This window comes from Ellagibacter isourolithinifaciens (assembly GCF_008831035.1).
GTDB lineage: Bacteria > Actinomycetota > Coriobacteriia > Coriobacteriales > Eggerthellaceae > Ellagibacter > Ellagibacter isourolithinifaciens.
The window spans coordinates 1-53,291 of sequence record NZ_WAJR01000014.1; the positions used below are offsets into that span (position 1 = coordinate 1).

Here is a 53,291-nt window from a genome sequence, read left to right on the forward strand (position 1 = left end):
TTATCCATATGCGGTTATTGCCTTTCCACGAATCCTAACTTCAGCAATTAAGATTCTAGGCGATAACCGCTTCCTGCTTTCTACGGACAGGGAAGCGGCCCCTTACACCAACATTCGGCACGCGATCAGGCGAGTTCCTTCGCATCTTTGAATCTTCGATTCAGAGCGCAAGCCCGCGCGCCGAGCGTCGCGGCCATCCTATATAATGGTTCGGTTCATGGGTATGCAAGGGTTGCGGAAAGCGAAAGGTCTCAATCATATGCGCCAAGGATTCGACAACGACAAGTACATCGCACTTCAGGCGGAGCACATCAGGAGCCGCATCAACCAGTTCGGGGGCAAGCTTTACCTCGAGTTCGGAGGCAAGCTCTTCGACGACTACCACGCAAGCCGCGTGCTCCCCGGGTTCGAACCCGACAGCAAGTTCCGCATGCTGAAGACTATGGTCGACGAGGTCGAAATCATCATCGCGATCAACGCGAACCACATCGAGAAATCAAAGACGCGCGGAGATCTGGGCATCACCTACGACGAGGAGGTCCTGCGCCTACTCGACGTGTTCCGCTCGCGCGGGTTCGCCACCTCAGGGGTCGTAATCACCCACTTCGAGAACCAGCCTTCCGCCGTGGCGTTCCGCTCGCGCCTCGACGGCCTGGGCATCAAGAGCTATCTGCACTACCCCATTGCCGGGTACCCCTACGACACCGCGCGCATCGTCTCCGACGAGGGCTACGGCAAAAACGAGTTCGTGGAAACGACGCACCCGCTCGTCGTGGTGACCGCACCCGGCCCCGGATCGGGCAAGATGGCCACCTGCCTCTCGCAGCTCTACCACGAGCACAAGCACGGCAACCTGGCGGGATACGCGAAATACGAGACGTTCCCCATCTGGAATCTGCCGCTGAAACATCCCGTCAACATCGCCTACGAGGCCGCGACAGTCGATCTGGACGACGCGAACTGCATCGACCCCTTCCACCTGGAGGCCTACGGGAAGACCACGGTGAACTACAACCGCGACGTGGAGATCTTCCCCGTACTTAAGACCATGATGGAACGGATCGCGGGAGAGAGCCCCTACCAGTCGCCCACCGATATGGGCGTGAACATGGCGGGGCTCGCAATCGTGGATGACGACGCCGTGCGCGAGGCCGCGAAGATGGAAATCGTGCGCCGCTACTTCCAAGCCGCCGTCGATGCGCGCCGCACCGGCATTCACGAGGAGCGCGTCGAGCGCCTCGAGCTTTTGATGAACCAGGCGGGCATCGACTCGAGCTTCTCGCCCGCGCGCTCGGTCGCTCTTCTTAAAGAGGAGACGACAGGCGGCCCGGCGGGCGCTATGGTGCTCGCCGACGGGCGCGTGGTCACCGGCAAGACCTCCCCGCTTTTGGGCGCCGCATCCTCCCTTCTGATGAACGCGCTCAAGGCGGTCTCGGGCGTCGACGACGACATCTACGTCATCAGCGACGACGTGATCAAGCCCATCTGCACGCTCAAGACCTCGACGCTGCACTCGAAGAACCCGCGCCTGCACTCAGACGAGACGCTTCTCGCGCTCTCGGTGAGCTCCGCGACCGACCCGCTCGCCCAGCAGCTCCTCGACCACGTCGACGACCTGCGCGGATGCGACGCTTTCTTCAGCGTGATCCTCTCTGCCACCGACGAGAGGCTCTATCGCACCTTGGGCATCAACGTATGCTGCGAGCCGAAATACGAGCAGCGCCGCTACTATCACAAATAGAGCGCTTGCACGATATAGAAACACCACGGCCCCATCGAGCTCCGCATGAGTCATCGCTCACGCACAAGGGCTAGATGGGGCCTTCGACGCTTCTTAGTAAGCAAGCAAAAGCGCCTTCTCTAGTCGGACAAGACCAGAGAAGTACCCTTCGGGAAAAACTCCTTCGATTCGGTCAAGGAACGCATCGATCCATGATAGAGGATGCTTAGCAATGAACGAGCGCAGCTGATTCTCGCAGTTCTCGCCCTTAACCGCGCATCGGCACAGCTCCGAAAGGTAGAGCAGCTCGATGCCCATGTGGTCCTCGTACTGGCGATTCTCGTTGCTCAGCTCCAGTCCGAGGTCGTGTAGGCAATTGCGCATTTCGAAGGTTGCCTCGCCAAAGCCAACGTTGGTGCTTCCTCGATACATCGTCTCCCACGGTGGAGCCGCAGGCGAGGGCGGTCCGACGAACAGGCGCGTGTACTCGACAGACGCAACCTCGACAGCCCTCTCGCCGCACTCCCTTCCGATACGCTCGGCGATGCCCTCGCAGAGGCTGACAGCCTCGCCGATGCTATCTTCCCCGAAGTCGGGAAGGCTTTTCCAAAACAGAGGGTCGAGCCCCACGGACTGGGTTTGCGTCATAGGCTTGAGCAGGGAGTTTCCGATGAAAGCAAGCATGTCGCCATACTGCAGGTAATCAATTTGAGTAACGATGGGCATCGTTTGCTCCTAACTATTCTCGAGCCGCCCACAGAAACCCTATCTGCAGGCGGAACGAGGATCAAAAGCATAAGAAGTAGGTGACGAGGATGTCGCACCAGGCGGTTAGGAAGCTTGGGCTTCGCTGGCCGCCGCCGTTGAAACCGCGACCTTCCCTCCCTCGATCAGCTTCGATACCAAAGCAAGATAAACCAGGCTTGCAAGGGATATGACGCCAAGCACCACGAGAATCTCGACAGGTGTCGGAACATAAGACCCGGCAGTCGACCAGATGTCGATGCCGCTCGAATGTGCGGCGACGCTCGAGCCTGACGAGATGCCGGGAGCACCCGCCATATTGGGGTGGATAAACGAGGTAAACAGAAGCCAAATACGCTTGCACAACACTCCAAGCACCACGAGCACGCTTGCTCCCATCACGAGTCCCGTACGCTGGCGATTCTTGGCAAACACCAGGATGCAGAAGGGAACGATCAAGCCGGCTGCGACCTCGAACCAAAAGAACGGGGCCGTCGCCCCCGAAAACATCTCGCCGAGGAGCTGCGCGCCGCCCGCAGTCTGGGGATAGGCAACCGTGAGGATCTCGCAGCCGATGAAGAACGCATCGACGGCGATGCAGGTTGCGAGCAGGCCGGCAAGACTCGCCATGAGATCGCGCCCCAGCTTGATAAGCTTCGCCTTCTCTAGCGCGACGAGGGAGATGAGAAGCAGGGCGAGACCCGAGTCCATGGCCGAAGCCACGAAGATAGGCGCCATGATAGCCGAGTACCAGCCCTCGCGGGAGATCTGCAAACCGAAGATCCATGCCGTCACGCTATGCACGAGGATGGCGATGGGGAGAGCGAAGCGGCTGATGACGGCAACCTTTTTCGGATCGGCCTTCTGCGAGCACATGAAGTACAGGTACAGGATGTTGATGATGAGATAGCAAACGATAACGCACACATCCCACAAGAGCGGAGACATGAAGTTCGGGCCGGTGAAGATGCGCCAAATGCGGTACACCCCGCCAAGATCGATAAGGACGAACAAGCCAGCCACGCAGATGCACACCGTAGACAAGACGACCGCCGGCAGAGCGACCTTCTTGAACTTCTCGATATGAAACACCGAAGCGGAGCTAGCGACGATAAGCCCGCCCGCAGACAGACCGACGAACAGCATGAACATGGTGATGTAGAGACCCCATGAAGTGCCGTTGTTCATACCGGTGACGCCAAGGCCGCCCATCAGCTGAAACACATAGGCGCATAACCCGGCGATCGCCAGGATGCAAAGGGCCCCCGTGGCAATCTTGTTCTTCTTAAGCAATTCCATAGCACACCTCCTTTATTTGAAGTAACGGACTTGCGGGCGCGTGCCCTGCTCTTCCAGGAGCACAAAAGTACTCTTTTCCCCGAGAAACTTCGAAATGGCGCTTTCGGGGTCGTCCAAATCACCGAACACGCGCGCTTCGGTCGGACAACACATCACGCACATAGGCTCTTCCCCGCGGTCGGTGCGCTCTTTGCACATCGTGCATTTCTCAGCAACGCCCTTCGGGCGAACAGGGACGTCCTTGTCTCCGTAGTTGAAATCGGGATCGCGCACAGGCTCGCTCCAATTGAATACGCGCGCGTTGTACGGGCACGCCGCCATGCACATGCGGCAGCCGATGCACTTGTCGTAGTCGATTTCCACACGGCCCTTGTCGTCTTTGTAAGTTGCGCCCGTCGGACACACTCTCAAGCAAGCAGGGTTTTCACAATGCTGACAGGCGAGCGGAATGTAGGTACGCGTGAGGTTCGGATACGTTCCTTCCGCCCCGTCGAACACCTCGCATCCCTCGGTAAGTACACGATTCCAATGCATTCCCATCGGCACGCTGTTCTGCATCTTGCAGGCATTCACGCAGGTATTGCACCCGATGCAGCGAAATAGGTTAATTGCCATGCCCAATTTAGCCATGATAATACCTACGCTTTCTTGACTTCAACGAGCGTGTCGTTGTAAGGGATCACCGGGCCATACGCCATCACCCGCCCGCGAGGAATGATGGTGGGATTCGTCACGTTTTGATAGTTCCCTGATTTCATGAACTTCGTCCACTCACCTTCCATAATGCGAATACTTCCCGGTCGGATAGACTCATTAGACCTCACAGGGCAGCTGAACTCGCCGCGATCGTTGTAGACGACGATGTCATCTTTGTCGGACAAGCCTCGGGATTTCATATCGACCGGATTCATCTCCACGCATGTTTTGTACAGTTCTTGAATCCAAGTGCTATCGCAGAATTGATCGTGGATATGGAAACGAGTTCTCGATTGCGCGTATTGCAGAGGGTACTTTGCTCGCACATCGCTATCAGGCGCCGTTTCCTCCGGGTACTCGAAAACGGGAAGGGCCTGGTTGAATTTGAGATACTTGTCGTAGTAAACTTCGAGCCTTCCGGTCGGGGAAGGGAATTTGAGCGATTTCATCGGGCAGTACGGCGTATCCGCGTTCTTCACCGTCATAACTCCCTGGTTTGCCTGCAGAGATTCGATAGTCACCTGATCGACGAGAGGACTCTTGATGTTCGCAAGCTGATAAGAAACCAATTCTTCCGTCGTCTTATGCATGACATCGCCCAGTCCCAAAGAGTCCATGAGCATGCGCTCAAGCTCGTACTCCGACTTGCTCTCGAACAGCGGCTCTATCACCTTCTCACGCAACATGATATGATCGCGAACAGCCTGGACACCCCCTATTTCCGTCTCACTTTCGAAGCGAGATGAAATAGGTAGGATAAGATCTGCATACTGCGAGCCCGAAATCGCGTGAATGTCGATATAGCACACGAAGTCCAAGGTCATAAGCCATTCGTAGACTTTGTTCAAGTCCGCGAAATGCTGCATAATCTGGTCTCCCAGCGTAATATAGCAACGGATGTCGTTTTCAACATACGGAAGCTCGTACACCGGGGTTTTGAAGGAAGAGGTTTTCATTTCAGGCTTAAGCGGCCAACTGGGTAACGTCGCGCTCGCATAGCCCCCATTGCCGGGGTATCCCAAACCAGTTCCCGATTTTCCAATATTTCCCGTAAGAGCAGCAAGGATTCCCGCCGCATGACCTGCAATATCGGAATTGTTGTACTTGTCGCAACCGCCTTGTCCGATAGCGAGCACAGATGGGGTGTCTAAAGCATACATCTTGGCGATGCGCTCGATTTCGCTCGCGGGGATCTTCGTTACGTCGGCAGCCCATTCAACGCTTTGCGTCTTTTGGCCTTCCTTAAACAACGTGAACGCGGTGGCATACGTCACGCCTTCGTAATCGAACTCGCCCTCGAGAGGCGTTTGGTCGTTGGTCTCCATATAAGACTTAGGCGCAGAAGTCGTCGGGTCCCACACCATGAAATCACCCTCAGGGCTTTCAAGCATAGTCCCATCAACAGTCGAAACGAGGAACGGGAACGTGGTGTGATCGCGCATAAACGCCTTGTCGTACCATTCGTTGTCGATGATGCTGCTTGCCATTCCCAGGTAAAAAGCCCCATCGGTACCAGGCTCGATGGGAATCCACTCATCGCTTTTCGAGGCCATCGAGCTATAGTGCGGGTCGATCACGATCGTATGCATCCCCGCCTCCATTGCATTGAAATAGTGACGTGAATGCGTGAGACTCGTCTCGATGAAGTTCAAGCTGATAGCGATAAAGGTCTTGCAGTTTTTCCAATCGCGAATGTCGTTAACCGCAGAAGCCGCCTTGAACCCGAACATGGGCGCCAACCCGTTCGAGATACCGATATCAATACCATGGTAAGAGGTATACCCACATTGCATGATATTACGCATGTTGGATATTTCCGACTCGGTTGCCGCAGCAAGATAGACGCTGCTCTTGCCATACTTATCCCAGCAGGATTTCACATTCTCAGAAAAGATATCGAGAGCCTCATCCCAGCTAATGGCAACGAATTCCCCGGAACCACGCTCGCCGACGCGCTTCATAGGAGACTGGATGCGATCGGCGCTGTAAACATGCTGGATTTCAGATAATCCTTTCAAACACACCGACTGGAAACCCTTAGCTGCAGCCATATTGGGCTCGATTTTGCAAAGTCGACCATCACGCACTGTGCATTTCAGCATGCAGTTACCACGGCAGTGCTTTTGATGGTAGGTATACGCAACGCGCTCCTCTGCTCCCTCGTCGGCATTCGCTTCGACAGGAGCCAGCCAATTGCTGGAAGATGTCATTCCCGCAGCGCCCGCTAAACCCAAGGCTCCAGCAGCACCAGCGGTTTTGAGAAAGCTTCTTCGAGTTAGCCCGACGCGCGAGCTTGTCACTTCCCCCATTTCCTCTCCTCTTTGACCAGAACGATTCGCCGACAGCGCCCGCGAGCCCCAAACTTTGTTCCCCCAGTGCGGCGACAGCAAGATCGTCCGTCTGACATTACATGGAATTGGCCAAATCCTATGACAATCAAGGTAACAGATTGTCATAGGTCAATCAAGATAATCCTATGATTTTTTGTCCTATGATTATTGTGCTTGAACGATAGATTGAACGATACTCAGACTGAGAGGCGCAATTACGGAAGCAGCTTATTTATGGCCAAGAGTGCCCTTCATCGTGTCGGGAAGCACATCGCCGAACCCTTCGCTAAAGGAGCTCGGGACGACCACGGTTCCGCCCGTCTCCCGCACGCTCTCATAGAGCAGGTGCATCGCGCGCAAACGAAGAGCCGAGTCGTTTGCATCATACGTTTTGCTTATGTCATCGAGCATATCGCTGATGTCTTGCTCCGCCTCCATCAAGATGATGCGCGCCTTCTTGCGCTGCTCAGCCTGCGCTTCAAGCGACATAACGTCCTGCAGTTCTTCGGGAAGGAGAATATCGCGAACTTCCACAGAGAGGATCGTAATGCCCCAAAGCGCCACCTTCTCTTCGAGGGTACTCTTCAGCTCGCGGTCAAGCTGCTCGCGACGAATGGCCACCTCAGCCGCGCCCGCCCGTCCGATTGCATCGCGTAGCGCCGTTTGCGCAGCAAGCTCAACCGCGCGGGAGAAGTCGCCCACCTCTGTACAAGCCGCCTTCGCATCCCACACCATCCAGAACAGAACAGCGTTCACATTGATGGGGACAAGATCGGAAGTGAGAGTCTCCTCCGCGCCAAATGTCGTCGACCTGATTCTCGTGTCCACCCGCATAGCGTTCTGCTCGATGATGGGAATAGTCCAATACAAGCCAGGGCCCGAAACGCGATTGAATTTTCCTAATCGGAGAACCACCACGCGCTCCCATTGCTGAGCGATGTGGGCCGACATCGTCGCAAGCATCGCCACCGCAAAAGAACAGACAATGATAACAAGTCCCACTTCCCCAAAAAGCAGCGACGAGAGCCCCATCACGACGCAGAGGCTCACCAAGAACACCGCTATCGAGAACACGAGAACCCCTGAGCCAGATGCACGCTCTCCGGCCACCTCGGCGCTTGCGTCCGGAACGACCTCCAGCATCCGCTTCTTGCGAAATGCACGAACACTTCCTTCTCCTGCATGAGCGTTCTTTGCTCCACTTGTCTTCACGCGTCGCTCCCTTGACTTCCCTACAGCTTTGCAGCTTTCTTATCCGAACCAGGTATATCGACTTCGACGATGCGCGCGGCACCGCGCTGATTCTTATTGCCAGCGCCAAGCTCGGTCATCTTCATCCGCTGAATACGGCGAGTGATGCCCGCCTGCACGTCATCGAGAGACAGACCCATGTTTCGGCAGGCGACAATACAGTCATCCATGACTTCATTCAGCTCTTGTGCGTATTCGCTATCTGCCTCCGCATTGAGATCTCGGACGAATGCGCCACGTCCACGAGTCGACTCGATGTAGTTGTCGGATGCCAAGCTAAGATAGGCCTTGTTCACAGTGTTGTAATTGATTGAAATATCGGACGCAAGCGCACGAACAGTTGGAAGTTGGTCGCCTGGTTTAAAGTATCCCGTGCTAATAAGGTACACGAGGCGTTGACGCAGTTGCACCCACAGGGGAACATCACTCGTCTTGTCTGGCTCAAAAGGGAAGCCCATCGTCTTCTACCTATCCTCTCGTTTCCACTCGAAACGTCTGCTTCGCTATCATCCGTTCCACTCAAATTCCGAAATGAACGCCAGCCTGAACAAGGCAATAGCGCATCATAAATCCACCTGCAAGCACGCAAGCAGCCGATGTCACCCCCAACGAGGGGCGAATAGGCTGCCGTGAGTACAATTGATAGTCGAGATCAAGCGGAACAACAAGCCCCAGCAAGACGAAGCCCGCCCAGAAAAGGCCCAAATTCGACCCGAGCACCAGCTCCCTACCCGACAAGACGACCGTCTCGCTTGCGGAAGAAAAGGTCGTCGCCAAAAACACAACGGCGGACAAACCCTCTAGGGCAATAACAAGCCCATCAAAAAACGCAACTCGCCGCAACACGGAGCCGAACACGCTCCCAAGCCCCGCAAGCAACGACGACCCCATCACAAGTCCCATCCCGCACGAAAGCGATGACAAGATGAAAAGCGCAGGAAGCCATATGTTATGCCATAGGGGAACGGAACGAAGGCTCTGAAGCAACAAACCCGTGTAGACAATAGCAACAAGCGAGAACAATGCGGTCAAAACGCAGAGCAACCGCAGGACAAAAACGCTACCTCCTTGAATCATTTGCGTCCACATCAACGCCTGCAAAGTTGCGCCTAGTATGCTGAAGATAAGCGCATATGCTCCGATGGTGATGTGAACCACCTTTGGACTTGTGAATAGCAATAAAACCCTATCTGCCCTTCCAAGGTCGACGAAAAGGAAAAGGACGCCAGCAACAAGGGCAACAAGGGCAAACGCGAAGCCAAATCCAAATAGTTTTCTGTACTCCCAAGACACGAAAATGCTACGTACGGGACTCTTTGAGAACCGATCCCGGGGGACAAGGATGCCCATGACTGACAAGACGAGACAAGCACCAGCGCCGGTGCCACCGAGGAATAGATAGCAAACAACAAGTTCGCTGAACATGCTTCCTCCCCTATCGTCAATAGAATTGTCTTAATTCAATTTCCATCATTCTACTATTTCGCTCAGCATTGCTCCTCCCGATTACGTTAATCGGTAAGCATCTTTCCGACATCGAAGAAGAATGGGCCACCCGGGAAACCCAATCCTCCCCGAAAGACTCATCCGTTTGCGTCAGATGCTTCTCATATCACAAACTGCTGCAGATTATCGCAGGATTGTAAGCGCTCGATTGAGCTTGCGAATCAACCATCGCCCGCAAAATCACGTGTTTTGCAGGCGATTTCTCTTTTTCCCTTTCCCTTGCCAGCCGCACGGCCTATACTCTCCAGCTGCACAAGGAGTGCGGGTGACCCGGCACGCGGCCAGGCATCCAGCCTCGAAGCATACAAATGAAAGGGACGGCTATGCCTGTTTCCAAGCAGACCGTCGCCACGTTCCAGCGCGCGAAAGCCGAGGGCAGAAAGTTGGCAATGCTGACCGCCTACGACTACTCGACCGCGAAGCTTCAAGACGAAGCGGGCGTTGACGGCATCCTCATCGGCGATTCCTTAGGGAACGTCATCTTAGGGTACGAAGATACTCTCTCAGTTACCATGGAAGATATGATTCACCACAGCCGCGCGGTCGCGCGCGGAGCCTCGCATGCACTCATCGTATGCGACATGCCCTTCCTCTCCTACGAGGTGAGCGTTGAAGACGCGGTGCGCAACGCCGGCCGCCTTTTGAAGGAAGGCCGCGCGAACGCCGTGAAGCTCGAGGGCGGGCGCGAAGTCTGCCCGCAGGTGCGCGCCATCGTGGCCGCAGGCATCCCTGTGATGGGGCATCTGGGCCTGACTCCGCAGTCGGTGAACGCCTTCGGCGGCTTCAAGGTGCAGGGCAAGACCGAGGAATCCGCCCGAGCGCTCCTCGACAACGCCTGTGCGCTTGAAGAAGCCGGCGCCTTCGCCATCGTGCTCGAGTGCGTGCCCGCCGCCTTGGCCGAGCTCGTCACCAGCCGCGTCTCGATTCCCACCATCGGCATCGGAGCCGGCGCGGCATGTGATGGGCAGATTCTCGTCTACCAGGACATGCTCGGCATGACGAGCGGCTTCTCCCCCAAGTTTGCGCGGCGCTTCGCCGAGGTGGGCGACGTGATGCGCAAGGGCTTCTCCGACTACATCGAGGCAGTCGGTGCCGGCACCTTCCCCGCCGACAGCGAGACCTTCCACTCAGGTGACGACGTCATCAAGAAACTGTACTAATTGAGCAAGAAAGACAACTCTCCTATGAATATTGCAACAACCGTCGAGCAGGCGAAGCAGACCGTGCGCCAATGGAAGGCCGAGGGGCTGACCGTAGGCCTCGTCCCCACGATGGGGTATCTCCACGAGGGTCACGAGAGCCTTATCAAGCGCGCCGTCGCCGAATGCGACCGCGTGATGGTGAGCGTGTTTTTGAACCCCATTCAGTTCGCGCCGAACGAGGATCTGGCCACCTACCCGCGCGACTTCGCCGCCGACACCGTGCTCATCGAGAACGCCGGCGCCGACCTGGTCTTCCATCCCGAGCCCTCCGAGCTCTATGCCCCCGATGCGTGCACGTTTGTGAACGTAGAGGAAATCACCTCTGAACTCTGCGGCAAGACGCGCCCCACGCATTTCCGCGGAGTGTGCACCGTGGTCTCCAAGCTCATGAACATCTCGCAGGCCGACCGCGCGTACTTCGGCCAAAAGGACGCGCAGCAGCTCGCTGTCGTTCGAAGAATGGTTCGCGACCTGAACATGAACGTCGAGGTCGTCGGGTGCCCCATCGTCCGCGAGGAAGACGGCCTTGCGAAAAGCTCGCGCAACACCTACCTCTCTCCCGCCGAGCGTGAAGCGGCGCTCGTGCTCTCCCGCGCGGTGCGCGAGGGGCATCATCTTATGGAAGAAGGCGAGCGCGACGCGAAGACGATTCTGGGCGCCATGCGCGCGATCATCGAAGCAGAGCCGCTCGCACGTATCGACTACGTCGAGATGGTGTCGTGGGACGGCATCAAACCCGTCGATGTTGCCGATTCCTCGGTCCTCGTGGCGATGGCGGTCTACATCGGCAAGACGCGCCTGATCGATAACTTCATCTTCGAGATGTAGCGCGCGAAAAGGAGAAGACCCATGCTCTTGCATATGTTGAAGGGAAAGATCCACCGCGCGACGGTCACGCAGGCCGAGCTCAACTACGTCGGCTCGATCACCGTTGACGAGGCTCTCATGGAGGCGGCCGGCATCCGCGAGTACGAGAAGGTGTCGATCGTCGACGTGAACAACGGCGCGCGCTTCGAGACCTACGTCATCGCAGGTGAGCGCGACAGCGGCACCATTTGCCTGAACGGCGCTGCCGCACGCTGCGTCTCGGTCGGCGACAAGATCATCATCATGTGCTACGCGATGATGACCGAGCAGGAGGCGGACGCAAACCCGCCGCGCGTCGTGCTCGTGGGCGCGAACAACAAACCCGAGCAGGTTGCCCGCTACGAGCGCCACGGGATGCTCGAGCAGTAAAACTATTCGAGGGCGGTGCCTATTCCGAAGCAGGCACCGCCCTTTCTGCAAGAGATGGCTCTCGGCACTCGGAGCTTCGTTTCCGCCCTCTCGACCAGCGACGCCGCCCCTAGAAGAACACCGAGGACGCGTATTCGTAGAAATTCTCGCCCTTGTAGCGCAAAAGCGTCGTCGGCTCGACGCCGCGGCGCACGTACATGTGCTTGATGGGCGACGGGAGCTTTGCCATGTCGCCGTCGATGAACAGCGTCGCCTCCCGCCCCGCCGCATTCTGCGACAAATCCATTTCCACCACATCGTTCTCCGAGGTGAGCATCGCACGGGCGCGAAGCGAGTGCGGGGCTATCGGCACGGCGATCAGCCCGTTGAAGCCAGGTGCCACAAGCGGCCCGCCGACGGAGAGCGCATAGGCGGTCGAGCCCGTCGCCGTAGCAACCACAAGCCCGTCGCCGCGCATGTCCGCAATAGGAACATCGGAGATGGAAAGCGAGAAATCGATGATGCGCCCGTTCGCACCGCGCGTCACCGCCGCCTCGTTCAGCGCGAAGAAGGTATGGCCTGGGGCGTCCTCAGCCGAGAGGCCCACACCCGCATCTTCCTCTTCGTCGAACCAGGCAGAAACCCTCTCGTGAGGCGATATGCCAAACGGCCCGCCCGCATCGCTTGATGCCCACGGGTCGACCTCCCCTTCGCAGACGATGTCGACGCGCAGATTGCTGCGCCGCTCGCTCACCGTCTCTCCCGCAAGCGCCGCCGCTACGATAGCGACCACACCGTCGTCGCTCTCGTTCGCGAGAAAGCCCAGTCTTCCAAAGTTGATTCCCAAAATCGGGACACCCGAGGTGCCGATGGCTCGCGCTGTGCGCAGGATCGTTCCGTCCCCGCCGAGGACGACCGCCAGATCGACGCCGCGGGCAAGCTGCTGCGAAACGAGAGGATTGGGATCGAGCCCCTCAAGGTCGGACGAATCGAATATCGCGTAACCGATTCCCTGTGTTCCCAGGTAAGTGGCTAAAAGCAGCGATGCATCTATCGCTTGCGAATTGGAGTTATTGCGTACGATGAGCAGGTTCATGAGAGCGCTTTCGTTGTGTTTGCTAAGATGAGATGATTATATCCGAAGAGAATTGGTCGTTTGCATGTCAGACAAGCTCGCACGAGCTCAACATAGGCGCGCCCCTGAGCAAAACGGCGCCCATCGTGCAAACGAGACGCCATCCGTACAGCCTCGCACCTGGGAAGCGGGCGAGACTGGCCGCATCCCCGTCATAGGCAAGCACGCTGGCACCGATAAGGCGGCCGAGCTCGACGCCCGTCGCGAGCGACAGGCCCTCATGCGCAGTGCGGCCCCAGGCGAAACCTCGTCGATTCCCATCGTGAGCAAACACGCAGGCGCCGACAAGACGCTTGCTGCATCGTCGGACGCCCGCACGAACGCGTTTGGTCGAACGTCCGCCCAAACGGGCAACACCGTACGCACCCCCGCGCCTGCGCCCGATGTCACCATCGTCGGCGAAGAGCCCGAAAGCAAGGCCTCTTCCGTCGGCGCGTCGGCGGCGCTCATGAGCGTCTGCGTACTCTTCTCCCGCATCACCGGGTTCTTGAGAACATGGGCGATGGCCTTCGCGCTCGGCTCGTCGTTCCTCTCGAGCTCCTATCAGGTTGCGAACAATCTGCCGAACATGCTCTATGAGCTCGTCATGGGCGGCATGCTCGTCACGGCATTTCTCCCGGTCTATATCTCGGTCAAGAAGAAATCGGGCACCAGGGCGGGCAACGCCTACGCGTCGAACCTGCTCACGCTCGTAACTATCTTCCTCGGCGTGCTGTCTATCCTCTGCATGATCTTCCCCGCCCAGGTCATCTATACACAGACGTTCTACTCCGACCAATCGTCGAGCGCGCTTGCGACGTTTTTCTTCCAGTACTTCGCCATTCAGCTCGTCTTCTACGGCGCCTCGTCGATCGTGTCGGGCCTTCTGAACGCAAACCGCGACTATCTGTGGTCCTCGATCGCTCCGGTGGCGAACAACGTCATCGTCATCGCAACCTTCCTCATGTATGCCGCGATCGCGCCCATAAACTCCGACGCCGCGCTCTTCGTCATCGCCATCGGCAACCCGCTCGGCGTCTTCGTGCAGATGGCCATTCAGCTCCCCGCGCTCAAGCGAAACGGCATCCGCCTGCGCCCCCGCATCAACCTTCACGACCCCGCACTTCGCGACACCCTTGCCATCGGCGGGCCGACGTTCCTCGTAATGATCATCTCGTTCGCGACCGTATCGGTCATGAACGCGGCCTCCTATTGCTTTGCCGTCGACGGCCCCTCGATCCTCGCATACTCCCGCTTGTGGTACACGCTGCCCTACTCCTTCCTCGCCATCCCCATCACGACCGCCATGTTCACCGAGCTTTCGGAAATGAAGGCGGAAGGCGACATGAAGGGCGTCGTATCGGCCATCACTAACGGCACGGCGCAGATTATGTTCCTGCTCGTACCCTTCGCGCTCTACCTCGCTGTGTTCTCCGTCCCGCTCGTCACGCTCTACCACGTCGGCGCCTTCACGATGGAGAACATCCAGTCCATCTCGAGCTACCTCGTGGTGCTCGCCTTTGCACTGCCGTTCTACGGCGTCAGTTCCTATCTGCAGAAAGTTTTCTCGAGCCTGCGCAAAATGGGTGTTTACGCGGCGCTGAACTTCCTTGCGGGCATCGTGCAGGTCGCGCTTACGGCCTTTTGGGCATGGACGACCTACAACGGGGACCCGAATCCTGCAACCATCGAGTCCATAGCACTCGCCTCGATCGCGTTTTACGTGGTGGGAGACGTTGCGATGTTCATCTATCTGAGGGTGCACCTCGGGCATGTGGGCGCACGGAAGATCTTCGGCGCCTCATTTGCCGGCCTTCTGCTCGGAGGCATTGGCTCGCTCTGCGGCTTTGGAACCTTGACCGCACTCGAAACCTTCGCAGGCCCGCTTTCCGGGTCCCTCCTCCAAGCATTCGGCTACATCGTCGCCGGTGGGCTTGTAAGCCTCATCGTGACCTTTGGCCTTGCCCATAAGCTGCACATCCCCGAAGCGTCGTTCATCACCAACATCGCCGGGAAGGTTTTCCGCAAGCTGCGCCGCCGTTAGCGCATGCACACTATGAAAAGGAACGTCATGACAAACTTGAAACCTCGGATCGCGCACAAAGAAGAAGTCAGGAAGCTGCTCAAGCCCATCGTCGTTGGAGGCGACATCCTCGCTTACAGCTACGTGCGCGAGCTCAACCGGGCATTCGGCATCGAACAGACCATCGTGCTTGCCGCCGCCGACATCAAGATGCTCTCGACGAGCCGCTTCACCGATTACCGCCTCATCCCCGACGTGCACGACGCGGAAGTACTCTATGCGACCCTCGAAGACATCGCCGCCGAATTCGCTCGCGAGAACCCCGACATCGTCCCGATGGTGTTCGGCTGTGACGATTGCCATGCGCGCATGCTCTCCGAGGCAAAACCCCGCCTCGAGGCTGCAGGCATCGTTGTCCCCTACATCGATTTCGACTTGCTCGACGACATCACGCAGAAGCGCCGCTTCTACGAACTGTGTGAGGAACTCGACATCCCGTACCCCAAGACTTGGTACTTCGACTGCAGCGATGCAGGTCCCGACGAGCTTCCGCTAGACGAGCTCCCGTTCCCGCTTATCGCGAAGCCGTCGAACTCGGCACAGTTCCAGGACGCCGAGCCGACGGTGCATGGATGGCGCAAGATTTACGAAATCGAAGACGCTGCCGAGATGACCGAGGTTTGGAAGTCTCTGCGCGAATCGAGCTACAACAACCTCATGGTCCTCCAAGACTTCATCCCCGGTGGCGATGATGCGATTCGCACGCTGACGACCTTCTCGAATGCGGAAGGCGAGGTTCGCTGCGTGTCGGGCGGCGTCGTATGCCTGCAAGACCACGACCCGACGGCTATCGGCAACCCGCTGTGCATTCTTGGCGAAAGAGAGGACGCCATTGTTGAGTGCGCAAAGCGATTCGTGAAGCGAGTCGGGTACTGCGGCATGGCCAACTTCGATATCAAGCTCGATGAGCGCGACGGATCATTCCGCTTCTTCGAGGTAAACACGCGCTGCGGCCGCAACACCTATTACATGAGCCTTGGCGGGCAGAACTTCGTCGAGCTCATGGTTCGGCAGTTCGTTCTCGGCGAGGACATTCCCTACCACGAGGCCTACGAACCGTTCGTCTACTGCTGCGTACCCGCATACGTCCTGAAGCGCTCGATGGAAAACGAGTCGCGTCTCGCCGAAGCGCTCGGGCGCCTGCGTGTGAACAAGGAGTCATATCCGCTGCACTATACGCCCGATACCTTCTCTCACAACCTCTGGGCGAAGATCATGTTCATGAACCAAATACGCAAGTTCAAGAAGTTCTATTGGGATACAAAAGGCAAGCAGCTGAAGTAGCTATTCACTCTCAGTCGAGACTGGCCGCTTGAAATCGGGCTCGGTCGTGAGAACGACGGGGCCGTCCTCGGTGATGGCCACAGTCTTCTCGAAATGAGCCGATGGTTTACCGTCCTTGGTACAGACAAGCCATCCATCAGGCATGGTAACGAACTTATGCGTTCCCGCGTTGATCATCGGCTCAATAGCGAGCACCATGCCAACACGCAACGTGAGACCCCAATGGCGAAACCCATGGTTGGGAATATGCGGGCTCTCATGCATATCGCGACCAATGCCATGGCCTCCATAATCGCGTACAACGCCGAAGCCCGCCCTCTCGGCAATGCTTTGGATGGCATGACCAATATCACCTAGATGATTGCCCGCGCGAGCAGCATCGAGACCAGCCCACATGCATTTCTCAGTCACGCGCAACAGCTTCTTCTTTTCATCACTGACCTTGCCGATTGGGAAGGTCCACGCGTTATCGCCAACCCATCCGTCAACCGTGGCGCCCGTGTCGATCGAAAGGATATCCCCATCGCGAAGAATCGCTTTCGCGGAAGGAATGCCGTGGATAATCTGATCATTGATCGAGGCGCAAATCGAACCAGGGAATCCGCCGTATCCCTTGAATGCCGGGATACCCCCTTCAGAGCGGATGGTCTCCTCCGCAAGCTCGTCAAGCTCAAGCGTCGAAACACCTGGCTTCGCATGCTCGCCCAGGATTCGAAGCACCTTCGCAGAAAGGCGCCCCGCCTCGCGCATCGCATCGATTTCGTCAGGAGACTTCAAGATCACAGTATTAGCTCTCATCGACAACTTCCCTTTCGTTCGGCTACAAGCAGTATAGCCTGCAAAAGCAAAAAAGAGCGCGGCATGAATGCCACGCTCTTCTATCGATAGATTGAGTAGCCTAATAAGCTATTCAGCAGCTTCGGTGTACGCGCGGGTCACGGAAGAATCGACCGCAACGCCCGGGCCCATCGTAGAGGAGACGGAGATGGACTTCACATACTTGCCCTTGGCAGCAGCCGGCTTCATGCGAAGAACCTCGTCATAAACGGTGCCGTAGTTCTCAGCGAGCTGCTCAGCAGTGAAGCTGGCCTTGCCGAGAACAACATGAGCGATACCGTAACGGTCGGCGCGATACTCAACACGGCCGCCCTTGAGCTCCTTGATAGCCTTGGCAACATCGGTAGTCACCGTGCCGAGCTTGGGGTTCGGCATGAGACCGCGGGGGCCGAGGATCTTACCGAGACGGCCAACCTTGCCCATCTGGTCCGGAGTAGCCACAGCGGCGTCGAAGTTGAACTCGCCAGCCTGGATCTGCTGGGTGAGCTCCTCGGTGCCCACGATGTCGGCGCCAGCTTCCTTGGCAGCCTCAGCCATGGCGCCTTCGGCGAACACGGCAACGCGGACAGTCTTGCCAGAGCCGTTGGGCAGGGACACCGTGCCGCGGAGCTGCTGGTCAGCCTGGCGGGTGTCGATGCCGAGACGGAAGTGAACTTCCACGGTCTCGTCGAACTTCTTGGTGGCGACCTCCTTGATGACCTTCATAGCCTCAAGCGGGGCCACGGCCTCAGAAGGAACCTTCGCGATTGCCTCGCGATAAGCCTTGGATTTCTTAGCCATTCTTTAAATCCTTTCGTGGTATTGGCGAGTTGTTAGCTCTTCCACTTAAACAAACAGGTAGGTGCGATTAGGCATTGCCCTGGAGCATTGCGGCGACCTTGCGAGAAGGAACGTACTTGATCTTCATCTCGCGGCCCTCGATACGAACGCCCATGGAACGAGCGGTGCCGGCAATGATTTCCTTCGCGGCATCGATATCGTTGGCGTTCAGGTCGGGGAGCTTGATCTCGGCAATTTCCGTGAGCTGAGCGTCGGTCAGCGTGCCGACAGTCTTCAGCTGGGGAATGCCGGAGCCGCTCTTAATGCCGAGCTTCTCCTTGATGAGCACGGCCGCGGGCGGAGTCTTGCACACGAAGGTAAAGGACTTGTCCTCGTAAACCGTAATCTCAACAGGGATGATGGTGCCGGACTGGTCCTGCGTCTGAGCGTTGAACGCCTGGCAGAACTGCATGATGTTGACACCCTGCGCACCAAGAGCAGGGCCTACCGGCGGAGCCGGGTTGGCAGCGCCAGCCGGAATTTGCAGCTTGACGAAGCCGGTTTGCTTCTTTTCAGCCATCTGTACTACCTTTCAGATGAATCACTTACTGGTTACTCTCTATCGCAAAGCATATACACGGTGAGAAGCCCCGGTCCACGCGGGCACCGACGCATACGCTAGTGCACTCAACTTAAATGCGAGCGACCTGATCGAAGGAAAGTTCGACCGGTGTTTCGCGACCGAAGATGGATACCATGACCTTCACCTTGCCGGATTCAGGCGCAACCTCGGAGATAACGCCATCGAACTCGGCCAGAGGACCGGAAACCACCTTGATAGTCTGACCCACTTCCAACGTGGTGGAAGTCTTCTTCGGAGCCTCATGGCTCGTGCGCTTCATGATCTTGTTGTACTCATCGCGCGTGAGCGGAGCGGGCTTACCATCACTACCGACAAAACCCGTAACACCAGGGGTGTTGCGAACCGCAGCCCAGCTACGGTCATCGAGCTCCATACGGACGAGAACATAGCCGGGGAAAACCTTCTTCTCGCTTTCCACGCGGCGACCGCCCTCTTTGATCTCAGTCACCATCTCCGTGGGGATCTCAATTGCGAACACGTTGTTCTCAAGCCCCATGGTCTCGACACGAATCTCAAGATTGGTCTTGACCTTATTTTCATAGCCAGAATACGTGTGCAGCACATACCACTTCTTCGACATGACTTAAGCTCCCAGCCCCGAGACAAAGACGAGCAACGGCGTGGCAATCAAGTTGTCGAGAACAGCAACGTAGACACCGAAGAAAATCAAAGCGCAGACAACAACGACGCTCCAACGCGCAACATCCTGCTTCGTCGGCCACGTAACGCGCTTCATCTCAGCCTTCACATCGCGGAAGAACTGGAAACGCTTCTTTTTGGGCTTCGCGTCCTTTTTGTCCTTGGAGACAGCTTTAGCCGCCGATTTCTCAGCGGTTTCCTTTGAATCTGTATCCTTTTTAAACAAAGAACGCTTCGGCTTCTCCTCGGCAACCTCTTTCACATTCTCAGAGGCTGGCGATTCGTTTCCGAGCTCCTCGCGCGCCTGCTTGCGCTGGGCACGAGCAGCGGAAGCCTTCGCTCGTTGAGTCTTAGATTTCTTTGCCATGTGCTTCCTTTATTCGGGAATATATCATTCCTTCTAAACGCCAAACAAGCAGCCTTTCAAGGCTGCTCGCATACGACAAGCTGGCAGGCCAGGAGGGACTCGAACCCCCAACAAACGGTTTTGGAGACCGCCGCTCTACCAATTGGAGCTACTGGCCTGTACCTGATTCTAGACCGATCCTCTAACGAGTTTCGCGATGCACAGTGTGCTTACCGCACCACTTGCAATACTTGTTAAACTCAAGACGGTCGGGGTTGTTCTGCTTGTTCTTCTTGGTCGTGTAGTTGCGGCGCTTGCACTCAGTGCAGGCCAGGGTGACCAACGTACGCATTAATAACTCCTTTTACCAATCACTTCTAGCAAGCTGTCGCATACACATGAATTCGAACAGCGAGGGGATACTATATCGCATCCCCTCGCCATAAGCAACTACAAACTTAAGTTACTTGATGATCTTGGTCACGCGACCGGAACCAACGGTGCGGCCACCCTCGCGGATAGCGAAACGGAGGCCTTCCTCCATGGCGACCGGGTGGATGAGCTCAGCGGTAATGGTGACATTGTCGCCAGGCATGACCATCTCGGTGCCCTCGGGCAGGTGCGCAACACCGGTGATGTCGGTGGTGCGGAAGTAGAACTGCGGACGATAGCCATCGAAGAACGGGGTGTGACGGCCGCCTTCTTCCTTGGTAAGGATGTAGACCTGGCCCTCGAACTCCTGATGCGGGGTAACCGAACCCGGCTTGCAGAGAACCTGGCCGCGCTCGATGTCCTCGCGCTTGATGCCGCGGAGCAGGCAGCCGATGTTATCGCCAGCCTGAGCCTCGTCGAGCAGCTTACGGAACATTTCGATGCCAGTGCAGACCGTGTTCTGCGTCTCCTTGATACCAACGATCTCCAGCGGGTCGTTGACATGCAGAACGCCGCGCTCAACACGACCAGTAGCAACGGTACCACGGCCGGTAATGGTCATGGTGTCCTCAACAGCCATCAGGAACGGCTTGTCGACGTCGCGCTCCGGAGTCGGGATGTACTCATCGACAGCATCCATGAGGTCCCAAATCTTCTGCTGCCACTCGGGGTCGCCCTCGAGAGCCTTGAGTGCAGAGCCCTTGATGATCGGCAGGTCGTCTCCAGGGAACTCGTACTCGTTGAGGAGCTCACGAGTTTCCATTTCGACGAGCTCGATGAGCTCTTCGTCGTCGACCATGTCGCACTTGTTCAGGAACACAACGATGTAGGGAACGCCAACCTGACGGGCGAGCAGGATGTGCTCGCGGGTCTGGGCCATCGGGCCGTCGGTAGCAGCGATAACGAGAATCGCGCCGTCCATCTGAGCAGCACCGGTAATCATGTTCTTGACGTAGTCAGCATGGCCCGGGCAGTCAACGTGTGCATAGTGACGCTTGTCGGTTTCGTACTCGATGTGAGCAATCGAAATGGTGATACCGCGCTCGCGCTCTTCAGGAGCCTTATCGATGTCCTCGAAAGCCGTGAAGTCCGCATGGGCAGTACCATGAGACCCGTCGTTCATGGACAGGGTCTTGGAAATGGCTGCCGTCAGCGTGGTCTTACCATGGTCGACGTGGCCGATCGTACCAATGTTAACATGCGGCTTGGTACGCTCGAACTTCTCCTTTGCCATTCTTTTCCTCCTTATTTTGGTTTTCGCTTAAGCAAAAACGTAATAAACAACGACGCGCCCATAAAGGACGCGCTAATATCAATGGTAGCGGTGACTGGATTCGAACCAGTGACGCCACGGGTATGAACCGTGTGCTCTAACCAACTGAGCTACACCGCCGTAAAAGACTGGTGCCTGCTACCAGATTCGAACTGGTGACCTCTTCGTTACCAACGAAGTGCTCTACCGACTGAGCTAAACAGGCAATCATGGTGGGCGCGCTAGGATTCGAACCTAGGTAGACAGAGTCAACGGGTTTACAGCCCGTCCCCTTTAACCACTCGGGCACACGCCCATGATCGACGCTTAATTCATGTGTATTTATCAAGCTGCCGCCCGCTTTTTGCCGTCCCCGGCGCAGCGAGCAAGAGAATATTACGGTAGGCTGGGGTAGCTGTCAATACCTTACACGCCTCCGGGCGTATCTATTCATTATTCCTTCGCAAATCGCACCATATGCAAAGTTGTGCCACATATGACCTGGTGTTATGAATTGAACGCTTCCCCGCCTGCGAGCGTTATCCCTACGTGTTATTATAAATATGCTTTTGCCAAACGAACACCAGCATGCTCAACCAAGGAGGTTCCTCAGTGAGCGAGCATACGAACACACTATCAAGGCGAGCGTTTATCGGTACAGCGGCAGCAGCAGGTGCTGTCACGATGGCCGCTCCGAATATCGCATTCGGCGCCACGGCAGCTGAAAAGCAGGCCGAAGCCGATGCCGTTCGCAATCAGTTGATCAGCCTTCAGGCTGACTTGGAAACCGCTACAGATAATTACTATGGCGCGTTGGACGAGCAGCAAGCTGCCCAAGACGCCATGGCGGCTGAGCAGGCCAAGATCGACGACACGAACGCTCAAATCCAAGAGTTGCAGGGTAAGCTCTCTACTCGTGCGCGCAGCATGTACCGCACGGGATCCGCGAGCTTCCTCGATTTCGTTTTGGGAGCAACCTCGTTCGATGAATTCACATCGAACTGGGATTTGCTCACGCAGATGAACAACAACGACTCCGAAATGGTCGACACCTCTAAACAGTTGCGAGAGCAGCTGCAGGCCTCCAAGGACGAATACGCGCGTCAAGAGCAGATCGCAGCTGACAAAGCTGCTGAAGCCGCGCAAATCCAGCAGGAGGTCCAAGCAAAGGTCGACCAGGCCACAGAGCTTGTCAACTCACTTGATGCCGAAGCCAAGGAGCTCCTCGAGCAAGAGCAGGCCGCGGCAGCAGCGGCCGCGGCAGCTGAAGCGGCGGCGGCAGCGAACCGGAACAACGGTTCCGGCGGCGGCAGCTCGAGCGGTGGCGGGTCAAGCAGCGGCGGTGGCTCCAGCAGTGGCGGCGGTTACACTGGCGGCAGCTCCGATGTCCCCTCCTATGGTTCGGTTGTCGACTACGCCATGTCGCGCATCGGCTGCCCGTATGTGTGGGGTGCCGAAGGTCCGAACGCCTTCGACTGCTCCGGACTCGTGCGCTGGGCATATTTGCAAGTTGGCATTTCCCTTCCGCATCAAAGCGAGGCGCTTTACAACTGCGCATCATGGCGTGGGCCTGTTTCTGAAGCTCGCCCGGGTGATGTTCTCTGGCGCAGTGGGCACGTGGGAATTGCCGTGAGCTACGGTGGATCTCATTATGTGCACGCTCCCACGTTCGGAGCTTACGTGCGAGACACCGACGCTCTTTCGTGGTCGGGATTCACTCATGCGCTGAGGTTCTAAGTCTCTCACTATAAGATGCATTCAACGCCCCCGCTTCTTCAAGGAGAAACGGGGGCGTTCTTTATACTACTAAGGCAATAGCTGCATTAATAGGCTGGGAAAGCGTAGATTTATAGCATTAGGGCGCGCGCCTCGGTTCCCTGCTCGCCTTCTCTGTGACAAATTGGGGTGACTTCATCTCCCGCAGAACGGGAAGCGCTCATCACATTTTGCCTCATAAACAAAACGGCCCGCTGTCTGCACAGGGGCCGTTTCTCTCAATTGGTGTCGAAGGTGCGCTACACGTCGAGATCCATGTAGGTATCGAATTCCTTCTCGATTTCCTCGGAAGGCTTCTTCGTGAGCAGCGAGACCACCACGATGGCGATGCAGGCGAACACGAATGCCGGCAAGAGCTCATATACGCCGAACCAGCCGCCGAGGGGTTTCACCAGATTATGCCACGCGAAGACCGACGCAGCACCGACGAGCATACCGGCGATACCACCTTGCAGCGTCGTGCGCTTCCAGTACAGGGAGAACAGCACGAGGGGGCCAAACGACGCACCGAAGCCCGCCCATGCGTAGGACACGACGTTGAAGATGGACGAGTTGGAATCCATCGCGATGATGATGCCGAACAGAAGAACGGCCGCCAAGGTGAAACGGGCGACGATCATAACCTGGCGATCGGTCGCGTCGCGCTTGATCAGGCCCTTGAAGATGTTCGTTGCGACCGCCGAGCCGGAAATGAGCAGATAGGAAGACGAGGAGCTCATCGCCGCGGCGAAGATACCCGAAACGACGAGGCCACAGGCGAAGGATGGCAGAATCATGCGCGAGAGCACGACGAAGACGTTTTCCGCGGCAGACTGTGTGAGGAACTCCGTCGGGATGACCGCGCGTCCGATAAGGCCAATGCACACCGCACTCGAAAGTGACACCACCAGCCAGATCATCGCGATAATGCGGGACTTCTTGATTTCGTCGGAATGACGCACGCTCATGAAGCGCACGAGCACCTGGGGCATACCGAAGTATCCCAGGCCCCACGCGAGACCCGACACGATGGTGATGAGCCCGTACTCCCCCGCTGCTCCGAACAGCGGTGCGCCGTTCTCGACGACTTGATTGCCCGCCGCATCGAGAATTGGGGTTGCAATCTGCGTGCCCGAAAGGTATCCGGGGATATCCTGCAGGAAAGCGACCGTGTTCTCAACGCCGCCCGCCTGCGCGACGCTGCCGATGAACACCGTGGCAAGTGCGAAGAACATGAGCGTGCCCTGGATAAGGTCGGTCGTGCAGACGGAGAGATATCCGCCGACGAACGTGTAGAGGAACACGATGATGGCACCGAGCACCATCATCGTCGCGTAGTCGAGCCCGAAGAGCGTCGAGAACAGCTTACCGCAGGTCACAAAGCAGCTTCCCGTGTAAATCGAGAAGAAAACGAGCGTGATGATTGCCGCGATTGTCATGAGAACATGCTTGTTGTCGTGGAAGCGGTTCGAGAAGAAGTCGGGGACGGTGATGGAATTGTTCGCCACCTCAGAGTACTTGCGCAGACGCTTCGCCACGAACTTCCAATTGAGATACGTGCCGATCGCAAGGCCGATTGCCGTCCACATGGCGTCCGACGCGCCCGTGAAGTACGCGACGCCGGGAAGGCCCATGAGCAGCCATCCGGACATGTCCGACGCTTCCGCGGAAAGCGCCGTGAGCCACGGGCCGAGCCCGCGACCGCCGAGAAAGTACGCCTCGCTTGAGGCGTTCGACTTCTTCGCATAGACGAAGCCGATGAGCACAACGACGATGAAATACAGAAGCATCGCCAGGAGTACCCAAAAATCACCAGTAACCATTTTCATCCCTCTCGATAGCCGAATAGGCGAATTATACGGCATACTTTTCCCGACTAAAGTGATATTTCGGTCGCTGTGTGTACGATTCGCGAAACGGCGACCCTTTCGCTCTCTTTAGTAAAGAGCATGAAAGGGTGTTTGAGTGGTGTCGATACCTGCGATACGCGAGGATGCCGAGGATTTCTCGCAATTGAAACTTGTCGCATCGCGCGTGCAAACGTAATATCAAAGTCAGCAAGATTCGCGGCGTGTCGCACGTTTCGCCGCACACGGCAAAGGATGAGAAATGGCTGCATTCGAACAAATGGATCGCGCGGAGCTCCAAAGCGAGCTCGATCGATTAAAAGAAGAGTACGCGCAGTTCAAAGCAAAGGGTCTTTCACTCAATATGGCTCGCGGCAAACCGAGCGCAGAGCAGCTCGATTTGAGCCTGCCCCTGCTCTCCTGTATTTCCAGCGCGCAGGATTGCATCGCCGAGGACGGCACCGACTGTCGCAACTACGGCGTGCTCGATGGTCTTCCCGAGGCGAAGCGCCTGATGGCAACGATGCTCGATGATGCACCGGAAAATGTGATCGTCGGCGGAAACTCGAGCCTGACGCTCATGGGCAATGCCGTCGCGCGATGCCTCGACTTCGGCACCCTCGGCAGCAAACCCTGGGCGCAGTATCCGGGAATCAAGTGGATCTGCCCCGTTCCTGGTTACGACCGTCACTTCGGCATCACGGAATCGTTCGGCATTGAGATGATTCCTGTGAAGATGAACGAAAACGGCCCTGACATGGATGAGGTCGAGAGAATCGTCGCCGAGGACGATTCCGTGAAGGGTATCTGGTGCGTTCCGAAGTACTCCAACCCCGGCGGCGTCACCTATTCCAAGGATGTCGTTCGTCGTTTGGCGACCATGCCCTGCGCTGCGAATGATTTCCGCATCTTCTGGGACAACGCCTACAGCGTCCATCACCTGAACCCATTTAAGGCCGACCAGGACCAACTTCTCGACATCGCCGAAGCATGCCGAGAAGCGAGCAACCCCGACCGTTACTTCAAGTTCGCGTCCACGTCGAAGGTAACGCTTCCTGGAGCCGGCATCTCTGCCATCGCCGCGAGCCCCGACAATATCGCCGAGATCAAGAAGCGCATGGCTACGACCGTCATCAGCTACGACAAGCTCAACCAACTTCGTCACGTGAGGTTTTTGAAGAACGCCGACGGCCTCGCCGCCCACATGGAGAAGCATGCCGATATCCTGCGCCCGAAGTTCACGCTCGTCGAAAACGAGCTCACCATGGGCCTTTCCGAAGTCGGCGGGTGCACATGGACCAAGCCGCGCGGCGGATACTTCGTGTCCTTCGACGCACCTGAGGGGTGTGCAAAGCGCATCGTGCAGCTCGCGAAGGAAGCGGGCGTCACGATGACGGATGCTGGCGCGACCTGGCCGTACAAGCACGACCCCTACGACAGCAACATTCGCATCGCGCCCACGCTCCCCCCGCTCTACGAGCTTCGCGAGGCGCTCAACGTGTTCGTCTGCTGCGTGAAGATCGCTTACGCGGAGAAGCTGCTCGCGTAGCGCGCAAGTATCTCCCCTTCGATTGTCGGAAGGTCAGCTGCGGTAAAGGTATAGTTCACCTGCTGCGGCTGGCCTTCTTTGGTATCGTCGGGCTGTTCCACGCGCACGAATGCGAACTCCGTGGATTCATAGCCTTGCATGAGCAGGGCATACGCGTAGCAAAGCGCCTGAAGTCGATGCTTTTCGTGCAACTGTGCCGGCGTTTCCCCTGGCGACCCACCTGTTTTATAGTCTACGACGAGCGCTGTGCGACCGTCTTCCCCGTCGGCAAGAAGGTCGATTTCCCCCTCCATGAAAGGAGCGTCGACTCCACGACCCACGCGCACGAAGAAGGGAACTTCCGCGCGAAGGCGGGAAAATGTCACGACGCGTGCCGCAACATCGCTTTCAAACCATCGCGAAAGCGCTTCAGTGAGGCGAATGCGCTGCAAGTCGGACAGCCCGCAATGGCGAGCAAGCGCGTCGACGTGCGATTTGCCAGGGCAGATGAGGGGAGCACCCTCGTTATGGGCGCATACCGCCTGCTGGGCAAGCCTATGGAAGGCGGTGCCCAAGTCCGTCGCCTTGTCGGCATCTCTCGAAAGCGAAGCTCGAATCGCAGTCCACGCCGTCTCGTCCGCCTCCGAAAAACCAGGCTCTTCGACGAACTGCACTTTCGACAATGCGCGATCATCCTCAAACGAGTCGACTTCAACCTCATCCGATGACCCGTGTGCGATCGACGAATAGCTGAACACATCGGCACGGGACGCAGGCCACGCCTGTGCTGACAGCTCACAGTAGGGCAAGACCTCGGGAATCGCGATAGCTTGACGCGCTAAGTTGGATCCGTCCTCAAGCGAGCACCCTTCTTCTTGATTTGCCGCTTCATCGTTGTCTTCGGCGTCGACGCCTTCAGAATCACAAGGTTCTTCCGACTCAACAGCCAAGTCGATGCGCTCAACGCGCGCAGGAGACTCGCCGCCGAAATCGAGAAGAGACACGCCCGACTCGAAGGCATTGCCTTCCCCGCATAGGGCGGACTCCACACTTCCCCACACGCTCTTTGCAAGGCCTGTCGGGTCGTCCTTTGTCGCCTTCCCGGCAATTGCGCAAACGATCGCTTCCTTTGCGCGGGTGAGCGCGACATAGAGAAGCCGACGCGTCTCCTCAGTTTCACCGAGATACTCATGCTGGCGAATCGCGCAGCGAATCTCCACGGGGCTGTGGTCGCCAGGGTTCTCGATCAGCTGCTGGTAGAACTCGTCGCCTTCGCTTCCCTCGAAAGGGTCCACCGACGTACATTTCGCGATGAGCTGCGACTGCTTCGCGGTCAAGCGCGTTGCCGTCGCTCCCGCATCGAGCGAGAGGTAGGTTTTGCCATCGAGCGTGGTCCGCACCATCCGAGATGAGCGCACCTCGTCGGAACGCAGCTCCGCCACCGCAACAATGGGAAATTCGAGGCCTTTGCTCGCATGAACTGTCATGATGCGAACAAAATCTCCCGCTTTCGAGGAAAGCGACCCTGGGGCCTCTTTCGCGATTTCGACATGCGCGCGCAGCTCGACTGCTGTCTGAGCGGGACCCGACCCTTTCCTGCGCTCGATATCGCGAGCAAGACGGCATGCCTTATAGACATTTGCCGCACGCGCAAGCCCTTCGGCGCCTTCGTCCTCGAGCCGGCGTAGCCAGCCAGAATCGACGAGAACGCCTTCCATAACCTCAGAGAGGGGCTCGAGCCTCACACGGGATGCCGCCTTTTTCAGCGTTCTTACCGCAGCGCGGAGACCAGGCGCAAGCGATGCTTCGCCTTCAGCGGCGGCGCACACTGACACACCGGAATCGAGCGAACGGCGGCGGGGAATGCCGCGCAGCTCGTCAAGGCCTGTCGAAAGGTCGATGAAATCGTCTGCAGTGAGTGCGAAGATTTCGCTCGAGAGCACCTCGAAAAGGGCTTCAGTATCCTTGGGGTTCGCAATGACCTCGGCGAGCCGCACCGCAAGGCGCACTTCCGGCGCGCGGCCGAATATGGACCCCCCTGAGACCACGCAGGAAAGCCCCTTCTCGCGTATAGCATCAGCATAAATATCGGCACACCGCATGCTGCCAAGCAAGACCACCATGTCACCCGCCGAATGGCCCTCGTCGACAAGCTTCGCAAAACGCTCCGCAATCCGCTGCGCAACCGTAGCGCGCGCCGCATCTGAGGCAACACCTCGAGGATAGGTGGTGAGCTGCACTTCGATGCGCGGATCAGACCCCTGGTAGGGGTAGTCAATGCGTCCAGGGTCGCGCGATGCGGAAAGCGACATAAACGAGCGCCCGAACACACTCGGCTGACTGAACACGCAGTCGACGAACGCGAGCACATCACCATGGCTTCTGAAATTATCGGCAAGCTCGATGAGCCCTGCTTCGTTAGTGCTTGCCACCGATGCAAGGTGCCTGTCGTAGACCAAGACGTCCGCCCCGCGGAAACGGTAGATGCTCTGCTGCGCATCGCCAACCGTGCACAGGCGCTCGAAGTTCTTGCCCGCCATGCGCTTGATCATGTTCACCTGCAGCTGATCGGTGTCTTGGAACTCGTCGACCATAATCAGCTTGAAGCGATCGGCGTACTCGGCAGCGATTTCAGGGTGCTCGCTGAACATGCGCGACGCCATCGTGAGCAGGTCGTCGTTGTCGAGCACGCCCGCCTCGCGCTTGCGCCGGCGATACGCATCAAAGACACGGGCCGACAGGTCGATCACCTCGCGCATGCGCGGCTCGGCAAGGGCAAGGCGAGCTTCCATCATCAAGGAGAGATACCCTTGCGCCGCTTCGGTTGCGTACTCTTTGTATTCAGACGTGCCGAACGCACGACTGGGAACAGGAAACGCGTTGAATAGCTCTAAGACCTGCTCAGGCGATGGTTCCGCACCCTGCTGCTGCGCGTCCTCGAGCCCCTCGAGCGCACGGGCCGTACCGTCGAGGAACGCATCACGGGTCTTTCCCGGCTTTTGAGCCTCGCACATCACCGTGATATCGCCCGCCAAAGACGCCATGCGCGCCATAAGCTTGCGGGGCGATGCCGCCGACGGCGCCGGCACGATAGACGCCATCCCTTCGGGGCTCGATTGCGCAGCAACGACGATGTCGCGCACCATGCCTTCAACGCTTGCGGCGGACATCGATCCCGCCTGACGAGCTGCATACTCCGTGAATAGCGCATCGTAGTCGCCCGGCGAGATGATGTCATTCTCAGATCCGAGCACCTCCTCGAGCGAGGCATCGAGCATATCGTTCGCAGCCGCCTCATCCGCCACCGTGAAATCGGGGGCGATCCCTAAGTCGAGCGCATGGGCTCGCAGCATGCGGGCGCAGGCACCATGAATGGTGGAAATCCAGGCGGAGTCGACGAGAAGCGCCTGGTCAGTCCGCCCACAGGCCTTGAGCGCGCCCTTCACACGCGACTTGATCTCGCCCGCCGCCTTCGAGGTGAACGTAATCGCGAGCACCTCGTCGATGCCGGAAACGAACCCGCATTCAAGCGAATGAACGATGCGACGAGTAAGCGTGAACGTCTTTCCGCTGCCTGCACCGGCAGACACCGCCACAGGGCCCACGAGCGTATCGACGCATTGTTTCTGTCCAGGAGTGAGAGCCATATGCTATGCCCTTCTTTCTGCGCATGAGAGCACCGGGCACCAGGTGCATGCATGGGGGCTTGAAGGCTCGGGGCGTACGTCGCCTGAAAGCATGCGCTCGACACCGCGGGCGATCGCCTCTTCGGTCCTGTCGAGCAGGTCGGCAAATGACTCACCGTCCCGCGGCGCGAACTCGCATTTGTCGTGACGCATGGAAGGAAGGTGCGGCGACTCGAGTACGGTAGCGTCATAGGCTCCGGTAACGGCGCACCTCTTTCCGTAACAAACATAGAGCGCACCGACAGGGTTAAGCCCGAGCATTCGGCGGGCCACCTGAGCATAGATGAGCGTCTGCACCTTGCCAAGCCTTCCCTCTTCGCGCACGGCAAGCTCGTGTTCTGGGGAAACCGACGCCTTGTAGTCGAGCACCACGGCGTGTCCCCCATCGTCGACATCGATGCGGTCCGCCGTTCCAACGAGCAGATGACCTGCGTATTCTGCCGTTGCACCTTCCGCAACGTTGTATTCCAGATATGCAGGGTGAAACGTCGGCAGAAGTTCGGCCTCGTAATCGAGGTAGTCGAGCAGCTTGCGCTTGAGGGAATCCACGTCGCGCCGTTCGAGCTCCGTCGTGGGAACGAGACGGTTGTCCGAAGGCTTCAGGTCGTATTGGTGCGATTCGTGCCGATCGAGCACATCGCGCATGATGGCACGGGCGGAATCAATTGTTTCGCGCGTCACCTTGGGTGCGACCTCTTCTTGGAAATGGGTGTAGAAGCTCTTGAGCGCACTGTGGGCGAAATCGCCCATCTGCAGCGGGCCAAATCCCTCGTCGAGCCCTTCGAGACGCAAACGGCGCTGGGCGAACCACTTGTACGGGCACTCCAGATAGCTTTCGATCTGAGAGGGAGAAAGGCACGGCTCGTCGACCACCTGCCCTGCCACTACGCGCGGCAACACGACAAGCGGGCGCTTCGACGCCGACACCTCGCCGGGCACGGGAAGCTCGACCATCTCGCATGGCAGGTCACCGCCCGCCATGACGGCATTCTCGACAAGGGTCTCCTCCCCGCGCTCGACGATCCCCTCCTGCAAACAAGCGGGCAACATGAAGGGATTCTTGATGTCGTCGGTTGCGGACGGATCCTCGCGATAGCAGTCGATGAATTCCTCGAGGACGGCGGCGGGATACGTCGAGTCGGCATTCTCGTCGTTGAGGCAACGAACGACAAGGAACGTCTTGCGAGGCGCCGCCAACAGGGCTGTAAACGATCGGCGCATACGAGAGAGCGCATCGTCGTCTGGGAATATTCCCAACTTGGCGAGAAGCGTTGTCGCCGCATCGTCGGAATCGGAAGCGGGGAATGCGGCGCTCGTGAGATCGCACGCAACGGCAATATCGCAGGATGCAGAGGGGAAAGACATCGCGTGTCGATAGTCCGCGAACACGACATCGGCAGGAAAGGCCGCGAGATCGTTACCGCGAGAGCGTCCGTCATCGCCCACGTCCAACGAGCGTGAAGCATCGACGCTCGAATGGGCCAGAAGATCGACGACCCCTTCCATATCGAGGTCGGCGAGACGGGCCGCCGAGGCGACGTCCCGCAGCGACGCCATCGCCGCAAGCTGCTCGCGGCGCCAGGCTTCGGACCTTTTAACCATCGAGCGCACCGCGTCCTCGAGCTCGCCGAGTAGTATGTCGGCGTCTCGTTCAGTCGCGATGTCCTCCATCGCCTCGAACAGGCGGCTCTTCTCGCGCAGCGACGCCGTTATCGACTCGCGATCGATGAGACGGTTGCCGCGAACCTGCGCATCGATGGAGTAGGCGCCCTCGACAGAGAACCCCGAGAAGGGCGAGAGCAGATAATCTGCAAGATCGCCCGAGCGCCAGGCCTCGGATACGAGAAAGCGCCGAAGCGAGAGCATTGCGCGCCCGAAGTCGGTCTGGGCAAAGGGAACGCCTGCGCGAACGGCGCACGAAAGCCCCGCCTCCGCAAGCGCGGGCGCAAGCTTCTCGAACAGGAAAAGGGGCTCCTTACAAGCGACGAGTGCGCCTTCGCGCCCTTCGGCGCAAAGGATATCGCGCAAAGTTGCCGGCTCGGCATAGCGGCCCGAGGGGAAGGCGAACCTCACGAGAACGCCCTCGAGCGCACGACGAATCCCTCCCCCGCCAGGTGCCATACGAACCTTGTAGCTGATAAGCGGACACGCCTCGAGGAATGCCCGCTGCTGCGCCGACAAGGGCGAAGAGCACTCGACAAGCATGCGCAAGGGCCGCGACGGCATGGCGTCTGGAAGTATCTTGAGCGCTTCCCCCGCAAGCACACGACCGGTGTCGCGCAGCGCATCGCGCACGTCGGCGCACAGGCGCAGCACGCGAGCCTGCGCGAAAGTGACCCCGCAATCCTCACCGCGCTTCGCACGGGCGCACGCTTTGTCGAAAGCTGGTATTCCCGCGCTTTGAAGGCAGGCCGTCACCACGCGGGCGCAATCTGCCACAGCCGGGTCCTTCGAGCACAGCGACGCGGAGAGCGCCTCCACCTCGAGAGGGCTCGCGATAACCCGGCCGTCGCCGAAGAGTTCCCAGAGATCGGCAACCCAGGCGGGAAACGTGGCGACCGTCACTCCAAAAAGCGCACGGGGACCGGCCTCGGCGGCAACGCGCTTCCGATAGGAAAGCGCCTCGGCGTATGTTGGGAGCAGGACTACGTCGTATGAAATATGTTCGTTCGTATTCATGGGCTCAGTATACACGAACATATGTACCAATTAAAGAAGTAGCCGAAGATTCTTGCCGTATTTCCCGCCAGACCGGCGGAACGTCCTATCCTCAACAAGCACGCCGGACGACGACGCTTCGCGAAGGGTCGACCCGAGTCTCTATATCGCGGCTTCCGCAGTCGGGACACGTGCGCGAGCCTTCGCCGGGCTTGAGCACGCGCCCGCAGGCGCCGCAGACAAACAGGATGGCAGGAACGCTCACGCCGTTTCCCATCCTGAGCGACCGCGCTTTGATAACAACCTCGCTCGGAATCTTCATGGCAAGGCTCCTTACAATCCGAACAGGTGGTCGGCAGTGTCGCTCACAAAAGCATCCTCATCGAGCACCCAGCCAGCATCGGTCTTGATAAGCGAGAACATGATGAAAGCGTACTCGGAGTTCGCGTGCCCCTTCGCCGTCTCCGTTGCCGCAGCGACCTGCTGCTTTGTGGGAGTGCGCGAGCCCGCTGCGAGCGACCGCGCCGCATCGTCAACCGCCGACACGAAGTTGTATACCGGAACGCTCGCGCAGTCGGCGAACACGTCAGCAGTACCGTCAGTGTAGACGAAGACGTCGTCATCGCCGACCGTGCATGATGCCCCCTCGATGAACCAGCGCGCAAGCTCCTTCGAATCAATGCCCGCATCGTCAGCAGAGAACCCGAACATCTTGACGTATCTCGCATTTATCCCTTGTGCAATGCGGTCGACGATCTTCTCGCGCGAATCGAGCGACGCCAAAGCATCGCGCGCGGACGCAAGCGCCGCAGCCTCGTCGGCTTCATCGTTGGAGAAGCTGTTCATGGAACTAGAAGAGCCGTCCTGGCGCTCCGAGCCCGAGTCCTCAAACCAGCTCGAGGTTTCGTCATCGATCGAATCGAAAACATCCCCCACGCAAGACGCCACACATCCTCCGACCTGGGAGAGCAAGATAAGGGCGATGATGATGCCGAATATGGAGCTGAGGCAGGACTTCTTCTTAGGAGCCTCTTCGGGCGAAGCGGGCTTGCCGCCTTCCGGCCTGACCGTCGCTTGGGGCTTTTTCATTCCCTTGCCGAACGCGTCCTTCGGCCGCCCCGACGTCGTGTGCGCCATCGTTTGGCGCAAGCGGTCGGAAACACCTTTCGGATGGGGATGCTCCTCTAAGAAGGGTGCCGCCGCAGGGCGCCTTCCCGTTCCTGCGGGAGAAGCAGTGCGCGTCGGCGAGCTTCCCGCCTGCGGAGATGCTCCCTTATCTGCACAGGATGCCTTCGGGGACGAGCTCTTGCGAGCCTCCGAGGAACCCGCGGTCGCCTTAGCGGCGAGCTTCTTTTCGAGCTCGCGGCGACGAGCGTCAATGCGCTCTTTCGCAGATACTTCCCGAACGTTAGGCGAAGCGTTGTCCGAGGACTTCCCCGGCCGCCCGGCAGGTGCCGCGGGAGCAGCCGGCTTCGCAGGAGAGGCAGGCACAGCGGGAGCCGCAGGAACACCGTAGCCCTTGTTGTTCTTGTCTGCCATGCGCTCCCCTTTCGATTGCATCTATCGCATGAGAAGCATTATACGGGACGCGCTTTGCCGCACGAAGCTGCGCACGACATTCTTACGTTGACATACGAGCGGGCGCGGCTAAAGCGGCCTCCAACAAAGGACGGCCCAGCGCGTCTCCTGCGTGTAGTCCATCATGATGCCGTCCCAGCTCTCCTGCCATGCGCGACAGAAGATGGAGAAGCGATCCTCGACGCCGGCTTCGGCAACCGCCTGCCGCAGCTCCCCGAGCATTCCGTCCGAGAAATCAACCGCCACCTCGTCTTCCGACGTGCAAAATCCCACATAGCAAAGGAGGGCGCGGCCCCCTTGCGAGAACCGCGCCCTCTCTATGTGCTTCGATATAAGCCCTTCCGCCTCGTTAGTCCTCGGCGTAGAGCTCCTTCAGCTTCACCAAATGGTTGTAGCGCTCGATCGCCGCTTCCTCGTTGCGCTCGAAGAGCTCGGCCGCACGCTCGGGGAACTCGCGCGTGAGTCGGCTGTAGCGCGCCTCGTTCATGAGGAACTCCTGGTAGCCGCCAGCAGGCTCCTTGCAATCGAGGGTGAACTTCTTGCCCGCAGGGGCTGCCGGGTTGTAACGGAAGAGGTTCCAGTACCCGCAATCGACGGCCTTCTTCATCTCCTCCTGGCAGTTCTTCATGCCGCCCTTGATGGCATGCATCTCGCAGGGAGAATAACCGATGATAAGCGACGGCCCCGGATATGCCTCGGCCTCGGCGATAGCCTTGAGCGTCTGCGCCGGTTTTGCGCCCATGGCGACTTGCGCCACGTACACATAGCCGTACTGCATGGCGATCTCGGCGAGGCTTTTCTTGGCAATGTTCTTGCCCGCCGCCGCGAATTGTGCGACCTGGCCGATGTTGGATGCCTTGGATGCCTGGCCGCCGGTATTGGAATACACCTCGGTATCGAAGACGAACACGTTCACGTCCTCGCCGGACGCGAGCACATGGTCGAGTCCGCCGTAACCGATATCGTAGGCCCAGCCGTCGCCGCCAAAGATCCAGATGGATTTCTTCGCAAGGTAATCCTTGTTCGCGAGAATCTTGGCAGCAAGTACCGCCGCCTCCCCTTCGCCTTCCGCAAGCTTCTCGAGCTCGACAACATAGGCAGCGGAAGCGTCCTTCGAAGCCGCGGAGTCATCGCGCGCGTCGAGCCACGCCTGCGCCGCGGCAGCCGCACCCTCGGGAGCGCCAGCGGTAAGCAGCTGCTCGGTCTGCTCGATCACCATCTGGCGGACGGCGGTGTGACCCTGCAGCATGCCGTAGCCGTGCTCGGCGTTGTCCTCGAACAGCGAGTTCGCCCAAGCGGGGCCGCGACCTTCCTTGTTGACCGTGTACGGCGACGTCGCAGCAGGACCACCCCAGATGGAGGAGCACCCAGTCGCGTTGGAGATGAACATGCGGTCGCCGAACAGCTGGGTGACGAGGCGAGCGTAGGAGGTCTCGGCGCAACCCGCGCAGGCGCCGGAGAACTCGAGCAGGGGCTGCTTGAACTGGCTGCCCTTCACAGAGTTGTCCTGGACCTCGGGCTTGTCAGCCACCTTCTCAACGCAGTAGTCGAACACGTCCTGCTCGGCAAGCTCTCCCTCGGCGCCGACCATGGAAAGCGAGTTGGTGGGGCACACGCCGATGCACACGCCGCAGCCCATGCAGTCGAGCGGCGAGATGGCGAGAGTGTAGCGGTAAGTGTCCTTAAGCTTGCCCTTCATAGGGATGGCGACAAGGTTCTCAGGCGCTGCGGCGATTTCCTCGTCGGTGAGCGCATAGGGGCGGATCGTAGCGTGCGGGCACACGAACGAACACTGGTTGCACTGGATGCACGTGGAGGATTCCCACTTGGGAACGCTTACCGCAACGCCGCGCTTCTCGTAGGCGGAAGCGCCCTGCTCGAACTGGCCGTCCTCGTGGCCGACGAACGCGGAGACGGGCAGCGAGTCGCCGTCCATGCGGCCGACGGGCTCCATGATCTCGCGCACCTGCTTGACGAGCTTTGGCTTGCCCTCAAGCTCGGGGGCAGCCGCGTCGCCCGCGGCGTCCGCCCAGTCGGCGGGAACGTCGATCTTCACGAACGCGGTCGCGCCGGCGTCGATCGCCTTATGGTTCATGTCGACGACGGCCTGGCCCTTCTTCAGGTACGATTTCGTAGCCGCATCCTTCATGTATTGGATGGCCTCGGCCTGCGGGAGCACGCCGGCAAGCGTGAAGAACGCCGACTGCAGGATGGTGTTCGTACGCTTGCCCATGCCGATCTCGATAGCCAGGTCGATCGCGTTGATCGTGTAGAGCTGCACGTCGTTTTTCGCGATGTAGCGCTTGGCGTCGGCGGACAGGTGGTGCGCAAGCTCCTCGGGCGTCCACTGGCAGTTGATCATGAAGGTGCCGCCCGGCTTCACGTCCTTCACGATAGGGAAGTCCTTCGTGATGTAGCTGGGGTTATGGCAGGCGACGAAGTCCGCCTTATTAATATAGTAGGGGCTGCGGATCGGGCTGTCTCCGAAGCGGAGATGCGAAATCGTCACGCCGCCCGTCTTCTTGGAGTCGTACTGGAAGTAGGCCTGCACATACTTGTCGGTGTGGTCGCCGATGATCTTGATGGAGTTCTTGTTCGCGCCGACCGTGCCGTCGCCGCCCAAGCCCCAGAACTTGCACTCGATAGTCCCCGGCGCCGCGGTGTTCGGACAGTTGGGGTCCTCAGGCAACGAGAGGTTGGTCACGTCATCGACGATGCCGATGGTGAACTGGCGGCGAGGCTCGTCCTTCGCAAGCTCGGAGAACACAGCGAACGCGGATGCGGGCGGGGTATCCTTAGAGCCCAAGCCGTAGCGGCCGCCGACGACGGTGATACCCGAGCGGCCCTCGATGGCAAGCGCGTTCAGGACGTCCATGTACAAAGGCTCGCCGACGCTGCCCGGCTCCTTCGTGCGATCGAGCACGGCGATCTTCTTCACCGTCTCGGGAAGCGCCGCTACGAACTTGCTCGTCACGAACGGACGGTACAGGCGCACCTTCACAAGGCCCACCTTCTCGCCGTGGGCGTTGAGGTAGTCGATGACCTCCTCGGCCACGTCGCAGAACGAGCCCATGGCAACGATCACGCGGTCGGCGTCGGGCGCGCCGTAGTAGTTGAACAGCCCGTAGTTGGTGCCGAGCTTGGCGTTGATCTGGTGCATATAGTCCTCCACGATGGCAGGAAGCTCGTCGTAGAAGGAGTTGCACGCCTCGCGGTGCTGGAAGAAGATGTCGCCGTTCTCGTGCGAGCCACGCATGGAGGGGCGCTCAGGGTTGAGCGAGTGGTCGCGGAACGCCTGTACCGCGTCCATGTCGCACATATCGGCAAGATCGGCATAATCCCAGCATGCGACCTTCTGGACCTCATGCGAAGTGCGGAAGCCGTCGAAGAAGTTCAAAAACGGGACGCGACCCTTGATAGCGGACAGGTGCGCCACCGGAGCCAAGTCCATGATTTCCTGCACGTTACCCTCGGCGAGCATGGCGAAGCCGGTCTGGCGGCAGGCCATGACGTCGGAGTGGTCGCCGAAAATGTTCAGGGCCTGGGTGGCCACGGTGCGGGCGGAGACGTGCAAGACGCCGGGGAGCAGCTCGCCCGCCATCTTGTACATGTTGGGAATCATGAGGAGGAGGCCCTGGGATGCAGTGTAGGACGTGGTGAGAGCGCCCGCTGCGAGCGAGCCGTGCATCGTGCCCGAAGCGCCGCCTTCCGACTGCATCTCGCACACCTTCACGCGCGTGCCGAAGATGTTCTTCCTGCCCTGGGCGGACCACTGATCGACCAGGTCAGCCATCGGGCTCGACGGCGTGATGGGATAGATTCCCGCCACCTCGGTGAACGCGTAGGAAACGTACGCCGCCGCGGAGTTGCCGTCCATCGACTTGAATTCTCGTGCCATGCTCACTCTCCTCAGATTATTACGGAAGGGCAAAGACGCATGAGGCGTGCCCCCTGCGCCCTCGTGCACAATCTCGTCTGTTCATAAAGACACCTCGAATGGTAGCAGCGCAGGCGCGCTCCACCCGCCTGCAGCGCGAAACGGCGCTTGCAAGGGTTGTTACGCTTCGGTAAATGGGCGCGCCAGAGCACACAGGCAAGCACACGGGGCCCAAGAGGGATGTTTCGGGTACAGAAAGGAACCTCATGGCCACTTCATCGCTGGTCAAACGTGACTAATGAGATAGCAGTGCTTAGAATTGTCCCCCTCGCCAAAACGTTACAACTTTCGAACAAGATGGGCAAATTCCTCTACTTTCCCTTTATTTATTAAGCGATTTCGAAGATAATGTGAAACGTTCGTGCGCAAAAGGAAGGCGCACGAGCATACGGGGGCCGTCCCCGAACGATAAAAGTTGGAGGGTAATCCATGGAACAAGTGAAACTCACTCGTCGCTCCTTCGTCGCCGGCGCCACTGCCGCAGGCGCGCTCGCCGCGCTTTCGCTGACCGGCTGCGGTGGCGGATCTAGTGAAAAGAAGGATGACGGCGCGAAGTCCGACGGCACCGCCAAGGGTGGTGGCACCATCGTTGCTGCTTGCAGCTACAAGAACGCCAACTACAACCCCATCGGCGCAAGCTCTGCCCTCATGCTCCCCGCAATCCAGCACTGCCTCGAGGGCCTCTATGAGCTCAACTACTTCAGCGGCAAGACCGAAGCCGCCCTCGCAGCCGGCGAGCCGACGAAGGTTTCCGACACCGAGTACGAGGTCGCGCTTCGCCAGGGTGCCAAGTACTCCGACGGCACCGAAGTGACCGCCGACGACGTCGTCGCCGTGGTCGAGGCCAACAAGGCCAACGCAACTTACAAGGATATGCTCTCCTTCATCGACGAAGTCACCGCCAAGGACGCCTCCACGGTTTCCTTCAAGCTCGCCTATCCTTCGGTCGACAGCGACAGCTTGCTCAAAGAGCGCCTGTCCCTGTGCCGTGTGTTCCCGGCAAGCGAAATCACCAAGGAATCCATGTCTACCCCGCCGATCGGGTCGGGCGCCTGGGCCTTCGGCGAGTGCAACGGCGAGGACGGCGGCGAGCTTAACTTCGCGCCGAACGCCAACTACAACGGCGCAAAGCCGGCAAACGCCGATGCTATGCAGTGGCTCGTCCGCGTTGACAACACCGCTCGCGTGACCGCCCTTCAGGAAGGCACCGCTGTCGCTGGCGAGAACATCCCGTTCGCCAACAGCGACCAGCTCGTGAACGCCGGCGTCACGGTCGACAGCGTCAGCAGCTACGGCATCGGCTTCCTCATGTTCAACTGCCAGAAGGCGCCCTTCAACGACAAGCGCGTCCGTCAGGCCTTCTTCTACGCCATCGACTACGACAAGCTCATCTCCAACCAGCTCGGCGGCCAGGCGGAGACGCTCACGTCCTACCTGCCGAAGGACAACCCGGCCTACCATGAGGCTTCCACCGTCTACAAGTACGACCCCGAGAAGGCGAAGTCCCTGCTCAAGGAGGCGGGCCAGGAGAACCTCTCCTTCACGCTCCTCGTCATCGACAACTGGATCAAAGATCTCGCTGCTCAGATTCAGCAGGATCTCCAGGCAGTCGGCCTGACCTGCACGCTCGACGTCCAGGCTGCCCCCTATCCGTCGCTCGCCGCCAAGGAAGACAATTCCGTGCTCGATTACGACGTGTTCCTGGCCCCCGGCGACGTGTCCTGCTTCGGCACCAACGCCGACGTGCATCTGGCCTGGTTCTACGGCGAGAACACCGACTGGTGCCAGGGCCGTACCTGCTGGGCGAAGGCCGGCGACGGCAAGTGCACCGAATTCAACCAGTACCTCGACGAGGCGCGCCGCGCCACCGATGCGGGCGCTCGTCAGGAAGCCTACAACAAGTGCTTCGACATCATCGCCGAGGAAGTGCCGCTGTACCCGCTGTTCCACAAGAAGGTTCTCACCGGCTACTGGGCAGACAAGATCGAAGGCTTCGAGCCCAGCCCGACCACCGGTCTGTACTTCCAGGACGCAAAGCTCAAGTAAGCTCGCGTGACAGCCTGCTTTGCATTGCGCGAAAGCCCGCCTCCCCCAGGCGGGCTTTTTTGTTGCGAAACAACCGCGAAACGCGGAAAGCGGGCAAGCGCAACTATACTGGTTGCATTGCAGTCGAAAGAGGGAGGAAAGGTTTCGCATGAAGCGACTTTTTTCAGTGTACGGGGACTCCATCAGCACTTACGAGGGAGTGACCCCCGATGGCTGGAGCATTTTCTATACGGGCGAGCAACGTGAGGCGACGGGGGTGCAAACGCCCGCCGACACCTGGTGGATGCAGGTCATCAACCACTTCGACGGCGAGCTCCTCGCAAACGCGGCATGGTCGGGCTGCGTGTGCGAGGGCAACGTGTTTCCCCAGGGCGCAAGCGAGCGCCGCATAGCTGCGCTCGAGCGCGACGGGAAGACGCCCAACGACATCCTCATCTACATCGGCATCAACGACTACGGGTGGGGATCGTCCTACGCGCAGATTTGCGGCGGATCGCCGAACGCGCCGGCAGAGCTTGTGGCGAGCTGTCCCGACAAGGGGAAAGTCGCGGGACTCGCGCCCGACGATGCAGTTGAGAAGTTCGCGAGCTCGTATCGCAGCATGCTTCGCACCATGCGCGAGAAGTGGCCGAACGCGCACATCTGGGCAGCAACACTTCTCCCCGGGCGCGTGAAGGGCGCGGAGAAGTCGACCTCACCTCGATGGTTTCGCGGCATCTGCGTCGACGAGTACAACAAGGCCATCCTTGACGCCGCAGCTGACGAGCCCAACTGCACGCCCGTCGACGCGGCGGCCCTCGGCTTCGACTACGAGGCGATCGATGGTACGCACCCCACGAATCGCGGCATGAAGCAGCTTGCAGCGATGTACATAAGGGGAATGGAAGCCGCGGACGAAGCTCTCCCCCGCACCCCTTACGAGGGAAGCGAGCTGCTAACCGACGACATGAGGACCGTCGAATTTTGCACGAAACCCTGCGTCGGGTGCGAATACGCGAAGGGCACGGGCAACAACTGGTGGCACGTTTGCGAAAAACAGCTGCGATAACGCTAGCCGAGTTATGCGCTTGCGATAAAAAATGGACTTTGCCATGAGACCGACCGTTATAATGCTAGGTTGGCAATTCTTGGGCGCGGCACCGCTCGAAGAGGTGCCGAACAATATTTAGGAATGCTCTCACGAGCAGAAATCGAAAGGAGGGGACATCAGTGAATAACCTGTTGCGATTGATTGGCAACCGCCTGATTTGGCTGCCCATCATGATCTTCGGTGTCACCGTTCTCGTCTTCTTCCTGATGTCGTTATCGCCAATCGATCAGGCGTACTCAGCCCTGGGCGAAAACGCGTCACCGGAACAACTTGCAGCCTACCGCACGCAACACGGCCTCGATGACCCTGTTGTCGTGCAGTACTGCAACTACATGGCGGGCTTCTTCCATGGTGACCTGGGAACCTTCGGCCCCGCAAGCCAATCCGTCGCAGGCCGCATCGCAACGGCGCTGCCTATCACGCTGCAGTTGGGGTTCTTCGGCTTCATCATCGCGATCATCGCGAGCGCGATCTTGGGCGTCATCTCGGCGCTCTATCGCGATCGCTGGCCTGACCAGATCATCCGCATCTTCTCGATCGCCTGCATCGCAACGCCGTCGTTCTGGCTCGCCGTGCTGTTCATCCTTTTGTTCTCTTCCACGCTGCACATGCTCCCCGCATCCGGCGCGCTTCCCCCGCTGACAGAAAACCCCGCCGGCTGGCTGGCCCGCATGGCGATGCCGGGCATCGCGCTTGCCGTTCCCCTTACCGGCCAGATGACGCGCATCATCCGCACGTCGATGGTCGAGGAACTCGACAAGGACTACGTGCGCACCGCCCGCGGCTTCGGCATCCCCTACGGCACCGTCGTCGCGCGCAACGTGCTTCGCAACGCGCTCATCACGCCGGTCACCGTGCTCGGCCTGAAGTTCGGCTACATGATCGGCGGCGCTGTCGTCTTGGAGGTCATCTTCTCGCTTCCCGGCATGGGCATGGCCATCCTTTCGGGCGTCACCTCGAACTACGTCATGCTCGTCCAGGGTGTCGTCCTCGTCGTTGCCATCACCTTCATCATCGTCAACGTGATCGTCGACATGCTCTATATCCTTATCGATCCGCGAATCAGGACGGTGTAGCACCATGGCTCAACTTCGTGGCAACCTCACTAAGAAGATGGAGGCCGGCGCCGGCAAAGTGCGCTTCCGTCGTTGGAAGAACATGACGATCGGCGCGCGCATCTCGCTTGTCGTGCTCATCGCGATCATCGCCGTCGCCATCCTCGCCGACTTCATCGCCCCCTACGATCCCTACGCAATCTACACCTCGTTCACCGCGCCCAACGGCGAGCACCTCTTCGGCACCGACGACAAGGGACGCGACGTTTTGTCGCGTCTGATGTGCGGCGCCAAGTACTCGCTCACCATCGGCTTGGGCGCCACAGCGTTCGCGCTCGTGGTTGGCTCCATCATCGGCGCCATCGCCGCCGTTGTGCGCCAGCGCATCTCCAACATCATCATGCGCATCCTGGACATCATCATGTCCTTCCCTGGCATCGCGCTCGCCGCAACCTTCATCGTCGTATTCGGCAACAGCGTACCCTCGCTTATTTTCGCCATCGGCTTTCTCTACATCCCGCAGATCGCCCGCATTGTGCGCGCGAACGTGATGAGCGAGTACAACCAGGATTATGTGCGCGCCGTCGTTGTCTCCGGTGCTCGCGCCCCCTGGATCCTCTGGAAGCACGTCGTGCGCAACTGCATCGCCCCGGTGCTCGTGTTCACCATCGTGCTCGTCGCCGACGCCATCGTGTTCGAGGCATCGCTTTCCTTCATCTCTGCCGGCATCCCCGAGCCAACGCCGACGTGGGGCAACATCCTCGCCGACGCGCGCAACGGCGTGCTCGCCGGCCGCTGGTGGCAGGCGCTGTTCCCGGGCCTTATGATCATGATCACGGTGCTCTGCTTGAACATCGTCTCCGAGGGCATCACCGACGCGATCGCCGCCCCGAAGGCCGCCGTTAAGGTCGACGAGAACGATCTTAAGGGCGACCGCGAGGCCGACCGCATGGTCGCCGACCCGACGCTCGCCTACGCTGCCCAGGCCGAAATGCTCACCAAGCGCCTCGACGCACTGCGCAAGGTCGAGCTTGTGCGCACCGACCGCTTCCCCGCCCGCACCGACGTGCCGCCGATCCTCGAAGTGAAGGACCTCTGCATCAAGTTCCCGCGTCATGGCGACGTGAACGTCGTCGACCACGTGAGCTTCGTCGTCCGCCCGCGCCAAACCATGGGTCTTGTGGGCGAATCCGGCTGCGGCAAGTCCATCACGAGCCTCACCATCATGGGCCTGCTCGACAAGAAGGCGCAGATCTCCGGCGAGATCCTCTACGACGGCAAGAATCTGCTCACCCTCTCCGACAAGGAGATGAACGAACTGCGCGGCCGCGAAATCGCGATGATTTATCAGGACGCGCTTTCGAGCTTGAACCCGTCGATGCTCATCAAAGCGCAGATGAAGCAGCTCACCAAGCGCGGCGGCACCCGCAGCGCCGAGGAACTGCTCGAACTTGTGGGTCTCGACCCCAAGCGCACGCTCGACTCCTACCCACATGAGCTCTCCGGCGGCCAGCGCCAGCGCGTGCTCATCGCCATGGCGCTCACGCGCGACCCGAAGCTCGTCATCGCCGACGAGCCGACGACCGCCCTCGACGTCACCGTGCAGAAGCAGGTTATCGACCTTCTGAACAAGCTCCAGCACGAGCTCGGCTTCGCCATGGTGTTCGTGAGCCACGACCTCGCCCTCGTCGCCGAGGTCGCGAACTCAATCACCGTCATGTACGCAGGCCAGGTTGTGGAGCAGGGCCCCGTGAAGGAAATCCTCACCAACCCCGTGCACGAGTACACGCGCGGTCTTCTCGGCTCGGTGCTCTCCATCGAGGCAGGCGGCGATCGACTGCACCAGGTTCCTGGCAGCGTTCCCTCCCCGAAGGACTTCCCCGAGGGCGACCGCTTCCGCCCGCGCTCGAGCCACCCGGACAAGATCTCGAACGTACGCCCGATGCTCAAGCGCGTGAAGGGCACCGACCATTACTATGCCGAGCTTCCCGACAGCGAGCTGAAGCGCGTGGGAATCAAGCCCTACCTTCCGGGAGGTGCAGAATAAATGACCGAGAAGAACAACCAAGCGGCGGAAATCGTCGAAAAGGACCTTGTCGCCGCTGCAAGCGACACAGAGTCCGTGAACGACTTCGAGTCTGCAGAAGGCCGCATGCTTATCACCGAGCAGGAAGACGCGAAGGGCGAAAACGCGCCTACGAGCACCGCAGCAGACAGCAGGGACGAGAAGACGCCTATCATCTTTCTTGACGATGTGCACGTGATCTTCAAGACGCGCACGGGCTCGATTTTGCACCCGAACAAGGTGCACGCGGTGAATGGCCTTACCCTGAAGCTCATGCCAGGCGAGACCATCGGTATCGTCGGTGAGTCGGGTTGCGGCAAATCGACCACGGCAAACGTGATGTGCGGCCTGCAAGCGCCCACGTCGGGGCACGTTTACTTCAAGGGAACCGACGTCACGAAGCGCACCGCAGCGCAGCGCCGCATCATCGGCCGCGTGATCTCGGTCGTGTTCCAGGACCCGGCGACCGCGCTGAACGCCCGCATGAGCGTGCGCGACCAGCTGACCGACCCGATGGTCGTGCACAACGTGGGCGATGCGAAATCTCGCGAGGCCCGCGTGCATGAGCTCATCGAGATGGTGGGCCTGCCAGAATCCGTTCTCGATGCGCTGCCCGGTCAGATGTCCGGCGGCCAGCGCCAGCGCGTGGCCATTGCTCGTGCGCTGTCGCTCAACCCTGACGCCATCATCGCCGATGAGCCGACGTCCGCACTCGACGTCTCGGTTCGCGCGCAGATTCTGAACTTGCTCATGGACCTGAAGAAGCAACTCGGCCTTGCCATGGTATTCATCAGCCACGACATTCAGACAGTGCGTTACATCTCCGACCGCATCATCGTCATGAACCACGGTCAGGCAGTCGAGCGGGGAACCGCCGAAGAGGTGTTCAACCACCCCAAGGACGACTACACGCGCCTGCTTCTGGGCGCGGCTCCCTCGCTTCTCCACCCCAATCTTGGGAAAGAGTAAGCGCCGAATCAGCAAGAACGAAGGGCGACTCGCAAGGGTCGCCCTTTTTGTTTGCGAGAGACAGGAAATCCCAATCCCAAGGATGGATGTGGGGTGCGTTTCGTGCTCAAACAGTCCTGCTCGCGCAAACAGCCCACTGGGCTGTTTGGCTCGTGTGGAACTGCGCGCGAAACGCACCCCACATCCATCGAGCGTCATATGGAGTTGCGTAAAACGTTCTTCCCTCTCCTCTTTTCGTGTGATGAAAAGCGGCCTTTCCTTGACGCGTTTTACCTGCGTGCTATGCTTTTCGAGTTTGAAACAAGACCGTCAAATGAAAGGCACGGCATGGACACCAAAGAGTTCCACGGCGTAATTCCCCCCGTGGTAATCCCCCTGAACGAAAAGAAGCAGCTCGACCTCGAGTCGTTCGAGCGCTCCATCAACCGCATGATCGACGCAGGCGTGAACGGCCTGTTCTTCCTGGGATCCTCGGGCGAGGTCGCCTTCCTCACCGACGCTCAGCGCTATCACGTGCTACAGGAGGCCGTGGCCATCGTGAACCATCGCGTGCCCGTTCTCGCCGGCGTCATCGACATGGAAACGCTGCGCGTCATCGACCAGTGCAAGCGCGCGAAGGGCTACGGCGTCGACGCGCTCGTCGCGACCGCACCGTTTTACGCGCTCGGCGGCCCGCGCGAGGTCGAGCGCCATTTCCGCGACATCCGCGAGAACACCGATCTGCCCCTGTTCGCCTACGACCTGCCCGTGTGCGTGCACACCAAGCTCGATCCCACGATGCTCGTAAGCCTCGGCAAAGACGGCGTGCTCCAGGGCGTGAAGGACTCCTCCGGCGATGACGTCTCCTTCCGCTGGCTCGTGCTCGAAAACGAGGACGCCGGCCATCCGCTTCAGCTGCTCACCGGCCATGAGGTCTGCGTCGACGGCGCTTACCTCGGCGGCGCGGACGGCTCCGTTCCCGGTCTCGCGAACCTCGATCCGTTCAGCTACGTCGAGCAGTACAAGGCGTTCCAGGCGGGCGACTGGGCGAAGGTCAAGGAGCTGCAGGATCACCTCGCACGCCTCATGTTCCTCACCCGCGTCGTGAAGGCGACCGTCGGCTTCGGTGCCGGCGTGGGCGCGTTCAAGACGGCACTGTGGCAGATGGGCGTGTTCAACACAAACCAGATGCGCGAGCCCGTCCAGGCGCTCGAGGGCGAAGATGTCGCAGCCATTGTCGAGGTCCTCAAGAAAGCTGGCCTCATGGACGCCGATGCACCAATCCGCAAATAACGTCACCTGTAAGAGGAGCGCGGCGTGCAAGGGCTAAAGGTCCGCGCGCCGCGCTCTTTTCTTTCGAGCCATTCAAGGAGCAGCATGGCAACCTTTCCTGCGAACTGCGAATTTCCAGCGCGCGTCGTCGCAATCGATGTGGGCGGGACCAAGATCACCGGCAGCATCGTGCGCTACGATTCCGCCGAAGCCGAACCCGTCGTGGAAGATTCGCGCACCGTGGCGACCGAGGCGATGAAGGGCGGAGCAAGCGTCCTCGACAAGATTTGCTCGCTCGCTTGCAACCTCGCCGCATGCGCCCCCTCCTCCCCTCTCGGCATCGGAGTGGGAACCGCCGGGCGCGTCGACGCGAAGTCGGGAGATATCGCCTACGCGAACGACCTCATGCCGGGCTGGGGCGGACAGCCGCTTGCATCGGCATTGCATGAGCGCTCTGGCCTTCCCGCCGCCGTTTTGAACGACGTGCAGGCTTATGCGGTGGGTGAAGCCCGGTGGGGCGCCGGGCGCGGTGCCGATACCTGCATCATGATTGCCGCGGGAACCGGCGTCGGCGGCGCCGTCATCGCACATGGCCGCATCGTGCGCGGCAAGCACGGCTTCGCAGGCGAGGTGGGTCATATGGCATCTTCCGTCGCCACGGGAATACCCTGTGCATGCGGCGGAAGCGGACATCTGGAAGGCGTCGCCGCAGGCAGCGGCATCGAAGCGCGCTTCTTCGAGGCCACAGAGGAACACCTCTCCGGCGCCGAGATTTCCGCACTCGCCGCAAAAGGCGAGCAGCCCGCTCGACGCATCATCAAGGAAGCGGGCTTTGCGCTCGGCCAGGCCATCGCAGGACTGACGAACATCCTTGATCCCGACATCGTCATTTTGTCAGGATCGGTGGTGAAAGCCGGCGCAGAATGGCGCGCGGAGCTGCAACGAGGATTCGACAGCCAAATTCCCGCAATTCAGCGCGACCTGCCCATCGTCGATGCCGAGCTCGGCGGTGCCGCTCCGCTCATCGGCGCAGCGGAGAACCTCATCGACTCGCTATAGGACCCTTGCCCTGCTCTGACGATGGCCAGGCAAAACGCACGAGCTGCATGCGCCATCGCAGCTCGCACCCAACCCGACGCATATCTTGTAAATCGCAAAGGAGCATCTCATGATCGATCCCGTTATCCAGCAGCTCAAAGGGAAACTCATCGTAAGCTGCCAGGCCTATATGGGCGAACCCCTGCGTCACCCGGAGACTATGGCTCAGATGGCGCGCGCCTGCGAGCTCGGCGGTGCCGGCGGAATCCGCTGCCAGGGGCTCTCCGACATCTCCGCCATCAAGGGACGTACCGAGGTGCCCGTCATCGGCATTTGGAAGGAAGGCCACGAGGGCGTCTACATCACCCCGACGCTGCGTCATGCGCGCGCCTGCGTTGCCGCAGGTGCCGACATCGTCGCAGTAGATGCCACTGACCGCCCGAGACCCGACGGCAAGACGCTTGAAGACACCGTCCGCCCGCTCAAGGAAGAAGGCGTGCTCGTCATGGCCGATTGCGCGACGATCGAGGACATCCGTCATGCCTTCGCCATCGGATGCGACATCGCCTCGACCACGCTCTCGCATCCCGGCGCCGCCATCGATTGCGGCATGGCCGACGGGCCCGATGTTGCGCTTATGCGCCAAGCGACGACGGAATTCCCCGACAAGCCCGTCATCTGCGAAGGCCGCGTCCACACGCCCGCCGACGCGAAGGCCGCCATGGACGCCGGCGCCTGGGCAGTCGTCGTGGGAACTGCCATCACGCACCCCACATCCATCACGAGCTGGTTTGTGGAAGCGATCGAAGGGTAAAAGTACGCCGAATCGAGTCAATCCTGGCGCAAAAGTCGAGGTGTCCCACTCGGTAGTAAGGGACCAACAAGAAATCCCAGGTCGAGCAAGCGCTTGACCTGGGATTTCTTGTTTTAGAGCCTGCTCGAGTCCGTCGCATTCCCCAATTCGAGTGCTCTACCCGCGGGATACCTCGGCTTTTGTGCCAAAATCGTCCTCTCAGGATGCACTTTTTAGCAGCGAGGGTTAGTTGTCGTTTCTCGCTTATTCCGCACACCCCCTGCGCGCCTTTAACCCACCTAGGCTTTCCTTTAGAACAACAGCTTCCCTCGCAAGACGACGTGCTTTACCCGAAGATCCCCGTCGAGCACGACGGCATCGGCAATCTTCCTGGGCGCAATGCTCCCACGCTCGTCCTCGATTCCGAGCGCCTTCGCGGGCGTCATCGTTGCGGCGCGAACCGCATCGGCCAAGGGGATTCCCATCTTCGTCACCGCCGTACGCAAGCACGCCATGACGCTGCTCACACTGCCCGCAAGCGACCCGTTCTCGATAGTCGCGCGATTGCCGTGCACGGTGAACAGCTGTCCGCCGAGCTCGAAGGTCCCGTCGCCCAGCCCGCACGCGCGCAGCGAGTCGCTGATCAAAATCATGCGCTCGGGGAAAAGCGAGAACGCGAGGCGAACCATCGAAGGCGCGATATGCACGCCGTCGGCGATAATCTCGCAGGTCACGTCGCGGCGATCGGCGGCAGCGGCGATCGGACCAGGCTCGCGATGATGCAGCCCCGGCATTGCATTAAACAGATGGGTCATATGGCGCGCACCCGCATCGAAAGCGGCGGCAGCCGTCTCGTAGTCGGCACACATGTGAGCAAGCGACACGCGCACGCGGTCAGCCGCCTCGCGAATGAACTCCAGGTTGCCCGGTTCCTCCGGCGCCACATCAACCAGCTTGATCTTTCCGTTCGCCGCCTCTTGCCAGCGTTCGAATTCCTCCATTGTCGCACCGCGCACGTACGACGGGTTTTGCGCGCCGACTTTCCCCGGCGAGATGAAGGGACCCTCCATGTTGATTCCGACAATCGCGGCCTCATCGTCAGTACCAGAATGCTCGGCAATCGATGACACGATAGGAACCAAACGCTCCTCGGGAAGCGTCATCGTCGTCGGGAATAGGGCCGTAACGCCCTGAGAAGCTTCGTAACGGGCGATTGCGGCGATTCCCTCATCATCGGCGTCACAGAAGTCATGCCCCACCGCTCCGTGGAAATGCACATCAATGAGACCGGGAACAACCCAGCAGCTGGAAGCGTCGATCGTCTGACCTGGCGAGCGCTCCCCTATCGGCTCCTCCGCGAAGACACCACCCTCGACATACACGTCGCGCGCGTCGAACCCTGCACCGCTGAAGACCTTGCCGCCAGAAATAATCATACGCTTCCCTTTCCCACATCGCCCATACAACCCAGGCCGCCAAGCCACCAGACTCGGCTAAAGCGCAGCCGCCGCCTCCTTGTCGAGCACCACCGTCACATCCGGGTGCAGCTGCAAAATGCTCGCAGGAACCTGCGGAACCACTGGCCCGCGAAGCACGTCACGAACGATTTCCGCCTTGCCTGAGCCATTCACCACGAGAAGAATCTTGCGCGCCTTCATGATGGTGCCGATACCCATGGTGTACGCCTCGCGCGGCACCTCATCGGCGGAGTCGAACAGGCGGCTGTTCGCCTGGATGGTGCTCTCCGTAAGCTCGACGCAATGGGTGGTCACAGGGAAGGAATCACACGGCTCGTTAAATCCGATGTGCCCGTTGTGTCCCAAGCCCAGAAGCTGCAGGTCGACACCGCCTGCTTGCGTAATTGCCTGTTCGTATGCATCGCAAGCCGCCTGGGCGTCCTCCATCGAACCGTCGGGGACATGCGTCTTCTCGACGTCGATATCGACATGGTCGAAGAGGTTGTCCTGCATAAAGTAGCGGTAGCTCTGGTCGTGAGTTCCAGGCAGTCCGCGATACTCGTCAAGATTGAACGACTGCGCATTCGCAAAGCTGATTTCGCCTGCGTCGCACGCGCGCACGAGCTCGGCATACAGGCCAATCGGGGTCGTACCCGTCGCGAGGCCAAGGACACTGTCCGGCTTCGCCTTCAGCTGCTCCGCGATCACGTTCGCCGCGGCAACGCTCATCTCCTCATAGTTTTCGGTAACTACTACGTTCACGTCAGTTTTCCTTTCCAACCAGCGGCCCACGGCCACTCCTTCGCCTTAATTCGATGCAACGCGCATGCTGCAGCGCACTCGTTATGTCCAGAACAGTACCGTCTCAAAGAAGCTCGAATACGCCCATGAATACACGTCAGAATACCATCCCGTTTCGGGAACGAAGCAAATGAGCGCGCTATAGAAAACGCTCACCGCCACAAGCGCGAGAAGCACTTTGGTGAATACCTGTGCCATTGTCGAACCTGGCACAAGATTCTCGTTCACAATGAAGACGAGAAGCACCGCGGCAGCCAAGAACATGAAGCTGAAATCGGCATAGTAGCGCTGCAAGATTCCCGCCATCTCCGCATCAAGCAGCGCGACGATGACGCCCGCTGCGATCAGCACCACAATGACGCCCATGGTTGTGCGCGTCGAGCGCTGAGAAATTCGCAGCTTCAGGATGCGGGAAGCGAACGGAAGCACCCAAAGCACCGGAAGGCAGGCCAGCACGCCGCCGAAGGTGACTTCTTTGATAGTCTGCCCCATGTAGGTGGTCTCAAACGGCGTCGGCTGCAGGAAGGGGAACACCCCCGTCACACATGGCGGCTGCAAAAAGTACGTAAACAATGCGGGAGCCAAGCGCCCCACGTTCATTCCGCGCTTCGTCATGTCGTTGACCGTGAGATTGTAGTTCGCGCCGAAGTCGGTGAGGGACCCGAAACGCGCATTGTTATACAGCATGATGCCAGCAGCGACCACGACATACGGCGCTATTAAGCAAGCGAATTCTCGAGCGCCGCGCCTCGTGAAAAGCCGGCGCTCGGTGATGTAGCGACGCCAGAACAGCGGGAAGGCAAGAAACGACAGCAGCACGAGCTGAGGTCGGCACCCCGCAACAAGCGCCATGCATAGCGAGCCCGCCAGATACCATCCACACGGCCTCTGCGAGCCACGACCACACATCCACAGATAGAGCCCCCAGACAGAGAACGCCAGGCCGCACGCAATCGGCAGCGAGTAGAACGTCGGAAACTTCACCAGATACAAAATGCCGCAGCACGTGACAAGGGCAATCTGGAGGAGCAGATACAGCCCAAGGCTCACCTGCTTGAAATGGTAGCGAGCAAAGCGATCGAGCAAGGCCGAGCACCCCAGGATGAAAGCAATCACTGCGAGGAGCACGCCGATAGCCGTTGGGAAACTTGCGCCTGTCGCCAGATAGAACGGCAAGTAAAACAAAAGCACCGGAACCACACCAAAGTACACGTAATAGTGCCCCTGGTAGTAAGCGACGTCGAACAGGTACGGCTCGCCCGTCTCCTTCTGTAACTCATCACGAGCGCCCTTATCATAGGGATCGTCCATCTGCTGAAGCCAGTCGGGCGGTTCCTCTTCCAGATAGAGCTTCCCCTGCGACATGGATTTGGCGAGCTCGGCATACTGCTGCGCATTCTCACCGCCGACCTCAAACGGGTTCGCAATGCTATGGCCGTCCCACGATCCGAAGTTGTAGGTAGACGTGGCAACGCCCACAAGGTTGGACCCCATGAAGAGAAACGACGAGATGAGCACGACCTCAATCGCGACCGCGCAGATGATTCCCCCCTTCGAGAGCTTTGGCCGGCGAGCAATGCTCACGCGGTAAACGCTCGAACCAGGTCGGAAGAGATACGTAAACGCCAGGAGTCCGATCACGCCGAAAAAGCGAAGGAAGTTGAATGAAAACGGCCGATGGGCGTTCAACACGAGACTTGTCAGGCGAACCGGGTAGTTGGTCTTCTCGTTGCCGACAAGCTCGATTCGAAGATTCTTAACGTAGCCCGTAGTGTTCAGATTCACGTACTGGCTCTCCGGCACCATGGTCGAGATGTCGACCTCGGGAACACCGAGGGTATATTCCGTCGTATCAAAGTATGTTGCGTGGGCATCGTCGGTGAACTGAATCTTGAAAGTGAGGTTTTGCGCGGGCTGTTCCCAATCGAACTTAAGGTACACATTGTGGACTTCAGTGTTCAAGTTGGAGAACTCAATGACGTTGTCGACTTCGGTAATCTTATACTGCTCGTCGCTTGATTCCTGCAACTCGAGGGAATCGCTTAAGTCAATCGAGTTGTAGCCTAGCGACTTATAGAAGTTGATGTTGAACACAAAAACTTCGAGGAATAGCGCAATTACGATAATGACAGCCGCCACCTTGGCGATATGCGCAAGCAAAGAACGCCTCGGGAGGACCCGAGACTCATACAGATACGTGATATTCCTTCGGAGCGTTGGCATGACTCATTATTATAGCGGAGAAAGGCCCCGCTCAATGAACTGCATCCCAATTCTTGGACGGGCTAATTAGCGGCCTACGCCGCACATAGGGACTGATTCCGGAACTCCTCCGGGGTCAGTCCCTTTAGTTTAACCTGCCTCCTTCTCGTGTTCCAGTGGATG

At 59.2% G+C, this 53,291-nt stretch carries 42 protein-coding genes and 4 tRNA genes; 16 read left to right on the forward strand and 30 right to left on the reverse strand.

All coding sequences use genetic code 11. From position 1 onward, the window contains the following. Positions 1-259: 259 nt before the first annotated feature. Positions 260-1,741: a DUF1846 domain-containing protein gene (locus F8C90_RS06545; RefSeq protein WP_158049709.1), complete on the forward strand. Its 1,482-nt coding sequence runs from the start codon at positions 260-262 to the stop codon at positions 1,739-1,741. 93 nt (positions 1,742-1,834) lie between these two features. On the opposite strand, the gene F8C90_RS06550 is transcribed toward F8C90_RS06545, so the two are convergent. The 7 genes from F8C90_RS06550 to nrfD (F8C90_RS06580) form a co-directional block, all read right to left on the reverse strand. Continuing rightward, entirely contained in the window at positions 1,835-2,446 is a 612-nt protein-coding gene (locus F8C90_RS06550; RefSeq protein WP_246155833.1) for a TorD/DmsD family molecular chaperone, read from the reverse strand. Positions 2,447-2,551: 105 nt separating this feature from the next. Then, the gene (nrfD, locus tag F8C90_RS06555; RefSeq protein ID WP_158049711.1) at positions 2,552-3,763 is read right to left on the reverse strand and encodes an NrfD/PsrC family molybdoenzyme membrane anchor subunit; all 1,212 of its coding nucleotides are present in this window, start codon (positions 3,761-3,763) and stop codon (positions 2,552-2,554) included. A gap of 12 nt (positions 3,764-3,775) precedes the next feature. Further along, positions 3,776-4,393 carry a 4Fe-4S dicluster domain-containing protein gene (locus F8C90_RS06560; RefSeq protein ID WP_158049713.1) on the reverse strand — a complete coding sequence of 206 codons (618 nt, stop codon included), beginning with the start codon at positions 4,391-4,393 and terminating at the stop codon, positions 3,776-3,778. An 8-nt stretch (positions 4,394-4,401) separates the two neighbouring features. Further along, complete coding sequence (locus F8C90_RS06565) at positions 4,402-6,849, reverse strand: molybdopterin-dependent oxidoreductase (RefSeq protein ID WP_170264578.1); 2,448 nt, start codon at positions 6,847-6,849, stop codon at positions 4,402-4,404. Between the two features lie 168 nt (positions 6,850-7,017). Beyond that, positions 7,018-7,932 (reverse strand): slipin family protein, encoded by a 915-nt coding sequence (locus F8C90_RS06570; protein ID WP_158049717.1) that lies wholly within the window; start codon positions 7,930-7,932, stop codon positions 7,018-7,020. Between the two features lie 89 nt (positions 7,933-8,021). Further along, positions 8,022-8,498: a GntR family transcriptional regulator gene (locus tag F8C90_RS06575; RefSeq protein ID WP_158049719.1), complete on the reverse strand. Its 477-nt coding sequence runs from the start codon at positions 8,496-8,498 to the stop codon at positions 8,022-8,024. A gap of 61 nt (positions 8,499-8,559) precedes the next feature. After that, positions 8,560-9,465, reverse strand: a complete 906-nt coding sequence (gene nrfD / locus F8C90_RS06580; protein WP_158049721.1) for an NrfD/PsrC family molybdoenzyme membrane anchor subunit — start codon at positions 9,463-9,465, stop codon at positions 8,560-8,562. Between the two features lie 404 nt (positions 9,466-9,869). On the opposite strand from nrfD (F8C90_RS06580), the gene panB reads away from it, so the two are divergent. Genes panB through panD form a run of 3 tightly spaced genes read left to right on the forward strand, consistent with a single transcriptional unit; the run spans position 9,870 to position 11,984 of the window. After that, positions 9,870-10,706 carry a 3-methyl-2-oxobutanoate hydroxymethyltransferase gene (gene panB / locus F8C90_RS06585; RefSeq protein ID WP_158049722.1) on the forward strand — a complete coding sequence of 279 codons (837 nt, stop codon included), beginning with the start codon at positions 9,870-9,872 and terminating at the stop codon, positions 10,704-10,706. A gap of 24 nt (positions 10,707-10,730) precedes the next feature. Further along, positions 10,731-11,576, forward strand: coding sequence for a pantoate--beta-alanine ligase (gene panC, locus F8C90_RS06590; RefSeq protein ID WP_158049725.1), 846 nt, complete (start codon positions 10,731-10,733; stop codon positions 11,574-11,576). Positions 11,577-11,597: 21 nt separating this feature from the next. Continuing rightward, positions 11,598-11,984, forward strand: coding sequence for an aspartate 1-decarboxylase (gene panD / locus F8C90_RS06595; RefSeq protein WP_158049727.1), 387 nt, complete (start codon positions 11,598-11,600; stop codon positions 11,982-11,984). Between the two features lie 109 nt (positions 11,985-12,093). On the opposite strand, the gene F8C90_RS06600 is transcribed toward panD, so the two are convergent. After that, entirely contained in the window at positions 12,094-13,059 is a 966-nt protein-coding gene (locus F8C90_RS06600; protein WP_158049728.1) for an NAD(+)/NADH kinase, read from the reverse strand. 64 nt (positions 13,060-13,123) lie between these two features. Between F8C90_RS06600 and murJ the strand changes: the two genes are divergently transcribed. Further along, complete coding sequence (murJ, locus tag F8C90_RS06605) at positions 13,124-15,121, forward strand: murein biosynthesis integral membrane protein MurJ (protein WP_158049730.1); 1,998 nt, start codon at positions 13,124-13,126, stop codon at positions 15,119-15,121. 27 nt (positions 15,122-15,148) lie between these two features. Next, on the forward strand, positions 15,149-16,444 hold the full coding sequence (locus F8C90_RS06610) for a carboxylate--amine ligase (protein ID WP_158049732.1): 1,296 nt from the start codon (positions 15,149-15,151) through the stop codon (positions 16,442-16,444). Here F8C90_RS06610 and map read toward each other — a convergent pair whose 3' ends face one another. The 11 genes from map to F8C90_RS06665 all read right to left on the reverse strand — a co-directional run bounded on the left by map (position 16,445) and on the right by F8C90_RS06665 (position 21,668). Continuing rightward, a complete protein-coding gene (gene map, locus F8C90_RS06615) occupies positions 16,445-17,242 on the reverse strand; it encodes a type I methionyl aminopeptidase (protein ID WP_158049734.1) in 798 nt (265 codons plus the stop codon). Between the two features lie 108 nt (positions 17,243-17,350). Next, complete coding sequence (gene rplA, locus F8C90_RS06620; protein ID WP_158049735.1) at positions 17,351-18,061, reverse strand: 50S ribosomal protein L1; 711 nt, start codon at positions 18,059-18,061, stop codon at positions 17,351-17,353. 67 nt (positions 18,062-18,128) lie between these two features. Further along, positions 18,129-18,620, reverse strand: coding sequence for a 50S ribosomal protein L11 (gene rplK, locus F8C90_RS06625; protein ID WP_158049736.1), 492 nt, complete (start codon positions 18,618-18,620; stop codon positions 18,129-18,131). A 112-nt stretch (positions 18,621-18,732) separates the two neighbouring features. Further along, positions 18,733-19,263 (reverse strand): transcription termination/antitermination protein NusG, encoded by a 531-nt coding sequence (gene nusG / locus F8C90_RS06630; RefSeq protein WP_158049737.1) that lies wholly within the window; start codon positions 19,261-19,263, stop codon positions 18,733-18,735. 3 nt (positions 19,264-19,266) lie between these two features. After that, complete coding sequence (secE, locus tag F8C90_RS06635) at positions 19,267-19,689, reverse strand: preprotein translocase subunit SecE (RefSeq protein ID WP_158049738.1); 423 nt, start codon at positions 19,687-19,689, stop codon at positions 19,267-19,269. An 81-nt stretch (positions 19,690-19,770) separates the two neighbouring features. Next, a tRNA-Trp gene (locus F8C90_RS06640) sits at positions 19,771-19,847 on the reverse strand. Positions 19,848-19,870: 23 nt separating this feature from the next. Continuing rightward, on the reverse strand, positions 19,871-20,020 hold the full coding sequence (gene rpmG, locus F8C90_RS06645) for a 50S ribosomal protein L33 (protein ID WP_158049739.1): 150 nt from the start codon (positions 20,018-20,020) through the stop codon (positions 19,871-19,873). A gap of 111 nt (positions 20,021-20,131) precedes the next feature. Continuing rightward, entirely contained in the window at positions 20,132-21,334 is a 1,203-nt protein-coding gene (tuf, locus tag F8C90_RS06650; protein ID WP_158049740.1) for an elongation factor Tu, read from the reverse strand. Between the two features lie 82 nt (positions 21,335-21,416). After that, positions 21,417-21,493, reverse strand: a tRNA-Met gene (locus tag F8C90_RS06655). 9 nt (positions 21,494-21,502) lie between these two features. Further along, positions 21,503-21,578, reverse strand: a tRNA-Thr gene (locus F8C90_RS06660). Between the two features lie 5 nt (positions 21,579-21,583). Continuing rightward, positions 21,584-21,668, reverse strand: a tRNA-Tyr gene (locus F8C90_RS06665). A 296-nt stretch (positions 21,669-21,964) separates the two neighbouring features. Between F8C90_RS06665 and F8C90_RS06670 the strand changes: the two genes are divergently transcribed. Beyond that, positions 21,965-23,089 (forward strand): C40 family peptidase, encoded by a 1,125-nt coding sequence (locus F8C90_RS06670; protein WP_158049741.1) that lies wholly within the window; start codon positions 21,965-21,967, stop codon positions 23,087-23,089. Positions 23,090-23,367: 278 nt separating this feature from the next. On the opposite strand, the gene putP is transcribed toward F8C90_RS06670, so the two are convergent. Next, on the reverse strand, positions 23,368-24,930 hold the full coding sequence (putP, locus tag F8C90_RS06675) for a sodium/proline symporter PutP (RefSeq protein ID WP_158049742.1): 1,563 nt from the start codon (positions 24,928-24,930) through the stop codon (positions 23,368-23,370). Between the two features lie 304 nt (positions 24,931-25,234). Between putP and F8C90_RS06680 the strand changes: the two genes are divergently transcribed. Further along, positions 25,235-26,503: an aspartate aminotransferase type Ic gene (locus F8C90_RS06680; protein WP_425481728.1), complete on the forward strand. Its 1,269-nt coding sequence runs from the start codon at positions 25,235-25,237 to the stop codon at positions 26,501-26,503. On the opposite strand, the gene F8C90_RS06685 is transcribed toward F8C90_RS06680, so the two are convergent. The 6 genes from F8C90_RS06685 to nifJ form a co-directional block, all read right to left on the reverse strand. Beyond that, positions 26,479-30,129: a UvrD-helicase domain-containing protein gene (locus tag F8C90_RS06685; RefSeq protein WP_158049744.1), complete on the reverse strand. Its 3,651-nt coding sequence runs from the start codon at positions 30,127-30,129 to the stop codon at positions 26,479-26,481. The two genes, F8C90_RS06680 and F8C90_RS06685, sit on opposite strands and share 25 nt — an antisense overlap. A 3-nt stretch (positions 30,130-30,132) precedes the next feature. Then, the gene (locus tag F8C90_RS06690) at positions 30,133-32,847 is read right to left on the reverse strand and encodes a PD-(D/E)XK nuclease family protein (RefSeq protein WP_170264579.1); all 2,715 of its coding nucleotides are present in this window, start codon (positions 32,845-32,847) and stop codon (positions 30,133-30,135) included. Positions 32,848-32,938: 91 nt separating this feature from the next. After that, positions 32,939-33,148 carry a hypothetical protein gene (locus tag F8C90_RS06695; RefSeq protein ID WP_158049746.1) on the reverse strand — a complete coding sequence of 70 codons (210 nt, stop codon included), beginning with the start codon at positions 33,146-33,148 and terminating at the stop codon, positions 32,939-32,941. A gap of 11 nt (positions 33,149-33,159) precedes the next feature. Then, positions 33,160-34,365, reverse strand: coding sequence for a hypothetical protein (locus F8C90_RS06700; RefSeq protein ID WP_158049747.1), 1,206 nt, complete (start codon positions 34,363-34,365; stop codon positions 33,160-33,162). Between the two features lie 108 nt (positions 34,366-34,473). Next, positions 34,474-34,677, reverse strand: coding sequence for a hypothetical protein (locus tag F8C90_RS06705; RefSeq protein ID WP_158049748.1), 204 nt, complete (start codon positions 34,675-34,677; stop codon positions 34,474-34,476). A 76-nt stretch (positions 34,678-34,753) separates the two neighbouring features. Continuing rightward, complete coding sequence (gene nifJ / locus F8C90_RS06710) at positions 34,754-38,302, reverse strand: pyruvate:ferredoxin (flavodoxin) oxidoreductase (RefSeq protein WP_158049749.1); 3,549 nt, start codon at positions 38,300-38,302, stop codon at positions 34,754-34,756. Positions 38,303-38,770: 468 nt separating this feature from the next. On the opposite strand from nifJ, the gene F8C90_RS06715 reads away from it, so the two are divergent. The 8 genes from F8C90_RS06715 to F8C90_RS06750 all read left to right on the forward strand — a co-directional run bounded on the left by F8C90_RS06715 (position 38,771) and on the right by F8C90_RS06750 (position 48,669). Further along, a complete protein-coding gene (locus F8C90_RS06715) occupies positions 38,771-40,387 on the forward strand; it encodes an ABC transporter substrate-binding protein (protein WP_158049750.1) in 1,617 nt (538 codons plus the stop codon). A 148-nt stretch (positions 40,388-40,535) separates the two neighbouring features. Beyond that, positions 40,536-41,435, forward strand: a complete 900-nt coding sequence (locus F8C90_RS06720) for an SGNH/GDSL hydrolase family protein (RefSeq protein ID WP_158049751.1) — start codon at positions 40,536-40,538, stop codon at positions 41,433-41,435. 161 nt (positions 41,436-41,596) lie between these two features. After that, complete coding sequence (locus F8C90_RS06725; RefSeq protein ID WP_158049752.1) at positions 41,597-42,553, forward strand: ABC transporter permease; 957 nt, start codon at positions 41,597-41,599, stop codon at positions 42,551-42,553. Positions 42,554-42,557: 4 nt separating this feature from the next. After that, positions 42,558-44,579 carry a dipeptide/oligopeptide/nickel ABC transporter permease/ATP-binding protein gene (locus F8C90_RS06730; RefSeq protein ID WP_158049753.1) on the forward strand — a complete coding sequence of 674 codons (2,022 nt, stop codon included), beginning with the start codon at positions 42,558-42,560 and terminating at the stop codon, positions 44,577-44,579. Further along, positions 44,580-45,566: an ABC transporter ATP-binding protein gene (locus F8C90_RS06735; RefSeq protein ID WP_246155834.1), complete on the forward strand. Its 987-nt coding sequence runs from the start codon at positions 44,580-44,582 to the stop codon at positions 45,564-45,566. Positions 45,567-45,893: 327 nt separating this feature from the next. Next, complete coding sequence (locus tag F8C90_RS06740; RefSeq protein WP_158049754.1) at positions 45,894-46,838, forward strand: dihydrodipicolinate synthase family protein; 945 nt, start codon at positions 45,894-45,896, stop codon at positions 46,836-46,838. Positions 46,839-46,922: 84 nt separating this feature from the next. Continuing rightward, positions 46,923-47,876 carry an ROK family protein gene (locus tag F8C90_RS06745; protein ID WP_158049755.1) on the forward strand — a complete coding sequence of 318 codons (954 nt, stop codon included), beginning with the start codon at positions 46,923-46,925 and terminating at the stop codon, positions 47,874-47,876. 109 nt (positions 47,877-47,985) lie between these two features. Further along, a complete protein-coding gene (locus tag F8C90_RS06750) occupies positions 47,986-48,669 on the forward strand; it encodes an N-acetylmannosamine-6-phosphate 2-epimerase (RefSeq protein WP_158049756.1) in 684 nt (227 codons plus the stop codon). 290 nt (positions 48,670-48,959) lie between these two features. Here F8C90_RS06750 and nagA read toward each other — a convergent pair whose 3' ends face one another. The 4 genes from nagA to F8C90_RS06770 all read right to left on the reverse strand — a co-directional run. After that, positions 48,960-50,084 (reverse strand): N-acetylglucosamine-6-phosphate deacetylase, encoded by a 1,125-nt coding sequence (gene nagA / locus F8C90_RS06755; protein WP_158049757.1) that lies wholly within the window; start codon positions 50,082-50,084, stop codon positions 48,960-48,962. A 57-nt stretch (positions 50,085-50,141) separates the two neighbouring features. Next, positions 50,142-50,867 (reverse strand): glucosamine-6-phosphate deaminase, encoded by a 726-nt coding sequence (gene nagB, locus F8C90_RS06760; protein WP_158049758.1) that lies wholly within the window; start codon positions 50,865-50,867, stop codon positions 50,142-50,144. 81 nt (positions 50,868-50,948) lie between these two features. Further along, positions 50,949-53,066 carry a cytochrome C oxidase Cbb3 gene (locus F8C90_RS06765; RefSeq protein ID WP_246155835.1) on the reverse strand — a complete coding sequence of 706 codons (2,118 nt, stop codon included), beginning with the start codon at positions 53,064-53,066 and terminating at the stop codon, positions 50,949-50,951. A 137-nt stretch (positions 53,067-53,203) separates the two neighbouring features. Next, a partial coding sequence (locus F8C90_RS06770) for an IS3 family transposase (protein ID WP_158049762.1) occupies positions 53,204-53,291 on the reverse strand: 88 nt, incomplete at its 5' end.

Coding starts and splice junctions, on each gene's coding strand:
- map (WP_158049734.1), bottom strand. CDS start 17,242: ATGAGAGCTAATACTGTGATCTTGAAGTCTCCTGACGAAATCGATGCG.
- F8C90_RS06740 (WP_158049754.1), top strand. CDS start 45,894: ATGGACACCAAAGAGTTCCACGGCGTAATTCCCCCCGTGGTAATCCCC.
- panB (WP_158049722.1), top strand. CDS start 9,870: ATGCCTGTTTCCAAGCAGACCGTCGCCACGTTCCAGCGCGCGAAAGCC.
- F8C90_RS06730 (WP_158049753.1), top strand. CDS start 42,558: ATGGCTCAACTTCGTGGCAACCTCACTAAGAAGATGGAGGCCGGCGCC.
- rpmG (WP_158049739.1), bottom strand. CDS start 20,020: ATGCGTACGTTGGTCACCCTGGCCTGCACTGAGTGCAAGCGCCGCAAC.
- F8C90_RS06685 (WP_158049744.1), bottom strand. CDS start 30,129: ATGGCTCTCACTCCTGGACAGAAACAATGCGTCGATACGCTCGTGGGC.
- F8C90_RS06735 (WP_246155834.1), top strand. CDS start 44,580: ATGACCGAGAAGAACAACCAAGCGGCGGAAATCGTCGAAAAGGACCTT.
- F8C90_RS06750 (WP_158049756.1), top strand. CDS start 47,986: ATGATCGATCCCGTTATCCAGCAGCTCAAAGGGAAACTCATCGTAAGC.
- putP (WP_158049742.1), bottom strand. CDS start 24,930: ATGGTTACTGGTGATTTTTGGGTACTCCTGGCGATGCTTCTGTATTTC.
- F8C90_RS06720 (WP_158049751.1), top strand. CDS start 40,536: ATGAAGCGACTTTTTTCAGTGTACGGGGACTCCATCAGCACTTACGAG.
- F8C90_RS06610 (WP_158049732.1), top strand. CDS start 15,149: ATGACAAACTTGAAACCTCGGATCGCGCACAAAGAAGAAGTCAGGAAG.
- F8C90_RS06690 (WP_170264579.1), bottom strand. CDS start 32,847: ATGAATACGAACGAACATATTTCATACGACGTAGTCCTGCTCCCAACA.
- F8C90_RS06550 (WP_246155833.1), bottom strand. CDS start 2,446: ATGCCCATCGTTACTCAAATTGATTACCTGCAGTATGGCGACATGCTT.
- rplK (WP_158049736.1), bottom strand. CDS start 18,620: ATGGCTGAAAAGAAGCAAACCGGCTTCGTCAAGCTGCAAATTCCGGCT.
- tuf (WP_158049740.1), bottom strand. CDS start 21,334: ATGGCAAAGGAGAAGTTCGAGCGTACCAAGCCGCATGTTAACATTGGT.
- F8C90_RS06695 (WP_158049746.1), bottom strand. CDS start 33,148: ATGAAGATTCCGAGCGAGGTTGTTATCAAAGCGCGGTCGCTCAGGATG.
- F8C90_RS06600 (WP_158049728.1), bottom strand. CDS start 13,059: ATGAACCTGCTCATCGTACGCAATAACTCCAATTCGCAAGCGATAGAT.
- F8C90_RS06680 (WP_425481728.1), top strand. CDS start 25,235: ATGGATCGCGCGGAGCTCCAAAGCGAGCTCGATCGATTAAAAGAAGAG.
- nusG (WP_158049737.1), bottom strand. CDS start 19,263: ATGTCGAAGAAGTGGTATGTGCTGCACACGTATTCTGGCTATGAAAAT.
- rplA (WP_158049735.1), bottom strand. CDS start 18,061: ATGGCTAAGAAATCCAAGGCTTATCGCGAGGCAATCGCGAAGGTTCCT.
- panC (WP_158049725.1), top strand. CDS start 10,731: ATGAATATTGCAACAACCGTCGAGCAGGCGAAGCAGACCGTGCGCCAA.
- F8C90_RS06545 (WP_158049709.1), top strand. CDS start 260: ATGCGCCAAGGATTCGACAACGACAAGTACATCGCACTTCAGGCGGAG.
- nifJ (WP_158049749.1), bottom strand. CDS start 38,302: ATGGCACGAGAATTCAAGTCGATGGACGGCAACTCCGCGGCGGCGTAC.
- murJ (WP_158049730.1), top strand. CDS start 13,124: ATGTCAGACAAGCTCGCACGAGCTCAACATAGGCGCGCCCCTGAGCAA.
- nagA (WP_158049757.1), bottom strand. CDS start 50,084: ATGATTATTTCTGGCGGCAAGGTCTTCAGCGGTGCAGGGTTCGACGCG.
- nrfD (WP_158049711.1), bottom strand. CDS start 3,763: ATGGAATTGCTTAAGAAGAACAAGATTGCCACGGGGGCCCTTTGCATC.
- secE (WP_158049738.1), bottom strand. CDS start 19,689: ATGGCAAAGAAATCTAAGACTCAACGAGCGAAGGCTTCCGCTGCTCGT.
- F8C90_RS06745 (WP_158049755.1), top strand. CDS start 46,923: ATGGCAACCTTTCCTGCGAACTGCGAATTTCCAGCGCGCGTCGTCGCA.
- F8C90_RS06570 (WP_158049717.1), bottom strand. CDS start 7,932: ATGCTGGAGGTCGTTCCGGACGCAAGCGCCGAGGTGGCCGGAGAGCGT.
- F8C90_RS06575 (WP_158049719.1), bottom strand. CDS start 8,498: ATGGGCTTCCCTTTTGAGCCAGACAAGACGAGTGATGTTCCCCTGTGG.
- panD (WP_158049727.1), top strand. CDS start 11,598: ATGCTCTTGCATATGTTGAAGGGAAAGATCCACCGCGCGACGGTCACG.
- nrfD (WP_158049721.1), bottom strand. CDS start 9,465: ATGTTCAGCGAACTTGTTGTTTGCTATCTATTCCTCGGTGGCACCGGC.
- F8C90_RS06715 (WP_158049750.1), top strand. CDS start 38,771: ATGGAACAAGTGAAACTCACTCGTCGCTCCTTCGTCGCCGGCGCCACT.
- F8C90_RS06700 (WP_158049747.1), bottom strand. CDS start 34,365: ATGGCAGACAAGAACAACAAGGGCTACGGTGTTCCTGCGGCTCCCGCT.
- F8C90_RS06560 (WP_158049713.1), bottom strand. CDS start 4,393: ATGGCTAAATTGGGCATGGCAATTAACCTATTTCGCTGCATCGGGTGC.